The organism is Paenibacillus lacisediminis, from assembly GCF_046567315.2.
On sequence record NZ_JBKIAX020000013.1, the window covers coordinates 57,672 to 115,342 of the forward strand.

Sequence of the window (57,671 nt, forward strand, 5' to 3'; positions counted from 1 at the left end):
TTAGAGAATTACATCTTATGCGAGCAAATTCGTTTCTCCAATGAGATTTTTATAAGCGATCGGTGAAGACATTACGATCAGAGTCGTATAGGTTCCGTATTGATCGCACCGGTTTTCAAACTCCTCCAGCTCCTGGGTGGTTTCCGTGAGGACTTTCAATAAATAATTATGCTCACCGCTTATCCGATAACATTCCGTGACCTCCGGCGATGAACGACAAAAATCCAGGAAAGGATAGCAATTCCGAGTCCGAACAAGCATATAGGCGGTGCATTGCTTACCCACTTTTTGCGAAGAAATGACGGTTCGGTATTCCTCGATAACCCCCTTTTCTTCCATGCGTTTTACACGTTCAGTTACGGCTGGCTGAGACAGTCCCACAAGCTTTCCTAAATCTGTCATTGATAATCTCGCCTGGTTCTGCAAATGGAGCAGGATGTTTTTATCGATTTCGTCCAAGAAAATCGCCCCCCCTTTAATTTAAAAGTTATTTCTTTTAAATACCTTTAGAATCATCGGAAATTTCTTTTTCTAACTTGTTTGTTTTATGTAAGGAAGCAGAAATTATTTATATAATAAACACACTTGCTATAAATAATCAAGTAAATTACAGCAGGAGAGGATGAGAATCATGAGAAATATAGATCTGGAATTGCTGCATAAAAGCGTCAATGAGGTGATTGACCGCACACTTGAGGAAAAAAGGATCGTGGGTACCGTCGTCCAAATTGCATTAGGCGGAAGCCTCGTTTACAGCAGGCCTGCTGGTTGGGCCGACCGCGAGCAGAAACGGCCGATGCAGGAAAATGCTTTGTTTAGATATGCTTCGGTAACCAAGCCGATCGTGTCAACGGCAGCCTTAGTATTAATTTCGCAAGGGAGATTGCAGTTAAACGATCTGGTGGAAAAATGGTTGCCCGCCTTTCGTCCCAAACTGCCAAACGGACAGTATGCCTCCATGACCGTTCACCATCTGATGACGCATACCGCCGGCTTAACCTACCGTTTCTTCCAGGAAGAAAAGGGAACTTATGAGCTTGCCGGGGTATCGGACGGCATGGATCTGGCGGGAATTACACTTGAAGAGAATCTGCAAAGACTCGCTTCTGTCCCGCTTCTATATGAGCCGGGGAAAATGTGGAGGTATTCCATAGCAACAGACGTGCTCGGAGCGGTCATCGAAAAGGTTACCGGAATGCCGCTAAGTGAAGCTGTTCGGGTGCTTGTAACTCATCCGCTTTCCATGATGGACACGGATTTCAAGGCCGTAGACACGGACAGATTGACTGCGGCTTACGCCGACAGCGTTGGAGAGCCCCGGCGCTTGCACGATTTTGATACCGTTCCCTTCGTGGAGGGGACGGCAGGATTCCTCCTTTCACCCAACAGGTTTACCGATAAGACAGCTTATCCTTCCGGGGGAGCCGGCATGATTGGCAGCGCAGGAGACTTTCTTAAACTGCTGGAAGCTTTGCGCCAGGGAGGAAATCCGATTTTGCCGGAGGCTCTTGTCACGGAAATGACAACCAATCAAATTGGTAACCTTGTGATGCCCTATTGGCCGGGGAGAGGCTTTGGGCTTGGTTTTACGCTGCTTAAAGACCCAGCGGATGCCAATACACCGGAATCAGTGGGAACTTGGCGGATGGGCGGCACCTATGGTCACTCCTGGTTTGTTGATCCGAGTGAGGAGCTTAGTGTTGTAGCGTTCACCAATACGGCGCTTGAAGGAATGTCAGGCAGGTTTACAACGGAGCTGTGCGAATCTGTCTACAAGGGTATTCGAGGAGTTCAGTAAAGAGTAAGGACGTTGTCTTGAACAAATATTCGGAGTATGCAGACGCTGGATGGATGTCAGATTACATTAACTAAGTAATTTGAGATGAAAATTTACTATGCAATACAATTCGGCGTTCAGCTAAACGGAAAACGAGTTCAATAAACCAGCATTCCAGAATCGTGCTATGATTATTTCAGGTTATTATCTGTAGCGAGCCGTCAAACGCTTTTATAAGGTTTGACGGTTTTTCGATGATATCATAATTGTACGGTTCTTAAAAATTTAATGGAGGGAAAATATGACGAGAATGAACATCACTGGTATATGTCTTTTATTCACCTTACTGTTATCCGCATGTAACAATCACCAAACCGTATCAGAAGAATCTCAAATCATGGACGAGAAAGCAGAGATTTTGCAAGTATCTACGGATTTGCCGAAAAATGCCGGTTGGTGGATTGTTCACAAAGATGTTAATACCATGACCATTAATGTGAAGGCTAAAAATATCGATACCGTTCTATTTTGGATTACTCCGACAGGTACGGAAACTTTGGGGGAAAGAGAGCTCATTGGGTACGACACAGATGGAAGTGACGGCTGGTCTTTAACATGGAACTTTGGCAGCCGGACTTTTCACGATCGTATTACTATTCAAGCCTTAGGCAGCGATGGTACAACTCAAGATAATGAGACCATTAAGGTGACTTCAGAATGAAAAAGTATATCATGGTTTGAGAAATATGAGATTACGGAACGGCCTGCTTGAAGAAGAAAAGGATTAACCATTTCTAATCTCGAATTGATTTACACTCACGTCGCTTGGGGCAATATGGTAGAATGAGGAAGCACAATTGAATCTTGGGTGGGCATGGTTTCCCTTCGAGAGGAGGTGAGACCATGGAGTTGAAAGAAGCAATTACTATAATGATTCTGTTTGCAACATTTGTTGTGGCTCTTCTTTTAACATACATCGGGAATAACTACAAGAGGAAGTAAAAAAACCACCCTAAGGTTTACCGGCCGTAGGTGGGTTTTATCACTTTATTGACTTAAGAGGGTAACCCCATCCAAGCCAATTGTATAGGCGAGTGTTAGCCGCACTCGGTTTTCTTATACAAATGATACCATATCTAAAGGTTAATGAAAACCAGGAATAGCAATAAAAGACTTGTACAAAGAGCATTCACAAGGCGGGCCTGCCAGCTCACGGCCAGCAGAGTATGCGGATTCAGCGTACAACCCCATCGGAGGTCGTTAATGTAAGAAGCCTTACCTGAAATTGCTTGAAGTACATAAAAATCATCTTAAGGACGATCAAAATAAATTAATTAAGGGTGATCGATGTGGAAGATTATTGGGAGAAGAGGTATCGAGATGAAGGTATGATATGGGGGAGTGAACCAAGCCCCACAGCATACCATGCTCTCGATATATTTAGGAAACAAAATGTTAAAACTCTTTTAGTTCCTGGGTCAGGCTACGGAAGAAACACAAAAGCTTTTTCCTCGATTTTTCAAGTAGATGGAATTGAATTATCGAATGATGCGATTCAAATTGCATTAAATTGGGATCAGAACACAAATTTTATTCAAGGATCTATTTTGAGTGATTTAGAAGTTAGCAAGAAATATGATGCAATCTATTGCTTTGATTTATTACATCTATTTTTACAGCAAGATCGAAATAAATTAATACAGAACTGTATGAAGCAAATGAACCATCCAGGACTAATGTACTTTACTTGTTTCTCGGATGAAGACCGAAATAATGGGATAGGTAGACAATTGGAAGAAGGTACCTACGAATATAAGACTAATAAATATGCACATTTCTTTAGTGAAGAGGATTTACGGAGACATTTTGTAGAGTTTGATATTATTGAAACAGGATCAACAATAGAGACATTATGTTACAAAGATAACCAAATAAAGGAGTACGCGTTAAGGTATATTATTGTAAAGACGAGTTAGTTTTTTGAACAAAGACGTTAGCCGGAATTCAATTAGAGGTGAGAAGATGAATAAAACATTCATTGAGAATAGACTGAAAAATGCATTAAAAAGACTTTACTATTTTGATCATGTAATTATCTCTAACAATTCCCATGAAAGATCGATAATTCAGTCTATCCTGATATTGTAGTTCATCGAAGAAATTTTGCCGAAAATTTATTAGTTGTTGAAGTTAAAAAGCGATCCAGAAAATAACCCCAATTATGGATATAAAGTTATATCAAGAGATGAATGGTTAACTCAAGGGGAATTGAACTTCGGATAACAATATATTTACGCTGCGGGAAAAGATGCTATGCACTGGCAATACAGAGATGGCGAATACATATTACCCATTTGTTTGGATCAGACATCAATTCCGAGAATTACGGACAGATATGGTTACTTGGAAGCTAAAGATTAAATTCCTGTTCAATTGGCTGAGGTGATCATTAAGAAGTTAAATGAGGTCTAAACTGAATATTGATAGAGGCTAGCATTTCCTAATGGTCTGATAAAATAATTCTTGAGTAAAAGGGGCGCGGGAGAATTCGCGTCCCTTTTTTAATCACAACTAAGTGTTGCAGGATGCATTTCCATCTGGTGCAGGTCAATAATCATATTGCCGCTCTTCAAAACATCCAACCCAATAAGGCCATTGATTTGATCGATATCCTCATGAAAAACACCAAAATCAATATGGGCATTGTTCATAATGTAATCACCTAATTGAACTTGATCGATAAGCTTCCGGAAAGAGTACTCGCCTCCGCCGATTCCAATACTGTGCACAAGCTTGTCTCCATTTTCAAAGTGAATCCCGATTTGTGCCGCAATATCGGAAGAGAGGAGAGAATGGGCAGCTCCGGTATCAATGACTAAATGATCGACAGTTAGAGAGCGTCCTTTATAGCGAATCGTCATAGAGGTCTGCAGCAGGTTATCGATATATTCGATCAGCATGTTATCGGCCTCTATAGAATGGAGGTTTTCTCAGCTCGATAGTAATTTTCTCTTGGCCCGTATGGTAAACGATGTTGTTATCTTTGCATTTTAAGAGCTCTTTGGTTGCCTCAGAAGGGTCTTGAATGGCTCGAACAATAGCGACATCTTTAACGTATTGTATGTTATCTTCAGTCTGAGAATCGAGAATTTCAAGCAGAACATATTGATCGGGAAAGATCGTACGGACCTCTTGCCACTGCATTTAAAATTCACCCCGTTCTTTGTATTTCATTTATAAAAATTATATCATGTTTTGAGAAATAGGAGATACTGGGACGCCTCGTTTAAGAAAAAACAGGATTAACCATTTCTAATTTCGAATTGATAGCACACCCTCGTCGCCTACCCCAAAAACATAAGCCATGGACTGAATTATAAAAAGGCCATCATCGGCAAAAAGGGATTAGGGGACACTGCGTCTAATATAGCTTTATGGAAGATTATATGAACGCAGAGATTCACTCGATTCGGGGCTTGGGGGATTTCGTGGAAAGAACCTTATATGAAAGGGATGCATATGAATCGTACAGATCACATAGGAAGCAATAATGCTCTATCTGTTTTCACATATATATTTGTACAGCTCATTGGAGATGCAATTTTTTTATAACGATTATACATAAACTATAGGCGAGAGGTTAAGTAGCTCAGTCATCAAACGACCCAGTCCAAGATAAGCAAACTGGGGCTGGTTCGTTTCGTGAATACCATAACGTAATGTAAATTGCTGAAAACCAAGGAGAAAAAATGAAAATAAAAAATCTGGACTGATTTTAATGGACCCAATCCTAATAGACTGAGAATATCAAAAGCGGAAATGGATTATTTTAAACTCTCTGAGGGAGAAGAAGTAATCATATATACAGAAGATATTCAAGTAAATGCAAGAATCATGTTTGATGAAGGACTAGATTCATGGTGCGGGGAAATCATATCTGAAGTAATAACGATCCCAAAAGAAATTGAGGAAGCTCGAGAAGATGGATTTATTAATGGAAAGTTATTTGGAAGTTGGACTGAAAGAGGTAACCTGATAAGAAAAATGAGACATCTAAAAATGGATCCAAAAAAAATAGAAGAAATAACGGGAGTTCCCCGTTTTGAAATAATCAGAAAATATTAAATGTTTAGCATTTCAAAGAAGTCAGCAACTTCACATAACACCATATATTCACGTATTGGGTTATCTGAAAACAATGCAATATTAAAAACGCTGAACTGTGAGGATATGCTTTGAAGAAATATAGAGGATTAAGAAGAAGGTATAAGCTTATAGGAAGAAAACTTGATGATTTTGTTCTTTATCTTGATGATGATTCTTGGTATAGCTTTTTCCATATACATTTAGATTGGAAAGGAATTACTGACTATAGTGCTAAAAATAGAAGGAGTCATATTAAATGGTACCTTCATTTTTTAGATAAGATCGAGATTCTTACAAAGGACAAAAGTAAACTATTTCAAACATGGATTATTCTTGATTCAGGATTTGGTTCTGCAGATGCAATATATTTTCATACGGAAAATCCACATAGTGAATTTCCAATTAAGTTTAATGACTTTGAATGGGACGCCCAGGAGAATGAGTTATTAAAAGGGCTAATTGATTGGGATAAATATGATTTGGGAAGATGTTATTATAAGAATGAATACTACAGTTATTGCATACAGAAGAAAGGGCTAGGAATATCCTTAATAAGATACGAAGATGGAAGATAATTGCAGGATACCGCACTTTGGTTGTCAGGTGTATAATCATGGAAGAAGCTCAGACAACAATTGACCCAGCCTAGGATAGAAGCTATCTAAGGCTGGGTTGTTTCGCGAATACAAGAACGTTATCAGAAATTAAATTTATATTTCGAGGGGGATAAAAGATGGATTTACGCCTAACGTTTAATGAAGATGTGTTGAATTATGATAAAATGCGACCAACATATGTAGAAGAATTGTTTCATGATGTGATTCAGTTTTCAAACTTAGATATTAGTAAAACGGCTCTTGAAATAGGTATAGGGACAGGCCAAGCCACTTTACCTTTTTTGAATACTGGATGTAAGGTTACGGCCATAGAACTTGGTGAAAATTTGGCAAAATTCTCAAATCAGAAGTTTTCAAAATTTGCTGATTTCAGTGTTATAAATCATGATTTTGAAAGTGTCGTTCTTGAAAAGAATCACTTTGATTTAATTTATTCTGCAACCGCTTTTCATTGGATACCTGAAGAAGTAGGATATACAAAAGTCTATCAACTTTTGAGAAGTGGTGGAGTATTGGCACTATTTTGGAATCGTCCGTTTCCAGCCAAAGAAAATGACCTTCATATAGCCATGCAAAAAATCTACGACAAATATAGACCATCATCTAAAAAACCACCAGTAGCATACAGCGAAGAACACTGTTTGGAAATGGTCAATACAATTAAACACTACGGTTTTATTGACGTGAATTATAAGCTATATCATGAAACAAGAACATTTGATGCTCAAAACTACGTTTCACTTCTTAGAACTTATTCAGACCATAGGGTATTACAGGAAGATAAACGAATACTTTTTGAAGCAGAATTGATAGAAACAATTAACTATTACGGTGGACAGATTAATTTGAACGATACTATTGATTTATATTTAGCAAGAAAGCCTTAGCCCCTTAGGCATTTCAGGGAAGCTGGGTCAGTGCAAAACTAAAAAAGCAAATTGGGAGATAGTTCTATGATGATAATTGAAAAGGCATTAAAGGCTGATGCTAGAAAACTGGCTGAAATTCAGAAGGCAAGTTTCGATGAAGAATCTAAGCAATTTAATAATAGTGAAATAGGCGGACCTCCTGGATATGATTCCACGGTCTGGCAAGAGGATATGATGGTATACGGGGACTACTATAAAGTTCTCAAAGATGGAGAAATCATTGGAGGGGCAATAATTCTCTTGGGAACTAACGGAGTTCTTAATTTAGGAAGGATTTTTATAGATCCGAAATATCAGAATCAGGGGATTGGAATGAAAGTAATGAAAGAGATAGAAATCATTTATTTAGACAACCCTAAATGGTGGTTAGACACACCAAAATGGAGTGTGAGAAATCACCATTTTTATACTAAATGCGGGTTTATTAAAGTCAGGGAAGAAGAGGATATGTATATTTTTGAGAAATCATAAATGGCTATAAAGGACGTGATCGACATGCTTGCTTATTTAAGCAAACATGCTCAAAAAGCTTATAAAGAAATTCTGCATATTATAGAACAACCAGACTTTCTTTTCTCAAATGACAGAGCTCTAACATCTTTAGAAGCGCAAACTAACTATAGATATATTCACGGCTTTACTCGTTTATTAAGGAAAGGGACTATAAGTTTAGATGATGTCACGCAATCATTCATCTTTTTAGAAGGTAAGGTAGAGGAATACTTAAAAAATATATATAAGAATAAAGATTTCGAATTCATCATTTATGGGGACATTGGAATCCCTGGATTTACATTAACAGTGACGTCTTTTTATGAGAATCAAGATGATGAAGAACGTTATGAGTTAAATGATCTGGTGAAATGGTTTGCTGAGAACGCATTATATAATGGATTACAAATCAAAGAGGGAATAACGGAAGAAGATACTGATGAAAGTAGTGAAGTTATATTCAAAAGATATTTTTCAAAGGTTATTGAGACTTAGATGCCGGTATACATCACATAAATAAGAAAATCTCAGATATTGGTGGTTTAACGAGAAAGTTACCCGGATTGTGAAGGTTGGTAACGTAATAACAGCTGGCGAAGTAGCAACACCCATTGATTTAGGCCTTTTTGTAATTAAATGGTTTACTGGAACGGAAGCGGCCAATGTTGTGAAGAAGCAGCTTGATTATCTATATACACTTCAGTTGGAATAGTGGAATTGTAAGGCAATTCAAGTAGGGAGTACATCCTAAAAGATCGTATTTATATATTGGGACTATTGCCCTTCGGTCGTAAAATGTATAATCATGGAAGAGAACCCGAACAACAAACGCCCAACCTTAGATAAGAGCTATCTAAGGTTGGGGCGTTTCATGTATACAAGATAAGTGGAGGGAAGTATGGTATGCGAAATTTCTTTCGGATTTTTATGGTTTCTATTCTTTTTGTGATTTGCGGATGCTCAACACAGGAAAAAGTAAATTTAGAAGACAGTATGAAAGCCGTTATCGAATACAAGCAGTATGAAGTAGGGTCAGAACAACCCGATGAGGTAAAGCAATGGTTAGATAATGTCCGTTCTACCGGGGGAGAAGGCCGATACTTTATACTTCAAGATCACGATAAAGGCGAAGACTATGTGTATTCGTATGTATACCGAAAGGGTTCTTCCGATTATGAGGTTTCATTTATTTACGACCCAAGTGATGAAAGTAACAAAGGGAAAATTTATGTAACCGGAATAAACAATGATCCATCAAATGAAAAAATAGTAAAGATTAAATCAATAAAAAATGACATTTCTACACTCTTCATTTTATCGGATGAAAGTTTGAACAATAAATTGATAAATAAGTTTTGAAGTATTTCCATGAAGACAGGGCAACGAATAAAGCCATACTTGACAGCGAGGAATACGCCCTCGATCCGCCAGATACGATACGATGCTGTAACATAGTTGTCATTTTTCAAGGTCAATGTGAATGTTCTTCACCTTGACGGTACAAAAAAATGATCACTATACTCGAGCTAGCTAGTGTATGCTCGCTACTTGGAACGGAGAGGGCGGCTACTGCAAATATAATATGTACGTAAGGGAAGTGAAAAAATGAAAGGGGTTTCAAACATTTAGGAGGGGTGGGCTCCTTATGAACATCAGTTCACAGGTTTATGTATGTGACTTATCATTACAAAGACGGAGCATGATGAGAATGAACGGTTGTATTATGAAGCTCTGTCATGGATTGAGAATTCGGATTTTTTTGAGCTGGACCAAAGAGCGAATCACTATGCCATGGGACATATCATCACGCCGCCAGAAGTGATTAAGGCAACAGGATATGCTCAGATGGAAAGCTATATCCCTGTTTGATTGCATTAACAGGTCAATCTGAATTTGAATATTATTATATAATCATGTTGCTTTTGAATCTCATACCGTATTCACGCTACGTGACTATCACCCCTTGGTTGATAGATGTATAATATGGAAGAAGCTCAGACAACAAATGACCCAGCCTAGGATAGAAGCTATCTAAGGTTGGGTTGTTTCGTGAATATACGACATAATTGAGGATGAAGGAGGCGTTTACATGGGGATGTCAGAATATTATAAAAACCTTCGAGAGAAAATTGGAAATCAACTTATCTTAATGCCGTGTGTAGCTGGCATTATTAGAAATGAACAAGGTGAGATCCTTTTCGGAAGAAAACACAATGAAGAGAACTGGGGCTTAATTGCTGGCGCAATTGAGCTTGGAGAGACTCCTGCTCAAGCTATGGTCAGAGAAGCATCAGAAGAGACAGGGCTTGATATTGAACCGGAGCGAATCATAGGAGTATATGGCGGGGAAGAACAAAGATTTACTTATGGTAACGGTCACCAAGTCGAATACTTAGCTATTGTATTTGAATGCAGGATTAAGGATGGACAGTTAAACTCAGATAATGAAGAGATGAAGGAACTCAAGTTCTTTCCCGAAGACCAAATACCACTGATCGCAAACAAGTACCCAGATTACATATTCAGTTCAAGTCAAGAAGAAAGAGCGCATTTTGTAAGGTGATTTGGCGAAGTCCCCCAGCACAGAGTTATAATAAAGAAAGAAATCAAATTAGAGAAAGATTTAAAAGAAAGGATGGTTGATGATTTTTCGCCTAACTCATTTTAAGAAGCAAAGCATATGTTATTTGAGCACCATCAATTTGCATTCCCGGAAGGCGAATCGAGTGAGCTTTGAGAATAGATACTCGGTTAACCTTATCGCGGCCCTCTCCTGGCAAAGCCTTTAATCGGTGGGACGTCGTGAACACAGTAACGTTATATGCGATCACTCATTAAACAAAAAAATGGTTCCTGGCGAAACCAAAGGGGTGGGTGGCCATGAATTCGGATTGGAAACGGGCGGAGGAGGCATTAAGGCTTGTCGTACTGGAAGGTCATGAAAACAATAAGCCAGTTTCCGTTATTCGGTTTCCGGAAAATTTGCGCTGCATCGGCGTCGGTACGGATGCTGCCGTTTTTTATGATCCGGCCGCGCCTGATTACGCTTATAAAGTGTATGCCGCTCAGGCTTTAGAAAAAAAGGATGTCGAGGCAGGGATTTATGATCGGTTAAAAGGGTCGCATTATTTTCCGCAATGTTATGGTGTTGGTCCTAACTATTTGGTTTTAAGTTTAGAACAAGGTATGACGTTGTACGACTGTCTTCTGCACGGTGTGCCGGTTCCCGAGCAAGCCATCCAGGACGTGGAGGAAGCCCGGCGGTTCGTGCGAAGTCAATGGCTGAACCCAAGGGATATTCATCTTAAGAATGTTCTCCTGCAAGAGGGAAGGGGAAAGGTCCTTGATGTTTCGGAATATATCAAAGAGGGCAACGACAACAGGTGGGAGCACCTGGTCTGGGCGTATCAGCACGTTTATCCGCTCATTAGCGGGGTAAAGGTTCCATTATGGATGCTGGAAACTGTAACCAACTGGTATAACCGGATCGATACGGCCGCCTTCAGCATTGAAGAGTTCGCTAAGCGAGTGAGTGGGTTATTCTTTGGTGAGCGCAAATAAAACAGGGTTTATAAACGAAGTAAACTCAGGGAGGATTAGTATGAGTAAGTATGGGCAAGCAGCAGTAAAAGCAGCGGAGCTACTTAATCGAGGAGTGACTAATTCACCGGCTAAGGCTTGGGATATAGCAACATCCGAATTGTTTGGTGCAGGAACTTGGGGACAGAAGAAGGGGTGTCCAAAGAATGCTTTTCTAGGTTTATGTGAAGAAGGCTACATCAAGGGGGTTTCTAAAGCTCTTTATAATACAAAAAGAAACTCCAAAAACAAAAATTATGCAATCAAGGCGACAGAGTTAATAAAGGCCCAACCGGATCTATTAGAAGATCTTAAAGAACTATGGAATAAGGCCACAAATGGCAGGGGAATGTCACATAATCACCAAATGGATGTTGTGAAAGCACTTTATATGAAGAAATACATAAATGAACCCTGATGATTCTGCTGATTGAATTATTTAATAATTGGGAAATGCAATGAAGGCAACAGGAGGAATAGGCATTGGTTCGTGGTTATTAGCGGGAATATTCTCGGGAGCTATAATAGTATTGAATCAACTGAAGATAAGAGGGTTAGGAACAAGTATTCAATAACATGGGGATGTCAGAATATTAGTAAAATCTTCGAGAGAAGATCGGAAACCAACTTATCTTATCTTTATGCCGTGTGTAGTCGGCATTATTACAAATAGATATCATTAATGCTCCGTAACTCCCGTTGAGTTTTGGGGCATTTTTTATTTTAGGAGTGATGGCGCCAGTATCTAATAGTGTCATATTCACGCTGCGGGGTTATCTCGAAATATAGTGGTGTCCTTTGCCACGGGTTAAGTTCAGGGTTATGGGCCCACCATGCACCAAATAGATGAACCAATTATCTTGGTTATGACAATATGTAGATGAATGGCCATTTGGGAAGGAGAAGGTAATTGGATACTGATGAGTTGATCGAGCTCGTGAGGCTGCACGGCAAGTCGATTTACGGTTTTTGCTACAAGTTGACGGGAAACAAAGAGGATACAGACGATTTGTATCAGGAAACTTTTCTTAAGGCCGTGAAGCTGCGGCCCAAGATGGATGCGTCCCGTAATCCCAAAGCTTTTCTCATATCGATTGCAATTCGGCTGCACGATCGCCGGGCATTTGGGCGATCGGCTGTTAGCGGATGCGTTTGAAAGCAAAGAGGCTATTTCAATCAACCAATCCAAAGCTTCCGGAGACTATTATTTTACGTTGCACGGCCTCGTTTCGGGAGCAGGGCTTAGTGAATTCAGACATTCTTCGGAGGACATTTCCCCTGACAGGACCTATGCGGTTGTATCTATAACCTGTAAGACTACTTGCACCCCAAACAGACTTATCATATGTATCACCCTATACGAAATACTCTTATCTAGATGATGCAAAACAGGCAGTAGAATTAAACAAGAAATTAGGTTGGGCAGATAAATCAAATCAGGCTGAGGCTATCGTTGCGTTTCTCGAGGAAGCTTTGGGAGCCGATTCATCAGATAACCCGTCTAAATCCCCTGCTACTATGGGACAAACAGTGACTGTTGATGCTACATTAAGCTCCAACAATAAAAAATCAATAGGCATCACGGTGGAAAAAGTTTTAAGAGGGGATCAGGCATGGAGAAAGGTTGCCGAAGCAAGATACTACAATTCCCGTCCGACTGATGGTAATGAATATATTGTAGTATTGGTTCGGATTGATTTGGATCACGATTCCCAAAATTATATTCCGTCAGAAGATGATTTCAATTTGGTCAATGCTGAAGGAGACAGATATTTACGACCGATATTATACTCAAGTCCTTTGCCGCATTTCGATATTTTTATAGATAATAAAAAAGATACTTCCAGTTGGCTTGTGTACACTGTACCTAAAAATGTAGCAACGGATAAATTGTTTTTAGCCTATAAAGGAAAAGATTCGAAGAATCTGGCCTATTTCCAACTGCAGGTTACTCCTGAAAGCGAAAAAACAGTAGATCTCAGTCACCTGCAACTTCCTTCAAATATTAGCTCTATGCCGGATGAAACTGAACTGAGCATGCTTTTGGAACAAAATTTCAGTAGATTGTACAATACATTTCAAGGCGATATGACTTTCGAATTTAAAATTATACGCAATGAGAAAACTATATTTCCCTATGATTATAGGGTCCACACATTATTTGATTATTCAAAATATGTTGATTTAAAGCAGGGGAACTCAATTACTGAGGAACAGCGAGCATTAATCTTTCAGCAGCTGAAAGATCATCAGGAAAAAATAGGAATGACCTTGACTGCACTCTATCCTGGCGTTAAGTTTACTGGGTCTTATTACGATTCATGGTATAAGTATCCTTATCTAAAGGTAGGTCATGAATCGTTCAATCTAAATGAATGGAGCAATTATGATGAGTCGTCTGTAGACACGAATTCTTACCAGACGGTAAAACCTTCATTTTTCAGATGGAAAAATTAATAACTTAACGAGTTCATGCTGCGAAGAAGGTATAAGCTTATAGAAAGAAAACCTGAAATAAACGAAAGTGTAGAACTTCGGTTCTGCACTTTTTTATTTTTTCGTCCTCGCTGCATATGATCTGCATTTGATCTTGACACCCAGTCCAGTCCGTATACTTGTCTTTGAACAGGCGGAGCATATCTCTTCCCGAACCCCTACTCTCAGTTAGGCATATGCTGAGGCAAAACTAATAAAAGTCTCGAATTGAGGATTTATATGAGATATGGAAGACGATTGACTTCAGAGGATCTTTTCAACTTGAGGGCCGTGAATGATCCGCAAATCTCGCCGGACAGTTCGAGAATTGCCCACGTTGGTCTCCCGATGGACAGTTGATTTCTTTCATCTCCAGCCGCTCGGGTTCGCGGCAACTATGGATCATGCACAACACCGGAGAAGCGCCGGAGTTGTTTTCCTATTTAGGAAACGTTGCCGGTGTGCCGGCATGGAGTCCTGATGGCCAAACAATCGCCTGTATCATTCGTCTAAGCGCGGGTGACAAGGAAAAAGAGGAGGAGCAAGCGCTTAATCCACGAGAACGATTTTCCCATAATGTATTGGTCGTAGACCAACTTCGGATAGCGTAGGATTTCTCGTCAATAAGAACTGTCATTTGTTCACTGTTCAAGTCATGGGTCCAGAGAGAGGCGTATTTAAGCAATTGACTTTTGGCAACTATAATTTTTCTTCCCCGGCGTGGTCTCCTGACGGTCGTTTTATAGCGGTAGCCGGCAACCGAATCTCGGAAAGGACTGAATTGGATTTAGTCAATGATATTTGGGTTATCCCATCCAGGGAGGGGTTGCACGCCGTCTAACTCGAAGTGCAGGGCCCGCCAATTATCCGTCGTGGTCGCCGGATGGGAGGTTCATTGCCTATATAGGTCATGACCGAAAATCGGGATATTATACCAACCGGGGGATATGGATTATTCCGTTGGTAGGGGGAGAGCCCAGGGAACTTACCGAAGGGTTCAAGTATCCGGTTGGCGACTATGCGATTAAAGATTTCCTCGGGCTTAAGCAGCCAGGCGTAACACCTCACTGGTCCCTGGACGGGAAATCGATCTTAATGAATGTCAGTGCAAATGGGGCGGTTCACCTCTGGCGTTTTTCCGTTCCGGATGGGCAGGGGAAACAACTCACACACGGTGAACTGGTTATCTATAACCTTAGTTTCAGTTTAGGCGCCCGCAGGGCAGCCATGGCGCAGTTGCCGGGTGATCACATCGGCAACGGTTTGAATTTCGGTTCCTTCCGGTAATTGATTTGCTGGGGCAACTTCCGTAAATATACTCACTTTGCTTACAGCTCCTTAACTTTTTTTAGTATGGATGCGAAGCCTGTTTATTATGAACAAGTTTGGATGGATTTTCTGGAGATCGAACACGCGTAAAATATTGAAGTTTGATGGACCACTGCACGTACAGTGCCCATCTTTCTTTTCAACGAAGTGCTTGAATTTTCCCACAATCTCGAATCATAATAGGATATTCCTAAGATAAACAAGGGGAAGTGAAAAAATGAACAAGATCCTGCTGCTTGAAGATGATTTAAGCCTGATTGACGGACTTTCGTATTCACTAAACAAGCAGGGGTTTCATTTGGATATTGCCCGGACGATAAGGGAGGCGGAGGTTCTTTTTGCGGACGGAACTTATGATTTGCTGATATTGGATGTGTCCTTGCCGGACGGTTCCGGCTTTGAGGTTTGCCGGAAGGTCCGGCAGGTTTCGAAGGTCCCGATTGTCTTTCTAACGGCTTCTGACGAGGAAGTGAACATGGTTATGGGGCTGGATATGGGTGGCGACGATTATATCACCAAGCCGTTTAAATTGGGCGTGCTTGTGTCCAGAATCAATGCTGTGCTGCGGAGGGCGAAGGATTTTGCAGCGGCGGATGCGGAAATAGCGTCGAATGGCATCAAGGTATTGCTGCTGCAGGGACAAGCTTATAAGGACGAGATGCTACTACCGTTGACGGCTGCGGAGTATAAGCTGCTTTGCTTGCTTATGAGTCACCCGAATCAAATTCTTTCCAAAGAAATGATCCTGGACAAGCTGTGGGATGGGCATGGCAACTATGTCGATGACAACACTCTGGCGGTTTATATTCGCAGACTGCGGATGAAGATCGAGGAGGACCCCAATCATCCGCAAATCCTGTTGACGGTCAGAGGTATGGGATATAAGTGGAAGGTGACGAATTGAGGTGGGACGATGCGCATTTTTACCAATCAAGATATTAGAAAGCTGTTTATTTCATTAGTCTGTATCTTGTTTTCGTTTATGGGATTATCTCAGTTTTTGATATGGTCGTCTAATGGCTTTCTTCATCTGGGCCTTTTCTTCCTCTCGCTTCTGATCGCTGCAGCTGTATTGGCTAGTTGTTTCTTGTATTTTAGAAGACAGGATCGCGCGATAGAGGATGCCATCTCTCAAATCTCCCGTTTCCTAACGGGCCATACCCATGCGCGGATCGAATGTGACAGCGAAGGAAGCCTGTATAAGTTGTTTCACGCGGTGAACACGTTGGCTACGACGCTGGATGCGCATGCCACCAAGGAGCAGAAAACGAAAGAGTTTCTGAAAGACACGCTCTCGGATATTTCCCACCAGTTGAAAACGCCCCTTGCCGCGCTCAATATCTACAACGGGCTTTTGCAGGACAAAAGCGAGGATCCGGCCACCATACACGAATTTGCAGTCAAGTCGGAACGGGAAATCGACCGGATTGAAACACTGGTCCAAAGCCTTTTGAAGATTACAAAATGGGATGCAGGTTCGATCATGATTGAGAGGCTTCCCGAAAATATCGCCGATATGATGAACGACCTCCGGCTGCATTTTGAAACACGCGTCAATCTGGAGCAGAAAACCATGACCCTGTCGGGGCCGCCGCATGCCGAACTGGTTTGTGACCGGGGCTGGATCTTGGAAGCCGTTAGCAATGTGGTGAAAAATGCGCTGGACCATACGGAATCAGGCGGTCATATCACCATTGAATGGAACGAGCTGCCTTCCGTTACGCAAATCACGGTCAAAGATAACGGAAGCGGCATTCACCCGGAAGATATCCACCATATTTTCAAGCGGTTTTACCGCAGCCGTTTTTCCAAAGATACGCAAGGCATCGGCCTGGGTCTTTCGCTGACCAAGGCCATTGTTGAAGCGCATGACGGCACCATCACGGTGGATAGTGCTTTAGGGAATGGCGCCGCTTTTGTGATGAGTTTTCTCAACCTTACGAAAACGTAAGACGGAATTCATGGAAGAGTAAGCCGCAGATAGTAAACTCCGTGATAGAAAGGAGTGAGCGAATTTGAATTTGTTGGAAGTGAATTCCGTATACAAAACCTATGGAACCGGAGAAACGGCCGTTAACGCCTTAAGAAATGTAAGCTTTACCGTACCCAAAGGTGAGTTTGTCGCCGTTGTTGGGGAGTCTGGCTCAGGAAAGAGTACACTTTTGAATATGATCGGGGCTCTGGATACGCCTACATCCGGCAAGGTATGGATCGACGGGAACGATATTTTTCGCATGGAGGACGAAAAACTGACCATTTTCCGCCGCAGGAATATCGGCTTTATCTTTCAGGCGTTTAACCTGATCCCGGAACTGAATGTGGAGCAGAATATCACCTTTCCCTTGCTGCTCGATTATAAAAAACCGGATCAAGCGTATGTGGAAGAAATCCTGGCCGTTCTGTCCTTGACGGACCGGCGCAAGCATTTGCCCCGCCAGTTATCCGGCGGTCAGCAGCAACGCGTGGCGATCGGCCGCGCCTTGATTACCCGCCCCATGCTGATTCTGGCGGATGAACCTACCGGCAACTTGGATAGCCAAAACAGCAATGAGGTGATTTCCCTGCTAAAAACGGCATCCAAACGCTATCAGCAGACGATTATCATGATTACGCATAACCGGAGCATGGCTTCGACGGCGGATCGGGTGCTGCAAGTGTCGGACGGCGTGCTTACCCATTTAGGGGTGTACGACGAATGAAAAGTTATCTGGGGTTGGTTGTGGAATACGCCAAAGTCCATAGCAAGAAAAACCGGCTCACCGTGGTTTGCATCGCCATATCGGTGATGCTGGTCGTGGCCGTGTTCGGGATGGCCGACATGAGCGTAAAAGCGCAAATCAACGAGAACATCCGGCAAAAAGGAAATTACCATGCCGTAATTACGGGGATATCGGACGGCATCGCCGGGCAAATCGCAGGCCGGAGCGATGTTAAGGTATCGGGTTGGATCGGTATGGCCGAGGATACGGTTGTACAAGGAAAAAGACTGTCTATTCTTGGCGGCGAACAGGATATCGTCGAACAAATGAATCTGGTTGTGCAAGAGGGAGCTTATCCGGTCTTCGAACGGGAGGCTTTGCTTGACAGGCTCGCCCTTGAGCAATTCGGTCTGTCCCTTGGGGATACGATAGATATTGCTTTAAATGACGGGCAAATGCGGAAATATAAGATTACCGGGACGTACAACGATTTTTCCAGTTTGAAAGGTTCCGACTCCCACGGCCTGTATCTGTCAACTAAGGGGATTCGTGCGCTTCCATCCGAAAAAAGAGAATATTATTATATCCAGTTTAAAAGCAATGTGAACATTAACCGGGCGCTATCCGAGATCAAAGCGGAGCATGACCTGACCGATAAACAGGTCTCGACAAACCTTATTCTGCTTGGCTTGATGGGACAAAGCGACGACAGTTCGATGATCGATCTCTACCTCACGGCAGGAATTCTCTTTGTCCTAATTACGATGGCCGCTACATTTATGATCGCCAGCAGTTTTAACATGAGCGTGCTGGAACGAACGCAATTTTTTGGCCTGCTGCGTTGTCTTGGCGCCACGAAAAAGCAAATCAAACGGTATATCCGTCGGGAGGGTATGCTGTATTGCCTGAAAGGGATTCCGATCGGGTTATTGGCCGGATGCGGCGTGATGTGGACGGCAGTTTTATCCCTAAATGCCTTGAATTATAAGTACTTGCCGGAAATGCCGGTGTTTCAAATCAGTTGGCCCGCTATGGCTGCCGGTACGACGGTCGGATTTTTAGTGGTCATGCTCGCCTCCAGGTCGCCGGCCAAAAAGGCAGCAAAGGTATCTCCGCAAGCGGCCGTAACCGGAAATATCAATCAGGCGAATCATCAACCCATCAATCGAGCGGCAAACACCAAATGGTTTCGCATAGACAAGGCGCTGGGGTTCCAGCACGCTTTTTCCAATAAAAAGAGTATGGTGTTGATATCGGGCTCTTTTGCGCTAAGCATCATCCTGTTTTTGTGCTTCTCGGTTTTGATTGCTTTCATGGGTCATGCTTTAAGGCCTTTGAAGCCTTACGCGCCTGATCTCTCCATTATGGGCGTGAAGGATTCCACTTTGCTTGACCGTTCCCTGATGGAAGAAACCAAGGCGCTTCCGCATATCAAAAATATCTATGGTCGGATGGTGTTCCGTGATATTCCGGCAAGTCAGAAGCAAGGCGACAATACGGCCACGTTAATTTCTTATGACGAACCGCAGTTTAAATGGGCGGCAGACAAGCTGATTTCCGGCAGTAGGGATCAGGTGCAGAACGGAAACGGAGTATTCGTCAGTTATTCGGAAGAGTTAAAATGGAAGGTAGGCGACACCATCACCCTCCATCTGCCCGGAGGAGCTTATAAGGTGCAGGTTGCCGGGATCCTCTCCGACACGCCGTTTGTGGCAGCGAAAGGCGAATGGATAATCATTTGCTCCGAAACCACCTTTACCGCGTTGACCGGGATTTCCGACTACACCATTATCGACATGCAAGTCGATGCAGATATTTCCGAGCAGGTCAGAAGCCTGATCACGCCGCAAATGCGGCTGCTTGACAAACAGCAGGCCAACCTCGAAACTCGTGCGGCTTATTACGCCATGGCGGTATTCGTTTACGGGTTTCTGATGGTGATTGCGCTGGTCGCGCTGATTAACATCCTAAATACTATAAACGCCAGCGTTTCCAGCCGCATGGCCAACTATGGCGTGATGCGTGCGGTAGGCATGTCCGGCAAGCAGTTGAAAAGGATGGTTACGGCCGAGGCTGCGGCTTATGCAATATCGGGCAGTCTAGCGGGTGGTGTTTTGGGACTGCTTCTACATCGTTTTTTCTTTGGACTGATGATTACCTCCAACTGGGGTAAGCTTTGGCAGCCGCCAATCACGGTTTTGGCGGTCACCATTTTAGCGGCAATTCTCACGACGTTTGTGGCGGTGATCTCACCGACCAAAAAAGTAAAAAAAGCGAGCATCATCAATGTGGTGAACGCGCAGTGAAATTCAGTTAAAGACTCCGCTGCTGCATTTATTCGTTTTTCCCGTTATTATATAATTGCAGCAGTTATCCGACATATAGGGAGTCAATTGGTTATGAGTTATTATCTGGAATTTCCGGAGTTCGAGGATTCAATCCCGTTCAGAACGTTCCTAAACGACGGTATGACTATCGTTTATCCCCATTGGCATAAAGAAATTGAAATCATCTATTCCCGAAAAGGCAAGGTAAACATAGGCATTGATGAAGATATCGTTCAACTGGAGGAAGGGGAAATCTTCTTCTTCCCAAGCGGAGAAGCGCATTATTTCTTGGCTTCCCCGGAAAGTGAACGTTATGTCTTTCAGTTTAACCTGAAGGTGTTTGATGAGAAAATTTTGCGGACTTCCGAAGACTCTTTGCTAAGTCTCTTTGAATCGGGGGAACCGCATAGCCGCAATTGGCCTAAGACGCTGGCTCGGAAGGCCACGGAGCTGTTGGTTCATCTTTATGGGATCGAACAGAGTAAACCCGCTGGCATGAATTATTTGACACTAGGTTATCTGTATCAATTGATTGGAGAATTCTATTTGCATTTGCCACGGCGCAAAGAAAGAAAAGTGCCGGCCAAACGATCTGCCATTCAACATAAAGAAACTTTAGATCTGCTCAATCAAGTATTTGAATATGTGGAAGATCGATACCGGGAAGTCATTGCGTTGGAGGATGTTGCCAAATTCGTGGGCTTCAGTCCTTACTATTTCACTCGTTTCTTCAAAACCAATACGGGACAAACGTTTATGCAGTTCTTGACGGAATATCGTATTAATCAAGCCAAGTTTATTTTAGCGAATGAGAAGATACCGATGGTGGAAGTTGCCGAAAAGGCCGGCTTTGCCAGCGTGAAAACCTTCCATCATGTGTTTAAGGAAACGGTAGGACAATCGCCGCTGCAGTACCGGAAGAATTTGAATAACCATTAAGAAACATGGGCTTAGACGAGGCATTCTCGTTTAAAGCCCTTTTTTTGGTTCTCTATGAAAGCGCAATATTCGGGAGTTTTTTGCGGGAAAAGCGGGAAGAAAGAGGCTGCGGATTTGGCTATAATGAATTCGACAATTAGAAACGTTTTCAGGAGGCAGATTATGAAATTAAAAGTTGGAATTATCGGATGCGGCGGGATTGCCAATGGCAAGCATTTGCCAGCGCTTTCAAAGGTTGAAGAAGCAGAAATAGTGGCATTTTGCGATATCATCGTGGAACGCGCAGAAGAAGCAAAAGAAAAATTCGGCACCAAAAATGCGCAGGTTTTTGATGATTACAAGAAAATGTTAGCGAATACCGATTTGGATGTTGTTCATGTTTGTACCCCTAACTCTTCTCATGCCGAGTTGTCCATTGCCGCCATGGAAGCGGATTGTCATGTGATGTGTGAAAAACCGATGGCGAAAACCTCCGAAGAAGCCAGAAGCATGATTGAAGCGTCCAAGCGCACCGGCAAAAAGTTGACGATCGGTTATCAAAACCGGTTCCGGACCGATTCGAGATATTTGCATGAGGTTTGTAAAGAAGGCGGATTGGGAGAGATTTATTTCGGAAAAGCGCATGCGATTCGCCGCCGTGCGGTGCCGACATGGGGCGTTTTCCTGGACGAAGAAGCCCAAGGCGGAGGTCCGTTGATTGATATCGGCACGCACGCTTTAGACCTGACGCTCTGGATGATGAACAATTACAAGCCTAAATACGTGGTTGGGAAAACCTATCACGCCTTATCCCAAACTCCCAATGCCGCCAACGCTTGGGGACCATGGGATCCTGAAAAATTCACCGTAGAAGACTCCGCTTTCGGTTTTGTTGTGATGGAAAACGGCGCAACGATCTTCCTGGAATCAAGCTGGGCCTTAAATAGCTTGGATGTGAAAGAAGCCAAAACCACCCTGTGCGGAACCAAAGCGGGCGCCGATATGAACAATGGTTTGACCATCAATGGCGAAGACCACAGCTTACTGTATGAGAAGAAAATTGAATTGCAAACGGGCGGTGTCGACTTCTACGATGGCGCCGGTGAGAAACCGGAGATTCTTGAAGCCAAATCCTGGATCAATGCCATTCTCCATGATACCGAACCTGTAGTGAAACCAGAGGAAGCCTTGGTGGTTACTGAAATTTTAGAAGCGATTTATAAATCTTCGAAGACCGGCGAGCCGGTATATCTCTAGGAGGAGGTATATCAGTGATACAAGTCACCGTATGGAATGAATTTCGTCATGAGAAAACCGATAAAGCTGTCCAGGAGATGTACCCGGAGGGGATTCATGGACAACTGGCAAAGTTCTTGTCCGAAGATCAGTTTAAGGTAAAAACAGCGACTTTAGATGAACCGGAGCATGGTTTGACGGAAGAGACATTAGAGGAGACCGACGTCTTGATTTGGTGGGGTCATATGGCCCATGATGAAGTTCAGGATGAAATCGTGGAACGCGTGCATAAGCGTGTTCTTGAAGGCATGGGGCTTGTTGTGCTACACTCGGGACATTTCTCGAAAATCTTCAAAAAATTAATGGGCACTTCTTGCGATTTGAAGTGGCGGGAAGACGGCAAACATTGCCGCATTTGGAATGTCAATCCGAGTCATCCGATTGTTGAGGGGATTGGCGATTTCATCGAATTGGAACAAGAGGAGATGTATGGCGAGCATTTTGATATTCCGGCGCCGGACGAATTAATCTTTGTCAGTTGGTTCCCCGGAGGAGAAGTCTTCCGCAGCGGCTCTACTTACCGCCGAGGGAACGGCAAAATCTTCTATTTCCAACCCGGCCATGAAACCTATCCGAGCTATTACAACGAAAAGGTGCAAAAGGTCATTAAAAACAGCATTCGTTGGTGCGCGCCAACCCAGAACCTGTACCCTGCATATGGCCACTATGAAGCGCGTGAAAAATAGAAAGGAGTGATCGAAAGTGAAACTAGGTGTATTTACGCCATTGTTTAACGATTTGAGTTTTGAAGCGATGATTGAGGAAGTGGCCAATAAAGGGTTGCAAACGGTTGAAATCGGTACCGGGGGCTATCCGGGCAACGCTCATTTGGATATTGATCAATTGCTGGCAAGCAGCGAGGCAAGAAAAGAATATTTGGCCAAATTAGCGGACAAAGGCTTGGAAATTTCCGCGCTTAGCTGCCATAACAACCCGATTTCACCGGTGAAAGAAGTGGCTGCGGAAGCGGATGAATTACTGCGCAAGACCATCAAATTGGCAAGCTTGCTGAACGTTCCGGTTGTGAATGGTTTCTCCGGCGTATCGGGCGGGAATGCAGCGGATACCCAGGTAAATTGGCCTGTATTGCCTTGGCCAACCGAATATGATGACAGCTATGCTTATCAATGGGAACAAAAATTGATCCCTTACTGGAAGGGGATTAACACGGAAGCGGAAGCGGCAGGTGTGAAGATCGGAATTGAGCTTCATGGCGGCTTCTTGGCCCATACGCCTTATACTATGTTGAAACTGCGGGAAGCGGCCGGCAAAGCCATCGGCTGCAACCTGGATCCCAGCCATTTATGGTGGCAGGGGATCGATCCGGTGGCTGCTGTCAAGATTCTTGGAGAGGCCGGTGCGATCCACCATTTCCACGCCAAAGATACCTATTTGGATCAGGACAACATCAATATGTACGGCTTAACGGATATGCAGCCCTACGGCAATGTGAAGACTCGCGCATGGACCTTCCGCTCTGTAGGCTGCGGCCATGACTTGAAGGTATGGTCGGACATCATTTCCGCATTGCGCGTTTACGGCTATGACTATGTCTTAAGCATTGAGCATGAAGATCCGATAATGTCTATTGACGAAGGGTTGACTCGTGCCATTACCAACTTAAAATCGATCATGATTCATGAACAACCCACGGCAATGTGGTGGGCGTAAAGGAGCATGAAGGATGTCAATCATTAATTTTGCCGTAATTGGCTATGGCGGCATGGGTTCCTACCATGCCCACAATCTTATACCTGCGGAAAGTACTCGAGTTCATGTCGTGGGGACCTATGATATTTCCGGCGAAAGACAGCAAATATCCCAAGGCAAGGGCCTGCGGATTTATGAAAGCCTGGAAGAAGTGTTGAATGACGGAAATATCGAAGCCATTCTTATCGCAACACCCAACGATTCTCATAAAGAAATAGCGATTAAAGCCCTGCGGGCGGGCAAGCATGTGGTTTGCGAAAAGCCGGTGGCAATGAACACCCAGGAACTCGATGAGATTTTGGCGGTTGCCGAAGCGACCGGAAACGTCTTTATGGTTCACCAGAATCGTCGTTGGGACCCGGATTTTCTCATCATTCGGCAGCTGTATCAAAAAAAGACGATTGGTGATATATTCCAAATCGAATCTCGCGTTCAAGGTGCCAACGGCATTCCGGGGGATTGGCGTCATTTGCAGAAACATGGGGGCGGCATGCTGTTGGATTGGGGGGTCCATTTGCTGGATCAACTGCTATGGCTGGTAGACAGTCCAATTAAGAGCGTGCAGTCGGATTTAAGCTATATTTTAGGCGATGAAGTTGATGATGGATTTATGAGCTACATTACCTTTGAAAATGGCGTGAAGGCCTTGGTTGAGGTAGGCACTACCAACTATACCAAGCTCCCTCGCTGGTATGTAAAAGGCCTGGAGGGGACCGCAAAAATTGACGATTGGGATTTGTCCGGCGAGATCATTGGCGCTACCGGCCGTGAGGATGTCCCGGCTCCGGCGCCGATCCAAGCGGGGGTGGGACTCACCAAAACGATGGCGCCGCCTTCGGAAGAGGCAACCGAAAGAATCGCCTTCCCGGAACCCAAAGCGGATTTTGTTCCTTTTTATCAAAACTTTTATGAAGTCGTTCGCGAAGGCGCGGAGCCGATCGTGAAAAATCATGAAGTCCGCAAAGTAATGAATGTTATCGAAGATATTTTTAGGGCAAGCCATAAAGGATGACCTAGGAAATTCATTGGCCTGATGGAAATCTGCATCCAATAACCATTCAACACAAAAAAGGTTAACCAAGCGGTTAGCTTTTTTTGTGTTAAAACAACGCATACCTTCAACTAAATCGAAGGCTTTCACCGAAGGAATATCGCAAGCGGACGACAGAGCCAACACACGGATTTATAAATGGATTTTGATGCGGGGGAACTGGCGGAGAAATGCTGCGAAAATGTCTGCACGCATACTGGAGATTTAATCATAAATTAAGTTATAATGTTTAACAAAGGAGGTACGAATTATGAGTGTACCTAATGAAGAACTCGAAGTATTGGTCAAGAAGCTAAATAGTAAGAATAAGGTGTTAGCTAAGAGTTTTTTGTCGTGGTTGTTAGATCAGCAATTCGATGAAGAGGATATGCTTACAGAAGAAGACATTAAGGCGATAGAAGAAGCTCGGAAAGATCAACAAGAAGGGAAAACCTTATCACTGGAGGACGTTAAACGTGAACTCCAGTTATAATGTGGAATTTTCAAAGTTTGCAGTTAAAACATTAAGTAAAATAGATGTGTCAGCAGCCAGAAGAATCTTGGAAGCGATTGAAGAATTGAAAAATAACCCCTTTGGAAACCCTCAAACAAAGAAAATGAAGGGATACAATGGTGATTTTTATCGATTACGTGTAGGAAATTATAGAATTATTTATGAGATCCAAAACAATATGTTATTAATAACAATTGTAAAGATAGGGCCTCGTGGTGATGTATACAAATAGATATCATTAATGCTCCGTAACTCTAGTTGAGTTCGGGGCATTTTCAATTTTGGATTAGCAGCCCATGATGACTAAAGAAAAGCTTACTTTCCCGTCTAATAAGCTGATTGGTGAAAGTGCCGCCAGCACGATATTGACTTACACTGTACGTGCAGCGGCCCATTTTTCTTATATGATTTCTTTAGTTTGTCGTTCTAAAAGGCTTGCAAAATGCGCGAATATCATCGGCGAAAAGCTCAGGTTCTTCCATAGCGGTAAAATGTCCGCCGCGGGGCAGCGAAGTCCAGCGAGTTACGTTCAGGTTGCGCGTTGCCCATGCTTTGGGCGGTAACAATATATCTGCCGAGAATAAGGCAAGACCTGTCGGGACCTTGATGTACCCCAGTGGCGGCAAAGAATGCGCATTTTCATAGTACATATGTGCTGTCGATCCTATGGTGTTCGTCACCCAATAAATCATAATATGTGTGATGAGCTCATCCTCACTGAATTTTTGCTTGAGGTTGCCATTACAATCGCTCCATGTCCGGAATTTCTCTAGTATCCAACTTGCTAAACCTGCCGGCGAGTCGGATAGTCCATAAGCTAGGGTTTGCGGGCGTGTCGATTGAATGGACATATAGCCTCCCTCCTGAGCAATCCATTCCGCCGCATTTTTCTTGTATCGCAGTTCTTCTTCCGAAAGCTTGGCCTGTTCCGATGAAGTCATGAGATCTCTTATAATCCCGATATCGGTTAGGTGGATGCCGAATAACAGTTCGGGATGGTTTGCTGCCAGGTATCTTGTCACACCGGAGCCAACATCCCCGCCCGCGGCAACAAATTTTTTGTAACCTAATTCTTGGGTCATGAGCTTAGCCCACATTTCGGAGACACGAAAATTGTTGACGCCAGGATGTTCAGGGCGGCTGGAGAACCCAAATCCAGGCACTGAAGGGACAATGACGTCAAAAGAGTCCTCAGGGTTGCCGCCATAGCTGGCTGGGTCCGTAAGAAGCGGGATGATTTTTTGGTAACGAAGGTAGCTGTCGGGCCAGCCGTGAGTAAGAATAAGGGGCAAAGGGTTAGGTCCTTTACCACGCTCATGTACGAAGTGCACGTCGATCCCGTCGATATTGCAGCGAAACTGGGAAAAACGGTTCAACTCGGATTCTTGTGCGCGCCAATCATAATGGTCTCTCCAATATGAAACTAGCGATTTTAAATAACTTAAATCCGTGCCTCGTTCCCAACCGGAGTTTTCTAATTGATCCGGCCAACGGATGTGATGCAGTCTGTATTGCAGATCGTCAAGGATCTCATCGGAAACGTGAATATGAAAACGTTCAATAGCCATCATGATTTCCCTCCTAAAAGTTTGGTGAGCCTTACTTCCTGAGTCAACTTCGAACAAACTTGCTTCAAAGCATGGGCTTAGTTGTTACATCGTTATTATATCCGTCAATCTTGTGTGGTACACTGGCATAAATGAAGCATTTAACTATACTATTTGATAATAGGTGACTGTTATGCCGCAAATGGATCGATACAAAAACCGTACCGTGAACATTGAATTTGTCGCCGTGGAGGATTTTAGTAATCTTCCATATCCTGAACGTCTTACTCTGATTTTCATAACGTCCGGAAGCATGAGCGGGATATTAAACGATCGTCCGATATCTATTGCCGCTCCTGGTGTCCTTTGTTTGGCTGAAGCTGATGAGATGAAAATCATTGAGAAGCAAAACATCGCTGCACAATCCTTTAGTTTTCATCCCGAGTTTCTGAACACCGTAACTCTTTCCGAAACACAGGGTTACTTTCCGTCCGTTCCGAGAATACAAACAGGGCTTTCCCTTTTTCAAAGTGATCATCCCAATAGAGGCGTACCTCGTATAACCGAGAAAGCATATCCGCTTTTATTTGAATGGTTTTTTGTACTTGGCACGGAAGTGCAGGCGCAAAGCGATGAACGGTGGGCGTGCAGAATAAAAAAGTACTTTATTCAAATTATGGGTTTGCTTGAGGATTTGAATCGCAATAGCGAACAATCACCTGTTGATGTGGTGTTGGAATATATACACACGAATTATCCCAGAAAGATTTCTTTGGAAGATTTGACGAATTGCGCTCATTTGAACCGTGTGACGCTGAATAAGATGTTTCAGGAAAGATGCGGAACTACCGCAATCGGCTACTTGCTTTCGCATCGCTTAAAAGTAGCGGGTGATCTTTTAACGCATACGGATATGAACCTTAATGATATCGCACGTGCCACTGGATTCGAGTATGATACTTACTTCATCAAACAATTTACATCCAAAAGAGGGATGTCGCCGACAACGTATCGGACGAACTCCCGCAAGTTCTCGGCCGTTCAATAACACCATGCTGCAATTGACAACGTTCAAAGGATGCTTTTATAATGTTACAGGAACGGAATACCTAAAACCTATTTTGGATGATGTGGACTTTTCTGGAGACTAGTCTCTATTTTCGCCACACAAAGGCCTTGCTGGTCATTTGTGTGGTTTTTTTGCGTTCACAAAGGAGGAAAATGATAAAATTTTGGCATTATGCATTGACTGTTTTTTTAGGAGGCTGCTGTTATGGGATCTTGTCCACTTTTGTTAAATTGGCGTATGCAGCAGGGTTCACAGTGTCAGCAGTAACCGGAGGACAGTATTTCTTCGGAGTTGTGCTTGCTTGGCTTGTCGTCTTATTTACCAAAAAGAAAAAACTAACTCGTATGCAAATTTCAAAGCTTATTGCATCTGGAGTTCCGTTCGGGTTAACAGGTATATTTTATTATCAAGCCTTACAAACCTTAAACGCTTCTCTGGCCATTGTTTTTCTGTTCCAATTTGTTTGGATCGGAGCCCTGTTGGAGTGGGTGTTCCATAAGAAAAAGCCTACTAAGCGTAAGCTTATTTCCATTGGGTTGCTGCTAGCCGGTTCCGTTTTGGCGGCCAATGTCATGTTTCAGGAACGCCTGGCGTTGTCATGGCAGGGAAGCATTTGGGGAATGCTGGCGGCATTAACCTTTTCCACATTCGTTTTTTTGAGCAGCTCCGTTGAAAAAGCAACCCCTCCCATTTTAAAAAGTGCACTTCTGTCCACGGGAGGAGTAATAACCGTATTTATCGTATTTCCGCCAACGTTTTTATTTGACTTGGATATTTTAATGGGGTTGATTCCCTACGGATTAGCTCTGGGTATATTCGGGGTCGTTCTTCCGCCGCTCTTGTTTTCGATTGGTATGCCGCATGTTGGTTCGGGATTAGGAACCATTCTTACATCATCCGAATTGCCGGTTGTTGTAACAATGTCCGCTTTAGTGCTGGCAGAGCCAATAAGCTTGCCTCAGTGGATTGGGGTGATCATTATCCTAGTCGGGATTGTTAGCAGTAACCTTCGATCCGATCATTCGAACCAAAAGTCTTTAGAAGTTCAGAAGACTGCCTTCAAAAATAGTCTATAGAAGATCTCGGGTGACAGCATAGAGGAAAAAAAAGGGCGCTATTCAGCGATACCCCCCATGTTGCGTGAATTAGAGGAATTATATGGCGCTATTTTCACGATTTAGTGGCGAAAAGCCGCCTTTCGACCTGTTCATCGAAAAATAAGACCCAAAAATTCCCCTATGGTGATGAATAGGCTCACATTCGGAAAATAATACCCAAAAGTTCCTCTATTTTATGGGACAGACGATACTGAGCACGAGACTAATATAGAACAAAGCGATCCATGCCCCTGTCCGCAGATAAGCCATATTATTTACGGATCATTCTACTAATAGAGTAACAAAAAGCAGCAGGTTTCTTCGAACGGGTCCAAATATAAAAGGGTATCCGGGTATTCTTTTATGCTATAATTACAAATGGAGGTTGATATTAGTGAACGAGGAATTATTGAAAGCCATTGGTGAACTTTTAGATCAGAAGCTTGCTCCATTGCAGAAAAAAATTGAAGTAGTGGATACCAAGGTAGAACGAATCGAAGAAAAATTTGACAAACTGGCGGCAGAAAGTCCTCAGGATGTTATGTCCATGCTTGAGTTGCTTAACAGAAAACTAGATGAAGTATAACGAGATGTCGAGTTTACATATCATAAAACCTCCCTTAATGAACTTGAGATCAATAGGTTGAAACAACAATAAGCATTTGCGCGATGGTTAACCTTCATTGCAATAAACAATGGCATATTATCGGTCCCTATTAAAAAGTAACGCCAATTAAGCATGTATTGTTTAATTGGCGTTTTTTTATTATGAGATCCTTGAAAATCCTGACTGTACGCGAATGATTGCTACAGTCTGAGATCGAAGCCGGAAGCGCTGTTTAGCATGCGGTCCGTTCCCCATCCCGTCGCATAACCGTAGCTCGGCGGCATGAGTCCTCGCCCGGCGTTTGACAAAAGCGCTAGGCTCAACAGTTCTTTGTTCCGGCTGCCCAATCCGGCAATTAGCGGGAACAGCATAGAGTAGGGGGATTGCGGGTAATTGCCCAGCCCCATCGCAGAAAGCCCAACATACGGATAGGAATTAAGGGACGGTGCTTCCGATAACATCGAAGTCAGGTAACTTGAAAAAGGCACCGCTCCGTTCTCCGCTTCAAGTTTTCGGACCGGGGATTCCATGCAGCGGCACACATGGTCTCCCAATAAAGCGACTTGCATTCACGATCATCCTTTCATTCATCTGATTTATAAAAAGACTATGATTATAGTCCTTCTACCGAACAAAACCCAACCTGCATCATTGCTTGTCAGTACAATGCCATCTGTTCCAATCGCTCGAGACTGGATAGGTCCGTCAGCACGCTTTTGCCGACACCAAAGCCCCAATACTTGACGTAATGGTAAGGATATTGCAACATCACCAATACATGTCCTTCCTGTAATCCTAGTTCCCGGATCGAATCGCGAATCGGCCGCGTATCCACATAGATCGGACAATCCCTTTCGGACTCCGAAAGCATCCGTATGCGGGTCCGGAGCTGCCCAATCGGTAAGTTGTCGAAGTCTGACTTGAGCAGCATGGAGACGCTCGGGTTGTTGGACGGGAGGCCGCTCATTAGCTCTGCGATGCTGGACAGAGTCTGCTGACTGCGCGGATCGGCACGTTCGTCCAACCAAAACGCGTATAGTTTTGGTGAATTATCCGCATATAGAGCAGCGTACATATTATTTGAGGGCAGCAGGCAAAAACATAGAAAAACAAACAGGCAGACACCCGAGATAGCTTTGAGTTTGCCCTGGCGCTCGTTTCGGAAATTGGCGATCGTTCTGATCCGTTCCGCCAATGGAGCGCGCCGGGCCACCAAGTTCGCTCCGATTCCGGGAAGAGGAGGCATGCTGTTCAACTCCCCTTGTCTGATGAGAAGCATTCCGTAGCGCGTTTGTTCCTCCCGGCTGAGCAGCCGCAACACACGCGAATCGCAGCGTATTTCCAGATCGTCGCGATACTTATGTACGGCCAAGTGCACGAGCGGATTTATCCAATGGGCGATCTGCAAGGCACGGGACAAACCGAGTAAGAGGATGTCTTTCTGTTTGGAATGCATCAGCTCGTGCAACAGAATAAACCGCAATTCTTCCGCCGAATAGTTCGTGTCATAATCGTATGGCAGCAAAATGACCGGCCGGCGTAATCCGTAAAGCGCAGGGAAGAGAATCCCCGATCTCATTAGACGGACATGCCCGCGTATGCCGGCTTCCTCTCGGCATTTGTCGAACAACTCAAGCAGCTCCCGGTCCTCGCATGGAAGTGCGGAGCGGACAAGCCGGCGCGTCCGGCGTCTTCGTGTCCAATCGATGGCCGCATAAATGCAAATTCCGCCACCCCATACGCATGCGGCCGCAATAACCACCTCCGTCAGGCTCGATTGGATGCGGGTGGATTCGATCAATGGGCGCTCCAACGGAGGCAGGGGAATCCATGTTTCTTCACCGTCACGGTACATACGCGTTTCCCGGGAAGGGGATGAAGAGACGGATGGTCCCAATACAACCTCCCTGACTTCACTCCAGCCCCTTCCTACGGAAGAGAACGCGGCGCCGACGCTGAATTGCCGCTCGTATAAATAGGCGTCAGTCCAGTTTTCAATACTGGTAGGACTCGGGATCGAGATAGGCAGGCATAGCTTGATCAGGAATAGGAGCCAAATCCAGCAAATCGTTCGAGGCCCCAGCAGTTTGCGCCCGAACCGGCGAAGCATCAGCACGAGGAGCGCGATAACGGATGCCGCCAGTGTCAATTCGATTCCTTTCAAGGCGAGCAAAGGCAGCAGTATATCCATCAGGGACGCTCATCCCCGCGGGACTCGTCATTTTGGGACAGCAGCCGTTTGAGCATTTCCGCCTCGCGCGGGGACAACCTTCCGTCCTGAAGGAATCCTGCCAGAAGGGAGTGCCTGTTCCCGTTATAATACATATCCAGAAATTGCTGCCGCTCCTGCCGCAAATAAGCTTCCTCTTCGATGAGAGGAAAGTAATAATAGATACGACTGTCGTGTTCATCCACCTTAAAACCTACGAATTGTTTCCTTACCAAATTTCGCAGCAGCGTCTTGATCGTGCGAAAATGCCATTCGGCTTCTTTGGACACCTGATCAATGATGACACTGGCGGTGCATCTGCTTTCCTTCCACAACACCTTCATGACGACCAGTTCGGAAGGGCTGATGCTCTGTACTTTTTTTCTCAAGGGAATCCCTCTTTTCCGGAGATACGCTAGTTTAGTTAAAAGATATATCGGTCGGAAGAAAGACTATATTTATAGTCTAATGAATTTCATCTTGAGAAATCCATGTCTTTTTTCTGGTAAAATAGAATCAAAATCAGAAAACTGGCAGAAGGAGTGCGCCAATGATTTATTTAAGAAGCTTCAAGCTTTCTTCTTATACGAGTCGAAATCCCAACATATACCCTGATTATGTGTTCAAACACCTGGCTGGAGAGGTTCTTTGGTTTGATCGGATTACTGTGCTGTATGGCAGTAACGGCAGTGGCAAATCCACCTTACTGAATGTGATCGCCAACAAATTAGGAATCACCGGTTCTGAAAGAATGACAAGCTATGGTCATAGTATTTATGCTCAGCGTTTTCTCGAATTGAGCAGCTATCAGCTTGGGCATGATGATCGGGAGCATGAAATTAGACAGCTTCCTGATGGAAGCAGATACATGAAGTCAGAGGATATTTTGTATGAAATTAAGAAGATTCAGCAATCCGCCGTGCTGCGTGAGGGGATATTGTATGAGCAGATCAACAAAGGGATGAGTAAGGCTCAGGCAGAACAATATGAACAATCATATGCGTTTAAAAAGAAGCTTGAGAATATTCAATTCTCTCAAGAAAAATACTCCAATGGAGAGACCTCCATGCAGTTTTTTGAAGAATATTTGCTTCCCGGCCAATTGTATTTGTTAGATGAGCCGGAAACGTCGCTTTCTCCCGCCAACCAAATCAAGCTGGCAGAGCAAATCAATGAGCTTGCACGTTATTTTGACAGTCAGTTTATTATTGCCACACACTCTCCTTTTGTTTTGGGTACGCTGCATGCTAAAATTTATAACTTGGATGCAAAGCCTTTGCAAACGGCAGAATGGTTTGAACTGGACAACGTGCAATTTTTTTATCAATTTTTTCATAAGCATAAGCGGTTGTTTGAATAAAGGCAGAACAGAATTTGAGTAAGAAGCCTTTTCGTAGAATACTGATTCTCGAAAAGGCTTCTTCATTCATAAAAATGATGCGCTTAATCTCAAAGCTTGAACACGGAAACGGAACGCTGCAGTTCTTCCGCCAGTTGGGCCAGCGATTGGGCGGTGGCGGCCGTTTCTTCACTGCTTGCGGCCGCTTCCTGTGTTGTAGCCGAGATATTCTCAACGGCGGACAGGACGGTGGCGGTTTGCGCAGCCTGCTGCTCGCTGGCGGCAGCGATCTCCACCACCTTTTGACCGGCATCATTGACATAGCTGACGATGTGCCCGAAAGATTCTCCGGTACGCTCGGACAATTCCGCACTTTCCTGTACGGATTTTACACTGGCGCGAGTATTTTCCTGCATTCCTTTAATGATGCTTGTAATTTGTTTCGTGGCTTCGCCGCTTCGTTCGGCTAATTTCCGCACTTCGTCGGCGACTACCGCAAACCCTCGTCCTTGATCTCCGGCCCGCGCGGCTTCAATAGCGGCATTTAGTGCCAGCAGATTGGTTTGATCCGCAATATCTTCAATAACCCCGATGATATCGCCGACCTTTTGCGAGTCATCTTCCAGTCTTGTCATCTGCAGGCTTACCGATTTCATGCTTTCGCTGGATGACTGAATAACTCCGCTTCCTTCTTCGGCGATGCGCACCGTTTCGTTGGACAATTCCGAGGCCTGTTCGGTATTGCGAGCTATAGCATGAATGGCTGAGGACAGCTCTTTGAACAACTCGCTGATGGTTTGGGCATCGTTGGCCTGGCTGGCATTCCCGCTGGCAATTTCCTCCGTGCTGGCCGAAATTTGCTGAGATGCCGCGGCCAGGCTTTGGGAGTGGCCTAAAATGTTGCTGACGGTTTCCCGCAAGCTGACCACCATGTTGTTCATACCTTGCGCGAGCTGTCCGATTTCATCCTTAGTGGATATATCCAGTGTGTTCTGCAGATTTCCTCCTGCTACTTGCTGGACGAGCTGAGCGACGCGGGCGAGAGGTCTGGATATAATCTGCGAGATTATGTATCCAAGCAAAATAGATATCGCCACAGAAGCTGCAATAACAATTATGGATACATTCCGGGAGGAAACGTACAATGCTTCGCCCGCATCCTTGGTCTCGTCAGCCTCCGCCATATTGATATCGCTCAAAGTATTCAACAAGTCTCTGATTTTATTGCCGACATTGGTCAAATCGTTGTTAATCAGCGTCTTCATCTCGTCACTGCGCCCATTCAATCCAAGTTGTACAGCTTCATCAACCAAAGGCACATATTCGTTCCACAGTCCGTCAAACGGCTCTAAAGCAGTAACGGATTTATCGCTCAGGACAGTATTGCGAAAATCATTCATGTGATTCATCAATTCTTTTTTCTCTGTTTCCAGGAGTTCTATGTTACTCTCTTGCGTGGCTCTATCCTCCGCCATATAGACGTTGCGAATCAGTACCCGCATGCGGGTGTAGCTGATCTGCGCCGATTGTACGGATTGTAATGGAACAAGGCCATATTCGTACATGGACTTCACAGAACCATTCATTTTGTTCAAATTATTGAGACTATAAAATCCAACAAAAGCGAGAATCAGAGATACTAGCAAAAATGCGGAAATCAACTTTACGCTTGTCTTCAGATTATAGAAAAATTTCATTGTATGATGCCTCCTAAATCGCTGAAATTGTCTGTGCGTTGCCTGTTAACTTAATAACACCGTCTACGTCCAGGATCAGGGCCACATTCCCGCTGCCTAAAATGGTTGCCCCTGAAATGCCGCCGATTTTTCCGATAAAGCTGCCGAGACTCTTGATGACGATTTCCTGATTTGCCCATCAGATCGTCCACCATCAGGGCGACTCGTTTTTCGCCTCTTCCGATAATGACCATGGGTAAGTAGCGCCGAACCGGGGGACGCGGGTAATGAAAATGATCGTGCAGCCAGACGACAGGAATGACTTGATGGCGAATCTTAATCACAGGTTCTCCGCGCAATCTTTTGATTTCTTTGGCGTCGATCCGGGTAATTTCCACCACGCTGCTCATGGGAATAATAAAGACCCGCCCACTGATATTCACGAGCAGTCCCGTAACAATGGCTAAAGTAAGAGGGAGGCGGATATGAAACAGAGTACCTTGTCCCTTAACGGTCTCAACGTCGATCATGCCGCTCATTCGTTCGATATTGTTGCGGACGATGTCCATGCCGACCCCGCGCCCAGAGACATCACTGACCTGGGAAGCGGTGGAAAAACCGGGCTTGAATATGAGCTGCAGAGCTTCATCATCGCTTAGGCGCTTGGCTTCGTGTTGCGGCAGCAGCCCTTTGCTTACCGCGGATCCGCGAAGCTTGTCCGCATCGATGCCAGCGCCGTCGTCCCGGATTGAGATCACGACATGGTTGTCCTGATGTGCAGCGGACAAGGTGACCGTGCCGCGCTCGTTTTTGCCGCTCAGCCGTCGTTGCTCCGGTGCTTCAATGCCGTGATCAACGGCATTGCGCAGCAAATGGATCAAAGGATCGCCGATTTCTTCAATTAAAGTGCGATCCAGTTCGGTGTCCTTACCCTGCAAAATCAGGTCTACCTGCTTGCCCAAAGATTCGGCCAAATCTCTAATCATGCGCGGGAAACGATTATACAACTGCTCAATCGGAAGCATTCGGGCTTTCATCACACCGTCCTGCAGTTCACCGATGAGCAGGCTCAAGTGATCAGAAAGCTGAAACAGCTCTTCCACAAGGTCATCAGAACCCAATCTTTGTCTAAATAATGTTTTGACCTGTTGGATCCGCGTTTGATCAATAACAAGTTCACCCGCCAAATTCATCAGATGATCCAGCCGTTCTATATTGACTCGGATCGTTTGCGATTTGCTTTTTGTCACCGGATAAACGGCTCGCTGCGCAGGAGTAACTGATTCCGAGGCAGCATGCATGCTGAACTGCTGAAGTTGCTGCAAAAGAGACGAAATATCCGATGTTTCGACGTCGGTTTGGGCAATTTCCTCTTGGAGCCCTTTCATGACATCGAGTCCCGTGAACATTAAGTTGATCAATGGTTTGGTGACCGTTCGTTCACCGTTTCGCACTTGATGGAGCAGATGCTCAATTTGATGGGTCACTTCCTTCATTTTGTGATAACCCATGGCTGCCGAGGAGCCTTTCAAAGTGTGCGCGGCCCGAAACAGCCGATCAACGGCCGTGTCGGTAGCTCCTTCATTCTCAAGACGCAAGACTTCTTCTTCAATATAGTGAAGTTGTTCATCCAGCTCTTCTAAATATAATTCGCGGTATCCCGATAGATCCGTCACCGGTTCAACCTCCTAGCTGTTTCCGATAAGCACTTCATCAAGTTTTAGAATTCCCACCAGGCTTTCATCCGACGCCAATCCAATACCCGTAAAATAACTGCCGCTTACATTGGCGATCTTGTCCGGAGGAGGCTGAATGTCACCGAAGGTAGTTACTTTGCTAACCTTGTCCACAATGATTCCGACTGCTTCCTGTTTGTGGTTGACGACAACGATACGCGTGGTTTTTGTGTACTCGTACGGCTCCAGCATAAATAAGCTTCTTAGGCTGATGACAGGTACAATTCGGCCGCGTAAATTAATGACACCCTGAACATAAGAATAAGTGTTGGGGATATCGGTTATTTCCTGCATTTTAATAATTTCATGAATCTCGGAGATGGAGATAGCGTAATTCTCATCATCCACACAAAACTCGATGTACTGTTGTTTGTCCGTTGAATGCATGCGCGGTTTCCCTACCTTTCTTGAATAAATCCGAAATAAGACGTGTCTGACTCGAGCAGTTCAAGCGTCAGGCGGGTGATCACAGGATCGAACTGGATGGCTCTGTTCCGCCATAGCTCCTGTTTGACCTGTTCCAATGGCAAACTTTGACGATATGGCCGCACGCACATCATGGCGTCAAAGGCATCGGCAACAGAGCAGATGCGAGCCAACAATGGAATCTCCTGTTCTCTCAATCCATGGGGGTAACCTTGCCCATCCCAACGTTCATGATGATGAAGAATCACTTCGATGACCGGTTCTTCAAATTCGGATATGTTATGCAAAAGGTCGGCCCCTACCTGCGGATGGAGTTTGATGATTTTCCACTGGTGCGGGGTAAGGGGAGCAGCCTGTTCCAGCACATCCAAAGGCAGCATGATTTTGCCCAGATCGTGAAGAAAGCAGCCGCGCAGCAAGTTGTCTTTTTCGCATGTCTCCAGGTTCATCTCGGTGGCTATACGTTCTGCCATCATAGCTACCCGTATGCTATGCCGATAGACTTCTGGACGTTTTTCGCGCATAAAGTCGATCAACTGAATTAGTAATGTTGAATCTTGCTGTGCCATAGCCTGATTGTCAATAAATTTTTGCAAGGAGCTCATGGTGTTCTCTCCTTTTTTTGCGACATATTTGAAAATAGAAGCGATTCAAGTTAAGGTGTTGGCCTTGACGCAAAGACCTCCTTTCTTTAATACATAACCTCCGGCAGACCTGTGAATGTCTTTCCTCGTGCGCTGGATCCGAGGGCTAGTCAACAAAAGTCCATAGCAGGTCGTATAATGATAATTATCCGACAAAATTTGGGGAGGATGGATAATGACTACCAATAGCAACATGAATTCGGCAAATCAGTTGACTTTGCTGTACACGAGTTCGAACAACTATAGCGATGATAAAATCGTGAACATGTTTATAAGTGCCTGCTGCACGGCAGACAATACGAGGAGGAGTTACTTGAGGGCAATTCATTGTTTTCGCGAATTCATCGGGTTCAAGAAGCTTGATTCGGTAACATGGAGAGAGATTGAGGCCTTTAAGCTGTACCTGCAGCAACGTGAGAAAGTAACCTCCAAACGCGCATTGGCACCGGCCAGCATCGCCGCTTCCATTGCTCCGTTAAAATCGCTGTATAAGTGGGGGAGTGACAGCAACATAGGTTTTTTTGCAAGGAATCCTACATCGAATGTGCGCTTGCCGGTAATTCAGGTGACCAGCCACCGGAACTTTTTAACCAAAAAGGAAGTAGGGTTGTTGCTAAACCATCTGCAGCAGCAGAGCCAAAGAAATTATTTGATGGGGCTTTCGCTTGTATTGCTTGGTTTGCGGGTATCTGAACTGAATTCGGTATACTGGGGAAATTTCCATACGGATCCTATGGAGTCGAGTATTTGGCTTACACTTCACTATACAAAAGGAGGGAGAACAAGGGAAATCAAGGTGCCCCAGTATTTATGGGAATTATTTGTAGAATACGCGAAGGGGCTTGTCGGTGACGCGGAACCACCCGAAACGCTCAGGCTGTTTCCAATTTCTACAAGACAAATAGAACGTATCATCCGTAAAGCCGGGGAAAAAAGCGGGATTACAAAAAAGCTTACGCCCCACTGGCTGCGGCATACCAACGCAACCTTGGCCTTGCTGGGAGGAGCATCGCTTCAGCAAGTGCAGGAAACGCTCGGGCATGCGCATATCAACACGACTCAGCGATATTTGCATACTGTAGACCAAATGAAAAAAGCAGCTCCGGATTATGTACAGGACTGCCTAAAGGAATTTATTTACTGACACACTATGCAAAAGCATGCAATTTGGCCTATAATTTGATTGAGAACTCCGCAAAATCCTATCTTTTTCTACATTTTTACCCATGTCTTTTGTCGGATAATTATCATTATGCGACATGTTTTATTATCATTAATATTTTAGGCTGTTTTGTCATTGTTTAAGCAACATATTGCTAAAGTTATTTATTTACAAATTCTCTTGAGGCCCTCATTATATATTGTTCTATATACATAGAGATACAGCGTGTTTCCCAATGATTCAAACAAGCAGAAACACCCTCATCCAACACGAAAGAGGCTGACCGCTCGAGCGGTTAGCCTCTTTAATTAGCACACGGTGATATTGTTTTTACTTCAGATAATTATGTCAGAAACTGAATAGCGGTGATCCTCACGCATCTGGATCGATTAGTATAAAATTAGTTGCCGCAACGATGATTCTATAAAACCAAAATAAATTTGCTTTCTGTATTGAAAAACGCTTACATATAAACTATAATCAATCTAAACCGGTTTACTAAACCGATATACTAAACCGGTTTAATAAAAGAGGGAGGAAGCATAAATAAAAAAAGCAGAGATTGTTTTCATTCGTACAACTAGAAATTCAAAGAAAGGCGAGAATTGATTTGGGTAATTTGGATGTTGTTACTTTTGGCGAGGCAATGGTGATGTTTACAGCAGATGAGCCAGGCCCATTCCATGAGGTTATCCATTATACCTCAGGATTAGCCGGAGCTGAAATGAACGTCGCTATCGGTCTTGCAAGGCTGGGCCTAAGATCAGGATGGGTGAGTAAAGTTGGAAGCGATTCCTTTGGAGATTTGATCCTGCGGCGTCTCGAAAAAGAGGGGGTTGACATTAATCAGGTTCAGATCGATGAGAGTGTTCCAACAGGTTTTCAATTGAAATCAAAAGTTTTGGATGGTGACCCTGAGATTCAGTACTTTAGGAAAGGATCTGCAGCGAGCTTTATGGGGAGGGAGGACTTTTCGAAAGACTATTTCCTAGGTGCGGCCCATGTTCATATGACCGGAATCCCTCTGGCTATTTCGGAACACACCAGGGAATTTGCCGGTTGTGTACTTCATTGCATGAAGAGTCATGGCCGATCCATATCCTTTGACCCCAATTTACGTCCTTCTCTCTGGAAATCAAAAGAAGAAATGATCGATGTGGTCAATAAGTTTGCTTTTAAAGCGAATTATGTACTTCCAGGAATAGGTGAAGGATATATATTAACCGGTTACAGAGAGCCAAGTGATATTGCTTCCTTTTATTTGGAAAAAGGCGTCGAACTGGTGATCGTAAAACTTGGAGAAGCGGGTGCTTATTATAAGACTCCTTATGAGGAAGGCAAAGTGAGTTCCTTTCCAGTAGAGAATACAGTAGATACGGTAGGTGCCGGTGACGGGGTTGCTGTAGGCGTCATTAGTGCTTTGGTCGAAAAGCGTTCGATCGTGGAAGCGGTACAGCGCGGGAATGCGATTGGTTCCTTGGCGGTGCAATCCCCCGGGGATTACGACGGCTACCCAACCAGAAAACAATTACAGCAATTTATGCAAAAGCAAAAAATGATCAAGACAGATACACAGGGAGGTCATTGGGTATGAAAGAGCAAGAAGTTGCCAAACAAATTCTTCAATATATTGGAGACAAAGAGAATGTTACTTCTGTGGAACATTGTGCAACACGGCTAAGACTAATCCTAAAAGATAAGTCCAAAATAGATGAAAAAGCTATTGAAAATATTGACGGTGTTAAGGGGCAGTTTTTTTCCGCGGGGCAATACCAAATCATCCTTGGCACAGGTTTTGTAAATAAGGTTTACGATGCATTCGTGAACGGGGATACTACAATTCAAAACGATAATAAAACGGAAGCTTATAAAAACATGTCTTGGGTTCAGAAAATCTCCAGAACATTAGGCGATGTGTTTATTCCCATTATTCCTGTATTGGTAGCGACCGGATTATTTATGGGATTAAGAGGGCTTTTAACGAACCTTGGCATTGAAATGAATCCTACTTTTTTGACTTTTACCCAAGTGTTGACGGATACGGCCTTTGCTTTTCTACCGGCTCTTGTCGGATTTTCGGTCATGCGGAAATTCGGAGGTTCTCCAATATTGGGTATCGTAATCGGATTAATGCTGGTTGCACCTCAGCTGCCCAATGCTAACGCTGTTGCAAGCGGTACGGCAGAACCTATTTTGCTGTCGCTTTTCGGGTTGTCCATTCCCATTACGGGATATCAAGGTTCGGTGCTTCCCGCTTTAATGATCGCCATTTTGGCCGCAAAGGTGGAAAAGTCATTAAAGAAAGTGGTTCCGGATTCTTTATCTTTGATCGTAACGCCATTCGCCACTCTTTTAATTAGTATTTTTTGCGGTTTGCTTATTATTGGACCGCTTATGCATGGGGTGGAACAATTAATCCTTAACGGGTTCAGATCATTGATCACATGGCCGTTCGGTATCGGGGGATTAATTATAGGAGCTTTGGATCAACTGATTGTAACAACAGGAGTGCATCATATATTCAAGGCGTTAGAGATTGAGCTGTTGGCGAAGACAGGGGCAAATCCATTCAACGCCCTCGTTTCGGGAGCTATTGCCGCACAAGGCGGGGCAGCTTTGGCGGTGGCCTTTAAGACTAAAGATATCAAGAAAAGATCGCTTTATTTTTCCTCAACGATTCCAGCGTTTTTAGGAATTACGGAACCGGCCATTTTTGGTATCAATCTGAGATTAGTGAAACCATTTGTGTTTGGTTGCCTGGGGGGCGGTGTTGCAGGGGTATTCTCTTCGCTCGTAGGTTTAAAAGGTACCGGTTTGGCAATAACGGTTATTCCAGGGGCTTTATTATATTTGAATGGGCAAATTCCGATGTACATTATTGCGAATTTAATTGGTCTTGGCGTGGCGTTCACTTTGACGTACCTTTTCTTCAAGCACAATGAATAAAAGTGATGAAATAAATAGGACATTTATATAGAAGGGGAGAGAAACCATATGTTTCGTTTATATAATAATTTAACCTTACCTGAGCCCTGGCCTCCTGTGTATAAGGAAACCACTCTGGACCAGCCATTGGAAGTCCCGTACTTAAAAAATAAGCCGAATGTTATTAATATCGATATAGGTAGGCAGCTGTTTGTTGATGATTTTCTGATCGAAAAAAGCAATTTGACGCGGGAATATCATCAGCCTAATCTTTGTGTGGAGCCGATCTTTGAACCGACAAGTCCCTTAGAGATGAATGATGGTTATTGCCCTTGTGCTTGTCCGTTTAATGATGGGATTTTTTATGACGATGAAGATAAAAAGTTTAAAATGTGGTATCATGCCGGTTGGTTTGATGGTGTAGGTTATGCGGAAAGCGACGATGGAATCCATTGGAAAAGGCTGACTGAATTATACCCGGAAAGAACTTCGGAGAGGGTAATCCCCCGGGAATTTGGAGCGCTTAGAGATGGTTCGGCGGTTTGGATTGATTATGATGCTAAACATCCGGATGAAAAATATAAAATGCTAATATTTTTCAGAAAATACGATTTCGATGTGAAATATTACCACAATAAGCCGAAACATGCTCATGATATTCCAGGCTCGGTTCCGCCGCTTGAAAAAGCCGTTTTATTCAAATCCGCGAACGGCATCGATTGGAAGGAAGCGGGGAATGTAGGCCCGTGTGGAGATAATACAACATTCTTTTATAATCCATTTACAAAAAAATGGGTATTCAGCTTGCGTACATTTTCTTCTCTGGATAGCAGAATACGGACAAGAGGATACTTCGAGACAGAAGATTTCTTTGGCGGAACGAACTGGAAGGCGGAAGATATCAAGTTTTGGTCCAGAACAGATATATATGATATGCCTGATCCGGATATGGGCTACTATACTCAATTGTACAATTTGGATGCGACACCCTATGAAAGCTTAATGCTTGGAGTGTTCAGCGTTTTTATGGGACCTCCCAACAATATTAGCGGAAAAAATGGGACACCCAAAATTAATGATTTGAAACTGGGATACAGCAGAGACGGGTTCCATTGGTTTAGACCAACCTATGATAATTTTATTTCTTCATCACGAAAAAAAGGATCCTGGGATTATGGATATGCCCATGCGGTAAACGGTGTTTGTTTGGTTGTTGAGGACAAAATTTACTTTTACTATTCTTGCTTTTCGGGGAATTCTCCAAAATTCGGCTCTCACAAGTACGCTGGAGGGAATCTGGGACTGGCAACACTACGGAGGGACGGATTCGCTTCTTTGACCGATCAAGGAAAAGGCGGAGAGGTGCAAACGACCAAACTAGCCTTTACCGGGAAGCATCTTTTTGTAAATGCATCATGTGAAGCGGGCCGTATTTATGCGGAGATACTGGATGAAGACTCCAATGTTATCGCCGGATTTGAAAAGTCGGAATGCATCCCTGTTTCTGCTGATCGGACAAAGATGGAAATAAAGTGGAGAAATAAGCGAATTGAGGATTTAAATACGAAGGTAGTAAAAATTCGTTTTTATTTAGAAAATGCAACCATTTATTCGTTTTGGATTTCGCCTGACGAAGAGGGTCATAGCCATGGATTTATGGCTGGCGGCGGACCGGGATTTGTTAAAGGGCGCGATATTGGGGACAACTAGATAAAGGGGAAAATAAAAGATACAATACAAGGAGTGATTAAGAAGAGAGGTAGATCTAATGGATAAAGTAACCATGGCTGATGTGGCAAAGAAAGCCGGCATTTCCAAGAGTACGGTTTCACAATTTCTAAATAAACGTTATGAATACATGAGTGATGAAACCAAGAAGAAGATCGAGGAGGCCATCAATCAGCTTGGCTACCAGCCTAATTATATTGCCAGAAGTTTAAAACAAAAGCGGACTTCCATGATAGGGATTATCATTGCAAACATCATGCACCGTTTTTCTACAGAGGTAAGCAGGGCAATCGAAGATTACTTCAATGAACATGACATTCATACCATTTTTTGCAATACGGATAATGACCCGCTTAAAGAAAAAAAATATATCGATATGCTTCGGGCGAAGCAGGTGGACGGATTAATTATTTTTCCGACTGGGCAAAATGTAGAGCTTTACGAAAATATGCTTAAAAGCGGTTATCCGGTTGTATTTATGGATCGAAAAGTGAAGGATATCCATATTCCCGCAGTTAAAGTCAATAACTTTGAATCCACGTATTCCATCATTCAACATTTTATTGATTACGGGCATGAACGGATTGCTATAGTTACACAGCCTTTGACGACCTCTACCCGGATTGACCGGATTGAAGGTTATAAGAGTGCGATGCTTGCCAACGGGAAAGAGCCGCAATATATCATCAGTACGGAAGTTCAACAGATGAAGTCGGAGCTCGAGAAGCTTTTCTTTGGAGAACAACCTCCGACAGCTCTATTGGCGGGGAATGATCTCGCTTTTTTGGAAGTGCTGGAATTTGCCAAAGATCGTGGATTAAAGGTCGGAAGTCATTTTTCTTTAGCTGTTTTTGATAATATTCCGTTTGCTGATTTGGTTGATCCTCCTGTGACGACGATTGCGCAACCCTCCTATGAAATGGGGAAAAAAGCGGCTGAAATGCTTTTGAAACTTATTAAAAAGGAAGAAACGGACTTTCAGGATGTTGTATATAGCTGTGAGCTTTTAATCAAAGAATCTTCAATCATGATAAGAAGCTGATTTTAATGTTTTATGAAGTATTTTTCTGCAATTTTTATAAATCGATTTAGTTGAGGAGTGAGGTAACGGAAGTGATCATTCAATTGGCATTGGATCGCCTGACCATAGATGAGGCTATTGAACTGGGGAAAAAGACGGAGGAGTACGTTGATTGGATTGAAGTCGGCACTTCATTGATCAAGGAATATGGTATGGCAAGTGTGGAAAGAGTGAAGGAACAATTTCCTTCCAAGACGGTTATTGCGGATATAAAAACCATGGATAACGCTAAATATGAATTTGAAATCTGTTTTAAGGCAGGAGCAGACATAGCAACGGTTATGGGCGTGTCACCGCTTGCTACAGTAAATGCATGCGTAGATGTTGCGAAAAACTTTAACAAAGGGATAATGATTGATCTTTTGAATACAAACAAGGATCAAAAGGAGCAACTATTTCAACTTGCCCAAGATGGTATTTATTTTTGTGAGCATGTCAGTAAAGATGAGCAAGAAGTGCTTGGGAAAAGTAATGATCTTGTGCCGCTCAATTATGGATCGCGGATAAAGCTTGCAGTTGCAGGGGGAATTAACATGGATTCTTTACCGAAGCTCGCTGTAAGTCGGCCTGCCGTTGTCATCATCGGCTCAGCGATTACCAAGGCCATTGATCCGCATATGGCAGCGAAAGCATTTAGCGAAGCATTAAAAGAGGTGTAAGAAAATGAAAACAACAGAACTGGTCTTAAAGGAAATTCAGGGCGTTATCAATAAGATCGATGAAAAATGCTTGGAGGAAATCGCCGCTATTTTGTTTGATGGAAAAAGAATATTTGTAACGGGTGAGGGGCGATCGGGGTTAATGGCGAAATCCTTTGCCATGAGATTAATGCATTTGGGAGCGACCGTTTTTGTTGTAGGCGAGACCATCACGCCGTCGATTGAAAAAGGGGATATGTTAGTTGCTGTTTCAGGTTCAGGCAAGACCAAAAGCGTCATTTGGACAGCAGAAAAAGCAAAGTCCATTCCATGCCAAGTCGTTGTCATAACCGCCAATCCCGATTCGGAGCTTGCCTCCCACGCCTCACTGGTGGCCGTTGTGCCGGCTGCCACAAAATATCGTACCGAACATGAACCGGCATCGATTCAACCCCTTGGCTCCTTGTTTGATCAAAGTATCCATATTATGTTTGATACGATTTGCCTGATCTATTCCAAGCTAAAAAAGATCGATCATGAACAAGCATTTCAACGCCATAGTAATATGGAATAGCTGTTACGGTATGACAAAGGTTCACCTACATTTTTATCCGCGATCCATCCAAGGGGTTGGTTACTTGGGGGGAACGGGAAGCCGCATTAGGCCATCACAGAAAATACGAAGCCACCTGAAAAACAGCGGTTAGCAAAATGTAACGGACAGAAATGACTCTATTTGCCTCGCACCTTCCCAGGTGAGCTGTTCGCCTCGGGGTGTCGATCGTAATGACCCGGTGGTGGGATGGAACTGATCCGCGTGAAAAAACTCAGGCTGCCCGCCTTACCGGACAGCCTGAATGCGTATAAGTCCAGCATGTTTTGGCACTTCCAGCCTTCAGATGTTGAATAAAATAGTTGCAAAATGTACAAGTACTTATCCGGAAATGCTGCCACAGCACTTGATTAAGTGTAAAACGTGCAGTTATTCCGCTATTATTTGAAGAAGAGACAAAAAACAAAGAAATAATTGTATGAAATGTGACAGTTGAGTTAATGGGAAGCCGTAAATTGGACATGTCCCGGGACAATGTACGCTTGACCGGTGCCGTTTTCAGGCAGGGCGGGGATCGTGTCTGTCAGAGTTTGACCTTTGATATCGGTGATGCGAATGGTCAGGTCTTCCGTACCCAGACCGGTTCCCATAAAATGATTGTAAGGTTGCTTTTCAAGATTGACCCAGGTCCCATTTTGCAGCACTTCCAGTTTTAATACCGGGTATTTGTGGTTTCTGACCTGAATGGCCGCCCACCACTGGCTGCTGCCTTCTTTAATCCGGTACTGGACATTTCCGGTAATCGGCGCTTCAACCACTTTCCACTTGATATTAATTTTTCCGTCGATCATATTCCCGATTTTGGCAAACGCGTTAGGAGATAAGTCTAAAGCGCCGTTGGCGCCTTCAGGGTACAAATCGGTGACGTAAACCGTAGTTTTACCGAGCGGTCCTTCCACTTCAAGGTAGGCCCCGGCGAGTGCGGCGTTGATGCCTCCAAAGTTGTACTGCGCCGGATTCAAAGCCGTGATTTCCATATCCGCCGGAATCGGATCCAGCAAAGCGGCGCCTCCTGAGTAACCGGAGCCCGTATAGGTCGCATATCCGGTGTACGTATCTTCCCAGGCCGCAGAAGCGGGCAGGGCAAACCCGATCAAACTTAGTATTAAGGCTAGAGCCGGCACACTTCTTTTCCAGCGGAATTTTACTTTTGTCATTATTATGCCCTCCTTAAACAGCCATAAAAAATAGGTTATACTAAATGATTTCATTATCTACCATATTTTTCAATAGGGATATTTAACCTATTATATAATCCTACTTTCTTCTCAGAGGCGGAATCGCCGGAACATGAGCGGCTTTGGGGATATCGGCAGGGTCGACTTTAAATGATGGGTTGTATTTTTGCGGGTCCGTGATCGACTCCGGTTCTGAAGACCGCCAGATAAACAGGCATACCGGGCAATGATAAAGCTCCCAAGCTCCTTTTACCGGTGAACTCGCGAGGACGGACGCTTTTTCTGTATTGCAGCGCGGACAGGTTTTCATAGGTATACACTCCTTTGTTAAATGAAAATAGGTTGCATGCACGGTTATTTCTGTCTGAGCAATTCAGCCAGCTTTTTCTCCCATAAGTCCGTATCTATTGGAGAGTCGAGCGGCTGCGAATAATGGCCCCGCGTTTCCGGTGCTTTCGGCGTGGTTGCATCGATAATCAGTTTATCGGTGATGCCGGCGGGGTCGGAACCCGGATCAAGCGGCAGCACGGATAAGTTCGGTATGACAACGACGTCATATTTCGGGTTCATTTTCGTAGAGATGGCCCACATGACCTGGGGCAGATTAAACGGATCGACATCTTCATCAACGACGATGATGACTTTGCAGTAACCGAGTCCGTGGGGTGTTGTCAGTGCGCGCATACCCACGGCTTTGGCAAATCCGCCGTAACGGGTTTTGGTGGAAATCACGGCCAGCAGCCCGTGCGTGTACATCGCATTTACCGCCTCGATCTCCTCGGGATAAGCATCCTTCAGTTGCTGGTACAAAGGAACGCAGGTGTTGATCGCCATCATATAATCAATTTCCGTCCAGGGCATGCCGAGATACAGATGTTCAAAAATCGGATCGGTGCGGTGGTAAACCTTGGAGATTTTGATAATCGGCATTGCGCGGCCTCCGGAATAATGTCCGGTGAACTCGCCAAACGGACCTTCAAACTCCCGGTAGCGGGAGATGATTTCCCCTTCCAGCACAATCTCGGCTCCCCAAGGGACGTCCAGGTTTCCGTGCTCCAGACGGACAATCGGATAAGGCGCCTGCTGGATCGCTCCGGCCATTTCGTATTCGGACTGGTCGTACAGAATCGGCGAGCCTGCCACGGTGGTAATCACCGGTTCACAGCCCAACGCGATCGCCACTTTGAGATTTTGCCCTGTTTCTTCCGCCTGGCGAAGGTGAACGGCAATGTCGTGCTGAGACACCGGCTGAATGCCCAAGGTATCCTTGTTTTTCACCTGAAGGCGGTAAACGCCGGCATTTTGCTTGCCGAAATGTTCAGGGTCGTATTGGTCCCGCGAGACTACGACGGCTTTATCGATGTAAAATCCGCCGTCTCCCCGGTTCAGCCGGAACAAAGGAAAAAGCTCAAACAGATTGATATCCTCGGTGATTTGGTTTTCCTGAAAAGGCGCCTTAGTCTCACGTTTTACGGCAACCGGAAACTTGGCAAATCTGCGGGCAAATTCAAAAAACTGCTCTTTGACAGGCGTGTTTTTCGGCAGTCCGAGCATCAGCGCATGATTCTCCCAGGAGCCGATCATGTTCATCGCTATGCGCGCGTTTTGATATCCGTAAATGTTTTTGAACAAAAGCGCCGACGAGCTTCCTCCTAAATTAGCCACAGCGCGTCCGGCCGCTCCAATGTCGGGTTCGGGTTTAACCTCTTCTTCAATGTTCAGCAACTGCCCTTCCTGTTCAAGTACACTTAGAAATTCCCTGAGATCTTGATACGCCATAGAGCGGTACCCCTCCTTCATAAATTGGTTGTTTATTAAAATTCTTACATACAGTGTAGAGCGAGAGTTAATATAGTTAAAATATCTGTTGGCTATGTTGTACATACTTTTTGGCTATATAAGGATTGGAGGCGGCCCTCTATGGATATCAGACAGTTGAAATACTTTGTGGCGATCGCGGAAGAAGGCAAGATCACGGCGGCGGCAAGAAGGCTGCATATGGCGCAGCCGCCGCTCAGCAAGCAGCTTAAGGGGATGGAGGACGAACTCGGCGTAATGTTGGTTGAACGGCATAAACGGAAGGTGAGTCTGACTCCCGAAGGGGAAGTGCTCTATAAAAACGCTAAGCTTTTGCTTGCCAGTTTCTCCGAGCTGGTAACGGAAATGCAGGAAATGAACAAGGAGGCGCACGGATTCATTTCTGTCGGTTCAAGTCTGTACTGTGCGTCATTAATGCTGTCCAATATGGGGCGCATGCGCGTAAAATACCCCGATATGCAGTATAAAGTCTGGGAAGGGGACCCGGTCCGCCTGGGAGAATTGATGGAGAACAGGGAGATAGACATTGCGATTAGCAGCAGCCCGCTTCCGGTAAAGGGCCTAAGCTCGTTTCGCTTGCCGCCGGATCCTTTTGTGCTGGTGATACCCAAGCATTGGAGTTTGACGGACCGTGAGCGGGAAACGGTTTGCTTTCAACGAATTGCCGACCTGCCCCTGATGGTGCTGCGCTCTGCCTGCAGTGAAGGGATGTACGGGCGGATTATGAAGTGTTTTGCCGATCTGGGTGAGTTTCCGCGCATTTTATGTGAATGCCATGATTCGGCGATGCTGCTCAGCATGGTTACCAGCGGATTCGGGGCGGCGTTGCTTCCTAAATCCGTTTTGGACTTAAGTCCGCTGGGCAACTACAAGGTTTTGCAAATCACTGACTGTCCGCTTTGCTCCGAGCCGTTCGTCTTTTACCGCAGCAGCGGGTACTTGTCCAAAGCGGCCAAAGAATATCTTGAGTTGTTTAAATGAGCATTTTGTATTAATGAAATCAAGTGAGGTGAAAAAGTGAAAATAACAAGACGATATTTTCCAATCTATGTACTGCTTTATAAAATACACAACCCTAGGCTAATGGACTGAAATAACACTAGCGTTGCATTAAATCTGATCTGACAAGATACATTTTCTAGTCACACAAATATTCTAACGGTTGCCATGGCGCTTATTTCACTTAAATCCGGCTATTTTGCTTAGATTCAGGCAAATAACGGCGCTCACAACCGTTAAAATGTAGAAAAGGTCTTTTTTTGGAAAATAGCCACTGCTACAACCGTTAGATTTCCGGGTAGCTTTTACGGGAAATTTTGAGCAAAAGTTAATGCAACGTTAGTGCTGAAATAACCTTATTTCGCCGAAATCAAGCGCCGTCAAGCACCGATTTTTAGGTTGCGCCGCAATTAATGTTCAAAATAACCCAAGTATCAAAATGTATCCTACCTTACAAAAATGATCGGATCATACAAAAAAGTGCGTACTGTTCAAGCGTTGGGGTACCTGATAACCTACATACAGAACGATCGATCCAGATTTCGCCGAGCGGGAAGATCGTTAAAAAACACTTAGGTGAGGTGCGAAAGTATGCAGGAATATCAACTTACTTTGAAAGATAAGCGAATCGTATGGGGGAAGGCTATCGATATTGAGCCGCTCATCGGCAAATATCCCAGCGACTCCATCAGACAAGGCGTAAACGCGGCCTTGGATTGGAGTTTGCCTGCCGGTGTATATCGGGCAAAAGAGGTTGTTATGGAGCTCGATAAGATGCTCGAGGCGATGCTGGTACAGCTTGGCGAACCGGTAAACAGCGATCCGGCGGTGCTCTTGGACAGCCTTCAGGCCAATTTGGCGATTTCCGGACGCGTGTCATCTTTGCCGCTGGGGCCATTGGCTCTTGAGGATCAAGCTGGCGCCGAGATTACGGCTCAGGCAGTGCGCATCGGCGAGCAATTGGTAAGCTGGGCCCGGGAGATTAATGCCGAGAAGAAGACGCTGGCTAAGTATGGGCCGGAAACGCTAGGCAAGTTGGAATTTCGCAGCCACTGTTATGGTCATGCCCTGATTCCGGAGGCTATTGCTCAGGTTTGGGGACCCTTCGGCGGCCCGCGGGTCATGCAGATTTATAATGAGTACCTGCATCAATTCGTTTTGCTGCGGGATGCCTTGCTTCCGTTCGCCAATTGGGAGGAAGTTCCGTTTGAAGTCAAGGAATATACGGAGTTCAAAGGGCTGCGTTTTCTGGAGCCGGCCCGGGAGAGCTTTTTAACGCAATTGCTCGGGAAAAAGTTGACGCACAAAGCGATCGTCCGGTATGCGCAAAGTGTGGTCAGTTCAGGGTTAACCAAAGCCGGTTACGGCTTCCAATACCGTCTGGGAACCGTCTTGCCGGCGGGTTTGGGGGAGCCGGCCGGTACGGCGGCGCGTTATCTGCTGAAGTGGCATCCGGTTAAAACGATACAGACAGAAGACACACAAGATTTGGCCGCGATTTCTTTCGATTATGAATATGAAGACTATTATGCCGCGCCGCGAAACGAGGCGGGAAAGGGTGCACCGGTGGACAAGACCGCGCTTCCTGTTTCCGGAGAGCTTTACGATGAACCATCCATCGCCCGGTTGCTGCCAAATAGGGAAGACGATCGAACAACCCTACGGTTCAGCCTGGAAATGGAAGGCCGTGAGTTTACGGTAGACCTCGGCCAGCTTTTTCGGGGACATCGGTTTTTATATCGGCCGCATGGTAACGACAATGCTGATGCCGCATTGGTGAAACGAACATCCATCGGCTTGCATCGGGCGATAGACATACTCTCGCATTCCGGATTGGTGACGAATACGGACGGCATCCACTTTATTCCGACCGGCGGAAATGAGCTTGTGTCATGGGCTTTGCTTGGGAAGCTGTATCCCGAAAATGTGGTTTTACTGGACACAGGGGATCAGGAGGAGCTGGAAGCGGCTTATGTTTCCGGCAAGGGGTTTGGAACACAGTTTTTGGTGCTGTAAGTCTAAAAAGGAGGATTGGTGGTCAAGAGGTGCCCTCTCAGGGTACCTCTTGACTAATTTTCTTTAGGCATGCTTAGGATTGGTGTTCGATACTTCATCGGGAAAGCTCTCGATATAGGTGGTGCCAAAATCGCATAACATCAAAAGCATGGGAGCCAATTGTTTGCCGAGCTCGGACAAATCATATTCCACTTTTGGCGGTGAAACCGGATAAACCTTGCGGATAATGAGTCCATCGCTTTCCAGCATTCTGAGCTGCATCGTAAGCATGCGTTGGGTCGCTTCAGGGAGCAGCCGCCGTAGTTCATTATACCGTATCGGGCCTTTGGCTAAGTGGTTTAAAATGGCGATTTTCCATTTCCCGCTGATTAAGCCGAGCACAATTTCCGAGGTACAGCGATAAGTTTCGTTTCTAAAGTTGATCATCTATCAACACATCCTTTTCAGAAGTATTGAAGTAAAATTTCTTCCTTAAGCTGAATTAAATTACGGATTGATCATTCCATATATTAAGTTGAAGCATGCTCCCTTGTCAAGGAGTTGTGGATCGATTAGTATAAAAATAATAAGGGGGGTCATCTTATGCCGCGAACGGGACGTCCACGCGCATTTAATCGAGACGAGGCAGTGGCTGCCGCCATGCTTCTGTTCTGGGAATACGGCTATGAATCCACTTCACTGGCGCAGTTGCGGGCGGGGATGGGAAATATATCGGCGGCGAGTTTTTACGCGGCGTTCGAATCCAAGGAAGCGCTATTCCGCGAAGCGGTGGATCGATATATATCGACTTATGGACATGTCTCGGAAATTTTCAGGGATACGAGCATATCTGCGAAAGAGGCCATGGAACTGGGATTGCGGCAATCAGCGCAGATGCAGACGGAGAACTCCCATCCTTTAGGTTGTCTGCTGGTTTTGTCCGCCGTAAATTGTTCTCCCGAGCAAAAGCACATCATGGAGATGCTGGCCAAGGAACGGGAGAGGGTCCGCGGTTGGCTGAATGATTGCATAGAACGGGCCGTAGCCAATGGGGAGTTGCCTGTATCCACGGATATTTCCATGGTGGTTATTTTATTTGAAACCTTTCTGCGAGGAATTTCGACACAAGCCCGGGACGGCGTTCCTTACGAGGTCATTGACGCAGCCATCACAGAGCTGATGAGCGTCTGGGATGCGTTAGCTGCCAAGGCGGGCTGACTTGGGAATTACCTGTATTAGAAATGAGGAGAGTACGATACTTCCATACACGGAACAACTTGGCCGTCTTCTCGGCAGCCAGCCAAGAGTTTCTGCAGCTATACTGGCTTCCTATTGTAAAGTTATTGCGTTATATGGTGGCCGTGAAGACGCTGCGGCACTTTTTAGGCTTTTTCGGGAGCAGCCCGGAAATTATAAATATGTTATGCTGCTCGACCCCGCGATGAGATGCGGCGATCTCAAGGAACGATCTGGAGAAGGTATTCTCGCAGCCGTTATTCCCTGAATTTTTGTCGGCGCTTTGCTTTAAGTTCAGTGGTTCTGACATCGTTCCGAGGTTGCTTGCTTGGGGAGATCGGGCTTCAACGGATTGTAATGCAGGACTCCTGATAGGCATTGCCGCATATGGGGAAAGTCAGCGGGAGTGCATTAAACAGATCTTGTGGAACCCAGGGTGGGAGTTGCATAGTATCGGGACCGGGAGTCATTGGTGGGCTTATGTATCCATGCAGATGGTGAAGCTGTCCTTCCATGAACTTATCTCGGATATTAAGAGAGCCGCCCCGCTGGAACATGAGAAACGTGAATGGGGAGAGGACAAGCAACTTATAGAGCATAAACTGCTCGTACTGCATGATTTGCTCGAGCTTAAGCTAAGCAGTCCACTAAGCCCGCTCGGTTTGTTCATGGAGCTCAAGAGGAATTACCGCAACTGTACACGGAGCTCTTCGAATGGAGCACCGAGCACCAGGATGATTCGCTAACCGGACGAATCAGCCATTACTTCGGGTATGATCATCCGCTTTCGGACAAGTATTTGCAGCTAAGCAAGAGGATGGAGGAGGGGATATTCCGCGAATTGGAACGTGGTATTCTTAACCCCGAGTGGGAAAACGATCAAGGTAATTTGAAGCAATTGTTATAGAAGTGATACCTGAATTTTGTAACAGAGGTGAATATACATGCTTTGGACTCCATTATTTGAAAATGATGTACCAGTAGCACTTCTCCGCCCTTAGTGGAGTTAAGGTAACTACTTCTCTCCGTTAGGGGCTTTTATTGACCTAAACTTAAAACGGAGGGTGCGAAAATTGAAAAACACATTGTTAGGTTCTATATATTTGGCAATAGCCGCCAGCATTTGGGGTGGAATGTATGTTGTTGTAAAGGTTGTAGTAGCTGCCATCCCTCCATTAGAGTTAGTATGGATGCGATATTTAGTAGCAATTATCGCACTGCTTTTTATCGGTTTCGTAAAAAAACTGTCCTGGAGAATTCATAGGCGTGACCTTCTATTAATCATTATCATTGGGATTATTGGCAATACGATTTCGATTGTTACGCAAGAAATAGGCACCAGTTTATCTTCGGCGCAAATGGGAGCGATTATTACTGCTTCGACACCTGCGTTTATGGTGGTTTTCGCCAGGCTGTTGCTGAAAGAACGGTTGGATTTCAAAAAGGGAATATCTGTGGCGTTAGCGACCATTGGAGTTTTCATGATTGTGGGAAACGGTCAGATTAGCATGTCTAATCAACTTGGAGGAATTTCGCTGCTTGTTGCTGCTTTAACATGGGCGCTAATGTCTGTTCTTTTAAAACGTGTTCCAAGCGATTACTCTCCCCTTGTGGTGACCACTTACTCCATCTTGGTTGCCATCATCATCTTGACTCCTTTTGTCTGGATGAATTTAGGCGAAGTTGATTTCTCGCAACTGACCCATCCGGCCATTTGGGGCGGGGTGTTATATTTGGGGATTATTTCAACCGCCTGTGCGTTTGTGCTTTGGAATCGCGGCTTACAAATGCTGAATGCTTCAAGCGGAGGGTTGTTTTTCTTTTTTCAACCGCTAGTCGGAACATGGCTTGGATGGCTTTTGTTAGGAGAAAGCATAGGCGGAACCTTTTGGGCAGGTTCAATATTGATTTTAGTTGGTGTTTTATTAGTTATCCGGGAAAAAAAGTAGAATAACACAAAAAGAAACCTGCGGATCACAAGTCCAAAGGTTTCTTTTTTTCAACTTCCTGCTCACAGGCTGCGGATCCAATCGGCTTGCGTGTCGATAAAACGGCATACGGCCGCGGATTTTCGCGTTTGGTCCTGAAGGACCGAAGCCGGACCGAGCCCGGTCTGATAGCGGTGCAGGAAGTGCAGGAAGACGTCCAGCTTGCGGAGCTGGAGCAGTTCGGGCAGCCGTTCCGACTCCTCTGCCTTCAGCGGGCGCACACTGCGGTAGCCGGCCAGCAGTTCTTTCACGACGGCTCTTGAGAGGCCGCCGGGAGCGGATAGCTGTTCGGCCAGGCAGACGGCGAGTTCCATCGCCCGGACGTCGCGGGTGGCGAACTCGAAGTCGAGCACGGCACGGATTTCTCCATCTTCCACCAGAACATTGGAGTAACGAAAAGTCGCCATGAATCCATTGCCGCTCCAAGCGGCGGATGGAATCGGCTTGACTGGACAACGAATCCAGCACGTCCAGCAGAAAGCCGGCCTCTCCCGCCAGCGCGGAGAGCGCCGGATCTGTCTTATAGAGGCGGCGGGCATTCGCTGCCGTTTCTTCCGTGTCCGGGCCGAGCAGCTCATCATATGACGGATAAGAGGGGGCGGCTTCAAGCAGCAGCCCCTCCATGGCCTGTGTGAGCTGGCCTACGACCCGCCCGTAGGCGTAAGACAGGTCGTGGCGGTAGGCCGCTGGTTTCACGCCGGGTAAGTAAGTGAACACGGCCGCCAGCTTTTCGTCCGGCGCGGCCGTCCAGGTTCCACCCTGCTCAGTGTAAAGCGGGCAAGGGATTTGAAACGGCAGCCCTTGCCGTGCCAGCAGGAGCAACAGCTCGTGTTCGGCCGCGAGCTTCAGGGTCGACCGATGATTCTCATAAATGCGCAGCACCTGAACCTGTCCGTCCTCCAGGACGATGTAGCGGGTGGTGTTGTTCTTGCCGCTGTCGCGCTCTTCGATCCGAAGGATGGAGGGCAGCGGATAAGCGGCCAGGATGGCTCGGTAGTAAGCTTGGTTTGTCGTATCCATGTGTTACAGGCTCCTTAAGTTGTTTCAGCAATCATTATATCATCAACTCTAATGGGCTAGTCGAATGGCGAACAAAAATGTGCTTTAATTGGCCCTACTCTGACCATTAATTGCAAATCATCAGACTGTTGAGAAACCCCGTTTCTAAAAGTTTGAACTCAGAATTCGAAATTTCCATTTAAAAACTTGGTCCTGAGATCGTTTTAAATCGATTTTTCTTTGCGAAGGCGAGGTCCACCACACAAAAATTTAAATTACTGACAAGTCTAAATACTTTCTCAACAGTCTGAGGTTTTACACTTAAACAGGCGTTGTGGCAGCATTTCCGGATAAGTAATTGTACTTTTTGCACCTATTCCATTCAACAACGGACCAACTGCTATGATTCATAGTGACACTATTCCATTTTGTAGTAGAATATGACTATAGTTCATATAGACTATTTCTAATTAAAAGTTTGTTAGGAATATGAACTGGTGAACGGGAATCATAATGGCTGAGGAAGGAGAATTTATTTGGAAGCAAGGTATTGTTCTTCATGCGGACAGCGTACAAGTTCGACAGCTCGCTTTTGTGAAAACTGTGGGAAACCTCTGGAGCAACAGGCTTATCAACAACAAACGCATCAAGGGCGAATGTATCAACTTCAAGCCCCCACTTGGAAAAATCACAAATCAAACCCTAATGATGTACCTGAACTTGAATGGTTAAGGTTGTATACCCACGGCGATAAATATGTTGAAAAATGGCGTAAAGATTCTAAATGGAGTTGGCCGGCTTTTCTTTTTTCGCCTATATGGTTCAGTTATCGAAAAATGTATGCCGAATGCGCGATATACATAGGAATCGCCGTCGTGCTAGGATTGTTTGAACTGTTATTGGGCTTCTCGCTTAGGTATGCGTTTACAGCAATCTTTATCTTAAACGGAATATTCGGAAACAAATTGTATTACCGCAAAGCCAAAAAAGAGATTGATCACATCCTTTTATTGCATGCAAATCCGGAAATTCGCCGTAATCTAATTCAACAAAAGGGTGGAACCTCCGGTTGGGGCATTGTTTTTGGAATGATTATGCTTCTAATTGGATCCATTATACTGGG

The 57,671-nt window shown here is 44.8% G+C and carries 58 protein-coding genes and 2 pseudogenes (1 of these 60 only partly in view); 43 read left to right on the plus strand and 17 right to left on the minus strand.

The annotated features are described in order from the left end of the window. Positions 1 to 15: 15 nt before the first annotated feature. Positions 16 to 459 (minus strand): Lrp/AsnC family transcriptional regulator, encoded by a 444-nt coding sequence (locus tag ACLD72_RS22345; protein ID WP_155620600.1) that lies wholly within the window; start codon positions 457 to 459, stop codon positions 16 to 18. A gap of 172 nt (positions 460 to 631) precedes the next feature. Here ACLD72_RS22345 and ACLD72_RS22350 point away from each other — a divergent pair, with 172 nt between their 5' ends. The 4 genes from ACLD72_RS22350 (at position 632) to ACLD72_RS22365 (ending at position 3,753) form a co-directional block, all read left to right on the plus strand. After that, on the plus strand, positions 632 to 1,798 hold the full coding sequence (locus ACLD72_RS22350; RefSeq protein ID WP_411002485.1) for a serine hydrolase domain-containing protein: 1,167 nt from the start codon (positions 632 to 634) through the stop codon (positions 1,796 to 1,798). Between the two features lie 280 nt (positions 1,799 to 2,078). Beyond that, positions 2,079 to 2,498, plus strand: a complete 420-nt coding sequence (locus tag ACLD72_RS22355) for a hypothetical protein (RefSeq protein WP_411002486.1) — start codon at positions 2,079 to 2,081, stop codon at positions 2,496 to 2,498. A 182-nt stretch (positions 2,499 to 2,680) separates the two neighbouring features. After that, positions 2,681 to 2,779 carry a putative holin-like toxin gene (locus ACLD72_RS22360; protein WP_230877161.1) on the plus strand — a complete coding sequence of 33 codons (99 nt, stop codon included), beginning with the start codon at positions 2,681 to 2,683 and terminating at the stop codon, positions 2,777 to 2,779. Positions 2,780 to 3,126: 347 nt separating this feature from the next. After that, positions 3,127 to 3,753: a class I SAM-dependent methyltransferase gene (locus ACLD72_RS22365; RefSeq protein ID WP_411002487.1), complete on the plus strand. Its 627-nt coding sequence runs from the start codon at positions 3,127 to 3,129 to the stop codon at positions 3,751 to 3,753. 585 nt (positions 3,754 to 4,338) lie between these two features. Here the strand turns inward: ACLD72_RS22365 and ACLD72_RS22370 are convergent. Beyond that, complete coding sequence (locus tag ACLD72_RS22370; RefSeq protein WP_411002488.1) at positions 4,339 to 4,737, minus strand: retropepsin-like aspartic protease; 399 nt, start codon at positions 4,735 to 4,737, stop codon at positions 4,339 to 4,341. Between the two features lie 859 nt (positions 4,738 to 5,596). Between ACLD72_RS22370 and ACLD72_RS22375 the strand changes: the two genes are divergently transcribed. From ACLD72_RS22375 to ACLD72_RS22480, 22 genes are all read left to right on the plus strand, one after another. Further along, positions 5,597 to 5,902: a hypothetical protein gene (locus ACLD72_RS22375; protein ID WP_155620603.1), complete on the plus strand. Its 306-nt coding sequence runs from the start codon at positions 5,597 to 5,599 to the stop codon at positions 5,900 to 5,902. A 110-nt stretch (positions 5,903 to 6,012) separates the two neighbouring features. Then, positions 6,013 to 6,498, plus strand: a complete 486-nt coding sequence (locus ACLD72_RS22380; RefSeq protein WP_155620604.1) for a hypothetical protein — start codon at positions 6,013 to 6,015, stop codon at positions 6,496 to 6,498. A gap of 158 nt (positions 6,499 to 6,656) precedes the next feature. After that, entirely contained in the window at positions 6,657 to 7,427 is a 771-nt protein-coding gene (locus ACLD72_RS22385; protein WP_411002490.1) for a class I SAM-dependent methyltransferase, read from the plus strand. A gap of 66 nt (positions 7,428 to 7,493) precedes the next feature. Continuing rightward, the gene (locus ACLD72_RS22390) at positions 7,494 to 7,940 is read left to right on the plus strand and encodes a GNAT family N-acetyltransferase (RefSeq protein WP_411002491.1); all 447 of its coding nucleotides are present in this window, start codon (positions 7,494 to 7,496) and stop codon (positions 7,938 to 7,940) included. Further along, positions 7,941 to 8,456, plus strand: coding sequence for a hypothetical protein (locus ACLD72_RS22395; protein ID WP_458476164.1), 516 nt, complete (start codon positions 7,941 to 7,943; stop codon positions 8,454 to 8,456). 408 nt (positions 8,457 to 8,864) lie between these two features. After that, positions 8,865 to 9,320, plus strand: a complete 456-nt coding sequence (locus ACLD72_RS22400) for a hypothetical protein (protein WP_411002493.1) — start codon at positions 8,865 to 8,867, stop codon at positions 9,318 to 9,320. A 730-nt stretch (positions 9,321 to 10,050) separates the two neighbouring features. Further along, complete coding sequence (locus tag ACLD72_RS22405; RefSeq protein ID WP_155620605.1) at positions 10,051 to 10,524, plus strand: NUDIX domain-containing protein; 474 nt, start codon at positions 10,051 to 10,053, stop codon at positions 10,522 to 10,524. A gap of 317 nt (positions 10,525 to 10,841) precedes the next feature. Beyond that, positions 10,842 to 11,522 carry a serine/threonine protein kinase gene (locus tag ACLD72_RS22410; protein ID WP_411002495.1) on the plus strand — a complete coding sequence of 227 codons (681 nt, stop codon included), beginning with the start codon at positions 10,842 to 10,844 and terminating at the stop codon, positions 11,520 to 11,522. A 40-nt stretch (positions 11,523 to 11,562) separates the two neighbouring features. Beyond that, complete coding sequence (locus tag ACLD72_RS22415) at positions 11,563 to 11,958, plus strand: DUF6979 family protein (RefSeq protein ID WP_155620607.1); 396 nt, start codon at positions 11,563 to 11,565, stop codon at positions 11,956 to 11,958. Between the two features lie 492 nt (positions 11,959 to 12,450). Further along, positions 12,451 to 12,696 carry an RNA polymerase sigma factor gene (locus tag ACLD72_RS22420; RefSeq protein ID WP_155620608.1) on the plus strand — a complete coding sequence of 82 codons (246 nt, stop codon included), beginning with the start codon at positions 12,451 to 12,453 and terminating at the stop codon, positions 12,694 to 12,696. A gap of 317 nt (positions 12,697 to 13,013) precedes the next feature. After that, positions 13,014 to 13,997 carry a hypothetical protein gene (locus tag ACLD72_RS22425; protein WP_411002496.1) on the plus strand — a complete coding sequence of 328 codons (984 nt, stop codon included), beginning with the start codon at positions 13,014 to 13,016 and terminating at the stop codon, positions 13,995 to 13,997. Between the two features lie 1,564 nt (positions 13,998 to 15,561). Further along, entirely contained in the window at positions 15,562 to 16,248 is a 687-nt protein-coding gene (locus ACLD72_RS22430) for a response regulator transcription factor (protein ID WP_411002498.1), read from the plus strand. Positions 16,249 to 16,431: 183 nt separating this feature from the next. Next, the gene (locus ACLD72_RS22435; protein WP_458476165.1) at positions 16,432 to 17,295 is read left to right on the plus strand and encodes a sensor histidine kinase; all 864 of its coding nucleotides are present in this window, start codon (positions 16,432 to 16,434) and stop codon (positions 17,293 to 17,295) included. Positions 17,296 to 17,359: 64 nt separating this feature from the next. After that, positions 17,360 to 18,043 carry an ABC transporter ATP-binding protein gene (locus ACLD72_RS22440; RefSeq protein ID WP_411002500.1) on the plus strand — a complete coding sequence of 228 codons (684 nt, stop codon included), beginning with the start codon at positions 17,360 to 17,362 and terminating at the stop codon, positions 18,041 to 18,043. Next, positions 18,040 to 20,349, plus strand: coding sequence for an ABC transporter permease (locus ACLD72_RS22445; protein ID WP_411002501.1), 2,310 nt, complete (start codon positions 18,040 to 18,042; stop codon positions 20,347 to 20,349). Before ACLD72_RS22440 ends, ACLD72_RS22445 begins: the two co-directional genes overlap by 4 nt. A 93-nt stretch (positions 20,350 to 20,442) precedes the next feature. Continuing rightward, entirely contained in the window at positions 20,443 to 21,309 is an 867-nt protein-coding gene (locus ACLD72_RS22450; protein ID WP_411002502.1) for a helix-turn-helix domain-containing protein, read from the plus strand. Between the two features lie 162 nt (positions 21,310 to 21,471). Next, positions 21,472 to 22,545: a Gfo/Idh/MocA family protein gene (locus ACLD72_RS22455; RefSeq protein ID WP_411002503.1), complete on the plus strand. Its 1,074-nt coding sequence runs from the start codon at positions 21,472 to 21,474 to the stop codon at positions 22,543 to 22,545. 14 nt (positions 22,546 to 22,559) lie between these two features. Continuing rightward, the gene (locus ACLD72_RS22460) at positions 22,560 to 23,270 is read left to right on the plus strand and encodes a ThuA domain-containing protein (RefSeq protein WP_213510739.1); all 711 of its coding nucleotides are present in this window, start codon (positions 22,560 to 22,562) and stop codon (positions 23,268 to 23,270) included. A gap of 16 nt (positions 23,271 to 23,286) precedes the next feature. Further along, complete coding sequence (locus tag ACLD72_RS22465; RefSeq protein WP_411002504.1) at positions 23,287 to 24,255, plus strand: sugar phosphate isomerase/epimerase family protein; 969 nt, start codon at positions 23,287 to 23,289, stop codon at positions 24,253 to 24,255. Positions 24,256 to 24,268: 13 nt separating this feature from the next. Continuing rightward, on the plus strand, positions 24,269 to 25,306 hold the full coding sequence (locus ACLD72_RS22470; protein WP_411002505.1) for a Gfo/Idh/MocA family protein: 1,038 nt from the start codon (positions 24,269 to 24,271) through the stop codon (positions 25,304 to 25,306). 289 nt (positions 25,307 to 25,595) lie between these two features. Then, positions 25,596 to 25,817, plus strand: coding sequence for a hypothetical protein (locus ACLD72_RS22475; RefSeq protein WP_411002506.1), 222 nt, complete (start codon positions 25,596 to 25,598; stop codon positions 25,815 to 25,817). Next, positions 25,801 to 26,070: a type II toxin-antitoxin system RelE family toxin gene (locus ACLD72_RS22480; RefSeq protein WP_326043934.1), complete on the plus strand. Its 270-nt coding sequence runs from the start codon at positions 25,801 to 25,803 to the stop codon at positions 26,068 to 26,070. The genes ACLD72_RS22475 and ACLD72_RS22480 overlap by 17 nt, the downstream gene beginning before the upstream one ends. A gap of 181 nt (positions 26,071 to 26,251) precedes the next feature. Here the strand turns inward: ACLD72_RS22480 and ACLD72_RS22485 are convergent, their stop codons facing one another. Next, positions 26,252 to 27,406, minus strand: a complete 1,155-nt coding sequence (locus tag ACLD72_RS22485) for an epoxide hydrolase family protein (protein ID WP_411002517.1) — start codon at positions 27,404 to 27,406, stop codon at positions 26,252 to 26,254. Between the two features lie 172 nt (positions 27,407 to 27,578). Between ACLD72_RS22485 and ACLD72_RS22490 the strand changes: the two genes are divergently transcribed. The 3 genes from ACLD72_RS22490 (at position 27,579) to ACLD72_RS22500 (ending at position 30,137) form a co-directional block, all read left to right on the plus strand. Further along, entirely contained in the window at positions 27,579 to 28,433 is an 855-nt protein-coding gene (locus ACLD72_RS22490; protein ID WP_411002507.1) for a helix-turn-helix domain-containing protein, read from the plus strand. Positions 28,434 to 28,609: 176 nt separating this feature from the next. Continuing rightward, a complete protein-coding gene (locus ACLD72_RS22495; protein ID WP_411002518.1) occupies positions 28,610 to 29,530 on the plus strand; it encodes an EamA family transporter in 921 nt (306 codons plus the stop codon). Positions 29,531 to 29,945: 415 nt separating this feature from the next. Further along, the gene (locus tag ACLD72_RS22500; protein WP_411002508.1) at positions 29,946 to 30,137 is read left to right on the plus strand and encodes a hypothetical protein; all 192 of its coding nucleotides are present in this window, start codon (positions 29,946 to 29,948) and stop codon (positions 30,135 to 30,137) included. Positions 30,138 to 30,358: 221 nt separating this feature from the next. On the opposite strand, the gene ACLD72_RS22505 is transcribed toward ACLD72_RS22500, so the two are convergent. The 3 genes from ACLD72_RS22505 to ACLD72_RS22515 all read right to left on the minus strand — a co-directional run bounded on the left by ACLD72_RS22505 (position 30,359) and on the right by ACLD72_RS22515 (position 32,756). Then, positions 30,359 to 30,727 carry a hypothetical protein gene (locus ACLD72_RS22505; RefSeq protein WP_411002509.1) on the minus strand — a complete coding sequence of 123 codons (369 nt, stop codon included), beginning with the start codon at positions 30,725 to 30,727 and terminating at the stop codon, positions 30,359 to 30,361. Positions 30,728 to 30,816: 89 nt separating this feature from the next. After that, entirely contained in the window at positions 30,817 to 32,349 is a 1,533-nt protein-coding gene (locus tag ACLD72_RS22510) for a M56 family metallopeptidase (RefSeq protein WP_458476166.1), read from the minus strand. Then, a complete protein-coding gene (locus ACLD72_RS22515; protein WP_251585788.1) occupies positions 32,349 to 32,756 on the minus strand; it encodes a BlaI/MecI/CopY family transcriptional regulator in 408 nt (135 codons plus the stop codon). Before ACLD72_RS22515 ends, ACLD72_RS22510 begins: the two co-directional genes overlap by 1 nt. A 161-nt stretch (positions 32,757 to 32,917) precedes the next feature. Between ACLD72_RS22515 and ACLD72_RS22520 the strand changes: the two genes are divergently transcribed. Beyond that, positions 32,918 to 33,727: an AAA family ATPase gene (locus ACLD72_RS22520; RefSeq protein WP_411002511.1), complete on the plus strand. Its 810-nt coding sequence runs from the start codon at positions 32,918 to 32,920 to the stop codon at positions 33,725 to 33,727. Between the two features lie 89 nt (positions 33,728 to 33,816). Here ACLD72_RS22520 and ACLD72_RS22525 read toward each other — a convergent pair whose 3' ends face one another. From ACLD72_RS22525 to ACLD72_RS22545, 5 genes and pseudogenes are all read right to left on the minus strand, one after another. Continuing rightward, a complete protein-coding gene (locus ACLD72_RS22525; RefSeq protein ID WP_411002512.1) occupies positions 33,817 to 35,403 on the minus strand; it encodes a methyl-accepting chemotaxis protein in 1,587 nt (528 codons plus the stop codon). Between the two features lie 13 nt (positions 35,404 to 35,416). Then, positions 35,417 to 35,566: a hypothetical protein gene (locus ACLD72_RS22530; RefSeq protein ID WP_411002519.1), complete on the minus strand. Its 150-nt coding sequence runs from the start codon at positions 35,564 to 35,566 to the stop codon at positions 35,417 to 35,419. Between the two features lie 70 nt (positions 35,567 to 35,636). Further along, positions 35,637 to 37,058: pseudogene (locus ACLD72_RS22535) on the minus strand (chemotaxis protein CheA); the annotation flags it as partial. A 12-nt stretch (positions 37,059 to 37,070) separates the two neighbouring features. Next, positions 37,071 to 37,505 (minus strand): chemotaxis protein CheW, encoded by a 435-nt coding sequence (locus ACLD72_RS22540; RefSeq protein WP_411002513.1) that lies wholly within the window; start codon positions 37,503 to 37,505, stop codon positions 37,071 to 37,073. Positions 37,506 to 37,516: 11 nt separating this feature from the next. Continuing rightward, on the minus strand, positions 37,517 to 38,149 hold the full coding sequence (locus ACLD72_RS22545; RefSeq protein ID WP_411002514.1) for an HD-GYP domain-containing protein: 633 nt from the start codon (positions 38,147 to 38,149) through the stop codon (positions 37,517 to 37,519). 214 nt (positions 38,150 to 38,363) lie between these two features. Between ACLD72_RS22545 and ACLD72_RS22550 the strand changes: the two genes are divergently transcribed. The 7 genes from ACLD72_RS22550 to hxlB all read left to right on the plus strand — a co-directional run bounded on the left by ACLD72_RS22550 (position 38,364) and on the right by hxlB (position 46,296). After that, positions 38,364 to 39,332 (plus strand): tyrosine-type recombinase/integrase, encoded by a 969-nt coding sequence (locus ACLD72_RS22550; protein WP_411003945.1) that lies wholly within the window; start codon positions 38,364 to 38,366, stop codon positions 39,330 to 39,332. Positions 39,333 to 39,960: 628 nt separating this feature from the next. After that, on the plus strand, positions 39,961 to 40,944 hold the full coding sequence (locus ACLD72_RS22555) for a sugar kinase (RefSeq protein ID WP_411002865.1): 984 nt from the start codon (positions 39,961 to 39,963) through the stop codon (positions 40,942 to 40,944). Continuing rightward, positions 40,941 to 42,296 carry a sucrose-specific PTS transporter subunit IIBC gene (locus tag ACLD72_RS22560; protein ID WP_411002866.1) on the plus strand — a complete coding sequence of 452 codons (1,356 nt, stop codon included), beginning with the start codon at positions 40,941 to 40,943 and terminating at the stop codon, positions 42,294 to 42,296. Before ACLD72_RS22555 ends, ACLD72_RS22560 begins: the two co-directional genes overlap by 4 nt. 48 nt (positions 42,297 to 42,344) lie before the next feature. Continuing rightward, positions 42,345 to 43,985 (plus strand): hypothetical protein, encoded by a 1,641-nt coding sequence (locus tag ACLD72_RS22565; protein ID WP_411002867.1) that lies wholly within the window; start codon positions 42,345 to 42,347, stop codon positions 43,983 to 43,985. Positions 43,986 to 44,043: 58 nt separating this feature from the next. Continuing rightward, on the plus strand, positions 44,044 to 45,045 hold the full coding sequence (locus tag ACLD72_RS22570; protein WP_411002868.1) for a LacI family DNA-binding transcriptional regulator: 1,002 nt from the start codon (positions 44,044 to 44,046) through the stop codon (positions 45,043 to 45,045). 71 nt (positions 45,046 to 45,116) lie between these two features. Beyond that, positions 45,117 to 45,743, plus strand: a complete 627-nt coding sequence (gene hxlA / locus ACLD72_RS22575) for a 3-hexulose-6-phosphate synthase (protein ID WP_411002869.1) — start codon at positions 45,117 to 45,119, stop codon at positions 45,741 to 45,743. Positions 45,744 to 45,747: 4 nt separating this feature from the next. Next, on the plus strand, positions 45,748 to 46,296 hold the full coding sequence (gene hxlB, locus ACLD72_RS22580; protein WP_411002870.1) for a 6-phospho-3-hexuloisomerase: 549 nt from the start codon (positions 45,748 to 45,750) through the stop codon (positions 46,294 to 46,296). A gap of 476 nt (positions 46,297 to 46,772) precedes the next feature. Here the strand turns inward: hxlB and ACLD72_RS22585 are convergent, their stop codons facing one another. The 3 genes from ACLD72_RS22585 to ACLD72_RS22595 all read right to left on the minus strand — a co-directional run bounded on the left by ACLD72_RS22585 (position 46,773) and on the right by ACLD72_RS22595 (position 49,292). After that, the gene (locus tag ACLD72_RS22585; protein WP_411002871.1) at positions 46,773 to 47,492 is read right to left on the minus strand and encodes an expansin EXLX1 family cellulose-binding protein; all 720 of its coding nucleotides are present in this window, start codon (positions 47,490 to 47,492) and stop codon (positions 46,773 to 46,775) included. 100 nt (positions 47,493 to 47,592) lie between these two features. After that, positions 47,593 to 47,823, minus strand: a complete 231-nt coding sequence (locus ACLD72_RS22590) for a non-oxidative hydroxyarylic acid decarboxylases subunit D (RefSeq protein ID WP_411002872.1) — start codon at positions 47,821 to 47,823, stop codon at positions 47,593 to 47,595. 44 nt (positions 47,824 to 47,867) lie between these two features. Next, positions 47,868 to 49,292 (minus strand): non-oxidative hydroxyarylic acid decarboxylases subunit C, encoded by a 1,425-nt coding sequence (locus ACLD72_RS22595; RefSeq protein WP_411002927.1) that lies wholly within the window; start codon positions 49,290 to 49,292, stop codon positions 47,868 to 47,870. Positions 49,293 to 49,433: 141 nt separating this feature from the next. On the opposite strand from ACLD72_RS22595, the gene ACLD72_RS22600 reads away from it, so the two are divergent. After that, complete coding sequence (locus ACLD72_RS22600; RefSeq protein ID WP_411002873.1) at positions 49,434 to 50,312, plus strand: LysR family transcriptional regulator; 879 nt, start codon at positions 49,434 to 49,436, stop codon at positions 50,310 to 50,312. Between the two features lie 609 nt (positions 50,313 to 50,921). Continuing rightward, positions 50,922 to 52,346, plus strand: a complete 1,425-nt coding sequence (locus ACLD72_RS22605) for a hypothetical protein (RefSeq protein WP_411002874.1) — start codon at positions 50,922 to 50,924, stop codon at positions 52,344 to 52,346. A gap of 63 nt (positions 52,347 to 52,409) precedes the next feature. On the opposite strand, the gene ACLD72_RS22610 is transcribed toward ACLD72_RS22605, so the two are convergent. Next, entirely contained in the window at positions 52,410 to 52,772 is a 363-nt protein-coding gene (locus ACLD72_RS22610) for a winged helix-turn-helix transcriptional regulator (protein WP_411002875.1), read from the minus strand. A 156-nt stretch (positions 52,773 to 52,928) separates the two neighbouring features. Between ACLD72_RS22610 and ACLD72_RS22615 the strand changes: the two genes are divergently transcribed. From ACLD72_RS22615 to ACLD72_RS22625, 3 genes are all read left to right on the plus strand, one after another. Next, entirely contained in the window at positions 52,929 to 53,543 is a 615-nt protein-coding gene (locus ACLD72_RS22615; protein ID WP_411002876.1) for a TetR/AcrR family transcriptional regulator, read from the plus strand. A 461-nt stretch (positions 53,544 to 54,004) separates the two neighbouring features. After that, on the plus strand, positions 54,005 to 54,307 hold the full coding sequence (locus ACLD72_RS22620) for a hypothetical protein (protein WP_458476167.1): 303 nt from the start codon (positions 54,005 to 54,007) through the stop codon (positions 54,305 to 54,307). Between the two features lie 327 nt (positions 54,308 to 54,634). Next, positions 54,635 to 55,510, plus strand: coding sequence for a DMT family transporter (locus ACLD72_RS22625; protein ID WP_411002879.1), 876 nt, complete (start codon positions 54,635 to 54,637; stop codon positions 55,508 to 55,510). Positions 55,511 to 55,572: 62 nt separating this feature from the next. Here the strand turns inward: ACLD72_RS22625 and ACLD72_RS22630 are convergent, their stop codons facing one another. Both ACLD72_RS22630 and ACLD72_RS22635 read right to left on the minus strand, forming a co-directional pair. Next, a complete protein-coding gene (locus ACLD72_RS22630; protein WP_411002880.1) occupies positions 55,573 to 55,956 on the minus strand; it encodes a phosphotransferase in 384 nt (127 codons plus the stop codon). 49 nt (positions 55,957 to 56,005) lie between these two features. Continuing rightward, positions 56,006 to 56,569: pseudogene (locus ACLD72_RS22635) on the minus strand (phosphotransferase); the annotation flags it as partial. Between the two features lie 515 nt (positions 56,570 to 57,084). On the opposite strand from ACLD72_RS22635, the gene ACLD72_RS22640 reads away from it, so the two are divergent. Further along, positions 57,085 to 57,671, plus strand: the 5' portion of a protein-coding gene (locus tag ACLD72_RS22640; RefSeq protein ID WP_411002882.1) for a DUF2628 domain-containing protein. The gene runs 49 nt beyond the window's last position; only the first 587 of its 636 coding nucleotides appear in the window; its start codon is at positions 57,085 to 57,087; its stop codon lies beyond the right edge, outside the window.

Bases quoted from the DNA above. Each gene is read 5' to 3' on its own strand.
- ACLD72_RS22350 (WP_411002485.1), top strand. From the start codon at position 632: ATGAGAAATATAGATCTGGAATTGCTGCATAAAAGCGTCAATGAGGTG.
- ACLD72_RS22355 (WP_411002486.1), top strand. From the start codon at position 2,079: ATGACGAGAATGAACATCACTGGTATATGTCTTTTATTCACCTTACTG.
- ACLD72_RS22360 (WP_230877161.1), top strand. From the start codon at position 2,681: ATGGAGTTGAAAGAAGCAATTACTATAATGATTCTGTTTGCAACATTT.
- ACLD72_RS22370 (WP_411002488.1), bottom strand. From the start codon at position 4,737: ATGCTGATCGAATATATCGATAACCTGCTGCAGACCTCTATGACGATT.
- ACLD72_RS22375 (WP_155620603.1), top strand. From the start codon at position 5,597: ATGGATTATTTTAAACTCTCTGAGGGAGAAGAAGTAATCATATATACA.
- ACLD72_RS22385 (WP_411002490.1), top strand. From the start codon at position 6,657: ATGGATTTACGCCTAACGTTTAATGAAGATGTGTTGAATTATGATAAA.
- ACLD72_RS22390 (WP_411002491.1), top strand. From the start codon at position 7,494: ATGATGATAATTGAAAAGGCATTAAAGGCTGATGCTAGAAAACTGGCT.
- ACLD72_RS22395 (WP_458476164.1), top strand. From the start codon at position 7,941: ATGGCTATAAAGGACGTGATCGACATGCTTGCTTATTTAAGCAAACAT.
- ACLD72_RS22400 (WP_411002493.1), top strand. From the start codon at position 8,865: ATGCGAAATTTCTTTCGGATTTTTATGGTTTCTATTCTTTTTGTGATT.
- ACLD72_RS22405 (WP_155620605.1), top strand. From the start codon at position 10,051: ATGGGGATGTCAGAATATTATAAAAACCTTCGAGAGAAAATTGGAAAT.
- ACLD72_RS22410 (WP_411002495.1), top strand. From the start codon at position 10,842: ATGAATTCGGATTGGAAACGGGCGGAGGAGGCATTAAGGCTTGTCGTA.
- ACLD72_RS22415 (WP_155620607.1), top strand. From the start codon at position 11,563: ATGAGTAAGTATGGGCAAGCAGCAGTAAAAGCAGCGGAGCTACTTAAT.
- ACLD72_RS22430 (WP_411002498.1), top strand. From the start codon at position 15,562: ATGAACAAGATCCTGCTGCTTGAAGATGATTTAAGCCTGATTGACGGA.
- ACLD72_RS22445 (WP_411002501.1), top strand. From the start codon at position 18,040: ATGAAAAGTTATCTGGGGTTGGTTGTGGAATACGCCAAAGTCCATAGC.
- ACLD72_RS22450 (WP_411002502.1), top strand. From the start codon at position 20,443: ATGAGTTATTATCTGGAATTTCCGGAGTTCGAGGATTCAATCCCGTTC.
- ACLD72_RS22455 (WP_411002503.1), top strand. From the start codon at position 21,472: ATGAAATTAAAAGTTGGAATTATCGGATGCGGCGGGATTGCCAATGGC.
- ACLD72_RS22470 (WP_411002505.1), top strand. From the start codon at position 24,269: ATGTCAATCATTAATTTTGCCGTAATTGGCTATGGCGGCATGGGTTCC.
- ACLD72_RS22475 (WP_411002506.1), top strand. From the start codon at position 25,596: ATGAGTGTACCTAATGAAGAACTCGAAGTATTGGTCAAGAAGCTAAAT.
- ACLD72_RS22485 (WP_411002517.1), bottom strand. From the start codon at position 27,406: ATGGCTATTGAACGTTTTCATATTCACGTTTCCGATGAGATCCTTGAC.
- ACLD72_RS22490 (WP_411002507.1), top strand. From the start codon at position 27,579: ATGCCGCAAATGGATCGATACAAAAACCGTACCGTGAACATTGAATTT.
- ACLD72_RS22505 (WP_411002509.1), bottom strand. From the start codon at position 30,727: ATGCAAGTCGCTTTATTGGGAGACCATGTGTGCCGCTGCATGGAATCC.
- ACLD72_RS22510 (WP_458476166.1), bottom strand. From the start codon at position 32,349: ATGGATATACTGCTGCCTTTGCTCGCCTTGAAAGGAATCGAATTGACA.
- ACLD72_RS22520 (WP_411002511.1), top strand. From the start codon at position 32,918: ATGATTTATTTAAGAAGCTTCAAGCTTTCTTCTTATACGAGTCGAAAT.
- ACLD72_RS22525 (WP_411002512.1), bottom strand. From the start codon at position 35,403: ATGAAATTTTTCTATAATCTGAAGACAAGCGTAAAGTTGATTTCCGCA.
- ACLD72_RS22540 (WP_411002513.1), bottom strand. From the start codon at position 37,505: ATGCATTCAACGGACAAACAACAGTACATCGAGTTTTGTGTGGATGAT.
- ACLD72_RS22545 (WP_411002514.1), bottom strand. From the start codon at position 38,149: ATGAGCTCCTTGCAAAAATTTATTGACAATCAGGCTATGGCACAGCAA.
- ACLD72_RS22550 (WP_411003945.1), top strand. From the start codon at position 38,364: ATGACTACCAATAGCAACATGAATTCGGCAAATCAGTTGACTTTGCTG.
- ACLD72_RS22560 (WP_411002866.1), top strand. From the start codon at position 40,941: ATGAAAGAGCAAGAAGTTGCCAAACAAATTCTTCAATATATTGGAGAC.
- ACLD72_RS22565 (WP_411002867.1), top strand. From the start codon at position 42,345: ATGTTTCGTTTATATAATAATTTAACCTTACCTGAGCCCTGGCCTCCT.
- ACLD72_RS22570 (WP_411002868.1), top strand. From the start codon at position 44,044: ATGGATAAAGTAACCATGGCTGATGTGGCAAAGAAAGCCGGCATTTCC.
- hxlB (WP_411002870.1), top strand. From the start codon at position 45,748: ATGAAAACAACAGAACTGGTCTTAAAGGAAATTCAGGGCGTTATCAAT.
- ACLD72_RS22585 (WP_411002871.1), bottom strand. From the start codon at position 47,492: ATGACAAAAGTAAAATTCCGCTGGAAAAGAAGTGTGCCGGCTCTAGCC.
- ACLD72_RS22590 (WP_411002872.1), bottom strand. From the start codon at position 47,823: ATGAAAACCTGTCCGCGCTGCAATACAGAAAAAGCGTCCGTCCTCGCG.
- ACLD72_RS22595 (WP_411002927.1), bottom strand. From the start codon at position 49,292: ATGGCGTATCAAGATCTCAGGGAATTTCTAAGTGTACTTGAACAGGAA.
- ACLD72_RS22600 (WP_411002873.1), top strand. From the start codon at position 49,434: ATGGATATCAGACAGTTGAAATACTTTGTGGCGATCGCGGAAGAAGGC.
- ACLD72_RS22605 (WP_411002874.1), top strand. From the start codon at position 50,922: ATGCAGGAATATCAACTTACTTTGAAAGATAAGCGAATCGTATGGGGG.
- ACLD72_RS22610 (WP_411002875.1), bottom strand. From the start codon at position 52,772: ATGATCAACTTTAGAAACGAAACTTATCGCTGTACCTCGGAAATTGTG.
- ACLD72_RS22615 (WP_411002876.1), top strand. From the start codon at position 52,929: ATGCCGCGAACGGGACGTCCACGCGCATTTAATCGAGACGAGGCAGTG.
- ACLD72_RS22630 (WP_411002880.1), bottom strand. From the start codon at position 55,956: ATGGCGACTTTTCGTTACTCCAATGTTCTGGTGGAAGATGGAGAAATC.